54 protein-coding genes and 1 pseudogene (2 of these 55 only partly in view) are annotated in these 55,665 nt (G+C 59.7%); 20 read left to right on the forward strand and 35 right to left on the reverse strand.

Annotated features, from left to right (window positions below):
• Positions 1 to 278: the 5' portion of a hypothetical protein gene (locus ABIA48_RS14570; RefSeq protein ID WP_429489509.1), read on the reverse strand. 10 nt of this gene lie to the left of the window's left edge; only the first 278 of its 288 coding nucleotides appear in the window; its start codon is at positions 276 to 278; its stop codon lies beyond the left edge, outside the window.
• 431 nt (positions 279 to 709) lie between these two features.
• Here ABIA48_RS14570 and algB point away from each other — a divergent pair, with 431 nt between their 5' ends.
• On the forward strand, positions 710 to 2,056 hold the full coding sequence (gene algB, locus ABIA48_RS14575) for a sigma-54-dependent response regulator transcription factor AlgB (protein WP_429489511.1): 1,347 nt from the start codon (positions 710 to 712) through the stop codon (positions 2,054 to 2,056).
• Between the two features lie 10 nt (positions 2,057 to 2,066).
• Complete coding sequence (locus tag ABIA48_RS14580; RefSeq protein ID WP_429489513.1) at positions 2,067 to 3,857, forward strand: KinB sensor domain-containing domain; 1,791 nt, start codon at positions 2,067 to 2,069, stop codon at positions 3,855 to 3,857.
• A gap of 7 nt (positions 3,858 to 3,864) precedes the next feature.
• Here the strand turns inward: ABIA48_RS14580 and ABIA48_RS14585 are convergent, their stop codons facing one another.
• The 7 genes from ABIA48_RS14585 to ABIA48_RS14615 form a co-directional block, all read right to left on the reverse strand.
• A complete protein-coding gene (locus ABIA48_RS14585) occupies positions 3,865 to 5,481 on the reverse strand; it encodes an EAL domain-containing protein (protein ID WP_429489514.1) in 1,617 nt (538 codons plus the stop codon).
• A gap of 76 nt (positions 5,482 to 5,557) precedes the next feature.
• On the reverse strand, positions 5,558 to 6,337 hold the full coding sequence (locus tag ABIA48_RS14590; RefSeq protein WP_429489516.1) for an N-acetylmuramoyl-L-alanine amidase: 780 nt from the start codon (positions 6,335 to 6,337) through the stop codon (positions 5,558 to 5,560).
• A gap of 103 nt (positions 6,338 to 6,440) precedes the next feature.
• The gene (locus tag ABIA48_RS14595; protein ID WP_429489518.1) at positions 6,441 to 8,441 is read right to left on the reverse strand and encodes a diguanylate cyclase; all 2,001 of its coding nucleotides are present in this window, start codon (positions 8,439 to 8,441) and stop codon (positions 6,441 to 6,443) included.
• A complete protein-coding gene (locus tag ABIA48_RS14600; RefSeq protein ID WP_429489520.1) occupies positions 8,438 to 9,316 on the reverse strand; it encodes an endonuclease/exonuclease/phosphatase family protein in 879 nt (292 codons plus the stop codon). The genes ABIA48_RS14595 and ABIA48_RS14600 overlap by 4 nt, the downstream gene beginning before the upstream one ends.
• Positions 9,317 to 9,330: 14 nt before the next feature.
• Entirely contained in the window at positions 9,331 to 9,972 is a 642-nt protein-coding gene (locus ABIA48_RS14605; RefSeq protein ID WP_429489522.1) for a thiol:disulfide interchange protein DsbA/DsbL, read from the reverse strand.
• Positions 9,973 to 10,172: 200 nt separating this feature from the next.
• A complete protein-coding gene (locus ABIA48_RS14610) occupies positions 10,173 to 10,802 on the reverse strand; it encodes a c-type cytochrome (protein WP_204932736.1) in 630 nt (209 codons plus the stop codon).
• A gap of 45 nt (positions 10,803 to 10,847) precedes the next feature.
• Entirely contained in the window at positions 10,848 to 11,138 is a 291-nt protein-coding gene (locus ABIA48_RS14615; protein WP_007989421.1) for a c-type cytochrome, read from the reverse strand.
• Positions 11,139 to 11,329: 191 nt separating this feature from the next.
• Between ABIA48_RS14615 and yihA the strand changes: the two genes are divergently transcribed.
• A complete protein-coding gene (gene yihA / locus ABIA48_RS14620; RefSeq protein ID WP_008002192.1) occupies positions 11,330 to 11,974 on the forward strand; it encodes a ribosome biogenesis GTP-binding protein YihA/YsxC in 645 nt (214 codons plus the stop codon).
• 347 nt (positions 11,975 to 12,321) lie between these two features.
• On the opposite strand, the gene polA is transcribed toward yihA, so the two are convergent.
• A complete protein-coding gene (gene polA, locus ABIA48_RS14625; RefSeq protein ID WP_429489525.1) occupies positions 12,322 to 15,126 on the reverse strand; it encodes a DNA polymerase I in 2,805 nt (934 codons plus the stop codon).
• 74 nt (positions 15,127 to 15,200) lie between these two features.
• Here polA and ABIA48_RS14630 point away from each other — a divergent pair, with 74 nt between their 5' ends.
• Together ABIA48_RS14630 and ABIA48_RS14635 are read left to right on the forward strand one after the other, a co-directional pair.
• Positions 15,201 to 15,488 (forward strand): DUF2782 domain-containing protein, encoded by a 288-nt coding sequence (locus ABIA48_RS14630; protein ID WP_429489527.1) that lies wholly within the window; start codon positions 15,201 to 15,203, stop codon positions 15,486 to 15,488.
• 60 nt (positions 15,489 to 15,548) lie between these two features.
• Positions 15,549 to 16,499, forward strand: a complete 951-nt coding sequence (locus ABIA48_RS14635; RefSeq protein ID WP_429489529.1) for a homoserine kinase — start codon at positions 15,549 to 15,551, stop codon at positions 16,497 to 16,499.
• Between the two features lie 129 nt (positions 16,500 to 16,628).
• On the opposite strand, the gene znuA is transcribed toward ABIA48_RS14635, so the two are convergent.
• Positions 16,629 to 17,549, reverse strand: coding sequence for a zinc ABC transporter substrate-binding protein ZnuA (gene znuA / locus ABIA48_RS14640; protein ID WP_429489531.1), 921 nt, complete (start codon positions 17,547 to 17,549; stop codon positions 16,629 to 16,631).
• Between the two features lie 66 nt (positions 17,550 to 17,615).
• On the opposite strand from znuA, the gene zur reads away from it, so the two are divergent.
• From zur to ABIA48_RS14675, 7 genes are all read left to right on the forward strand, one after another.
• Positions 17,616 to 18,098, forward strand: coding sequence for a zinc uptake transcriptional repressor Zur (zur, locus tag ABIA48_RS14645; protein ID WP_429489533.1), 483 nt, complete (start codon positions 17,616 to 17,618; stop codon positions 18,096 to 18,098).
• Entirely contained in the window at positions 18,098 to 18,883 is a 786-nt protein-coding gene (gene znuC, locus ABIA48_RS14650) for a zinc ABC transporter ATP-binding protein ZnuC (protein WP_007989407.1), read from the forward strand. Before zur ends, znuC begins: the two co-directional genes overlap by 1 nt.
• Complete coding sequence (gene znuB / locus ABIA48_RS14655) at positions 18,876 to 19,664, forward strand: zinc ABC transporter permease subunit ZnuB (RefSeq protein WP_007989405.1); 789 nt, start codon at positions 18,876 to 18,878, stop codon at positions 19,662 to 19,664. Before znuC ends, znuB begins: the two co-directional genes overlap by 8 nt.
• A 37-nt stretch (positions 19,665 to 19,701) precedes the next feature.
• The gene (locus ABIA48_RS14660) at positions 19,702 to 20,418 is read left to right on the forward strand and encodes a PA5502 family lipoprotein (RefSeq protein WP_429489536.1); all 717 of its coding nucleotides are present in this window, start codon (positions 19,702 to 19,704) and stop codon (positions 20,416 to 20,418) included.
• 317 nt (positions 20,419 to 20,735) lie between these two features.
• On the forward strand, positions 20,736 to 21,743 hold the full coding sequence (locus ABIA48_RS14665; protein WP_429489538.1) for a methionine ABC transporter ATP-binding protein: 1,008 nt from the start codon (positions 20,736 to 20,738) through the stop codon (positions 21,741 to 21,743).
• Positions 21,743 to 22,417 carry a methionine ABC transporter permease gene (locus ABIA48_RS14670; protein ID WP_108231796.1) on the forward strand — a complete coding sequence of 225 codons (675 nt, stop codon included), beginning with the start codon at positions 21,743 to 21,745 and terminating at the stop codon, positions 22,415 to 22,417. The genes ABIA48_RS14665 and ABIA48_RS14670 overlap by 1 nt, the downstream gene beginning before the upstream one ends.
• A gap of 60 nt (positions 22,418 to 22,477) precedes the next feature.
• Complete coding sequence (locus ABIA48_RS14675) at positions 22,478 to 23,248, forward strand: MetQ/NlpA family ABC transporter substrate-binding protein (protein ID WP_429489540.1); 771 nt, start codon at positions 22,478 to 22,480, stop codon at positions 23,246 to 23,248.
• 174 nt (positions 23,249 to 23,422) lie between these two features.
• Here ABIA48_RS14675 and ABIA48_RS14680 read toward each other — a convergent pair whose 3' ends face one another.
• Genes ABIA48_RS14680 through ABIA48_RS14700 form a run of 5 tightly spaced genes read right to left on the reverse strand, consistent with a single transcriptional unit; the run spans position 23,423 to position 27,322 of the window.
• The gene (locus ABIA48_RS14680; protein WP_007986170.1) at positions 23,423 to 24,058 is read right to left on the reverse strand and encodes an SCO family protein; all 636 of its coding nucleotides are present in this window, start codon (positions 24,056 to 24,058) and stop codon (positions 23,423 to 23,425) included.
• Complete coding sequence (gene cyoE / locus ABIA48_RS14685) at positions 24,055 to 24,954, reverse strand: heme o synthase (protein WP_310055220.1); 900 nt, start codon at positions 24,952 to 24,954, stop codon at positions 24,055 to 24,057. Before cyoE ends, ABIA48_RS14680 begins: the two co-directional genes overlap by 4 nt.
• Positions 24,942 to 26,012: a COX15/CtaA family protein gene (locus ABIA48_RS14690; protein ID WP_429489543.1), complete on the reverse strand. Its 1,071-nt coding sequence runs from the start codon at positions 26,010 to 26,012 to the stop codon at positions 24,942 to 24,944. The genes cyoE and ABIA48_RS14690 overlap by 13 nt, the downstream gene beginning before the upstream one ends.
• A gap of 10 nt (positions 26,013 to 26,022) precedes the next feature.
• Positions 26,023 to 26,616, reverse strand: a complete 594-nt coding sequence (locus ABIA48_RS14695; RefSeq protein ID WP_429489545.1) for a hypothetical protein — start codon at positions 26,614 to 26,616, stop codon at positions 26,023 to 26,025.
• A complete protein-coding gene (locus ABIA48_RS14700) occupies positions 26,582 to 27,322 on the reverse strand; it encodes an SURF1 family protein (RefSeq protein ID WP_429489547.1) in 741 nt (246 codons plus the stop codon). Before ABIA48_RS14700 ends, ABIA48_RS14695 begins: the two co-directional genes overlap by 35 nt.
• 71 nt (positions 27,323 to 27,393) lie before the next feature.
• On the opposite strand from ABIA48_RS14700, the gene ABIA48_RS14705 reads away from it, so the two are divergent.
• Positions 27,394 to 27,597 (forward strand): twin transmembrane helix small protein, encoded by a 204-nt coding sequence (locus ABIA48_RS14705; protein WP_007969817.1) that lies wholly within the window; start codon positions 27,394 to 27,396, stop codon positions 27,595 to 27,597.
• A 36-nt stretch (positions 27,598 to 27,633) separates the two neighbouring features.
• Here the strand turns inward: ABIA48_RS14705 and ABIA48_RS14710 are convergent, their stop codons facing one another.
• The 4 genes from ABIA48_RS14710 to coxB all read right to left on the reverse strand — a co-directional run bounded on the left by ABIA48_RS14710 (position 27,634) and on the right by coxB (position 32,018).
• Positions 27,634 to 28,521, reverse strand: a complete 888-nt coding sequence (locus ABIA48_RS14710; RefSeq protein WP_429489549.1) for a cytochrome c oxidase subunit 3 — start codon at positions 28,519 to 28,521, stop codon at positions 27,634 to 27,636.
• Between the two features lie 25 nt (positions 28,522 to 28,546).
• Positions 28,547 to 29,098: a cytochrome c oxidase assembly protein gene (locus tag ABIA48_RS14715; protein WP_007986182.1), complete on the reverse strand. Its 552-nt coding sequence runs from the start codon at positions 29,096 to 29,098 to the stop codon at positions 28,547 to 28,549.
• Between the two features lie 117 nt (positions 29,099 to 29,215).
• Positions 29,216 to 30,808, reverse strand: coding sequence for a cytochrome c oxidase subunit I (gene ctaD / locus ABIA48_RS14720; protein ID WP_007992209.1), 1,593 nt, complete (start codon positions 30,806 to 30,808; stop codon positions 29,216 to 29,218).
• An 82-nt stretch (positions 30,809 to 30,890) separates the two neighbouring features.
• Positions 30,891 to 32,018, reverse strand: a complete 1,128-nt coding sequence (gene coxB, locus ABIA48_RS14725; RefSeq protein WP_429489552.1) for a cytochrome c oxidase subunit II — start codon at positions 32,016 to 32,018, stop codon at positions 30,891 to 30,893.
• A gap of 370 nt (positions 32,019 to 32,388) precedes the next feature.
• Here coxB and ABIA48_RS14730 point away from each other — a divergent pair, with 370 nt between their 5' ends.
• Positions 32,389 to 33,039: a hypothetical protein gene (locus tag ABIA48_RS14730; RefSeq protein ID WP_429489554.1), complete on the forward strand. Its 651-nt coding sequence runs from the start codon at positions 32,389 to 32,391 to the stop codon at positions 33,037 to 33,039.
• A gap of 109 nt (positions 33,040 to 33,148) precedes the next feature.
• Here the strand turns inward: ABIA48_RS14730 and ABIA48_RS14735 are convergent, their stop codons facing one another.
• The 3 genes from ABIA48_RS14735 to ABIA48_RS14745 form a co-directional block, all read right to left on the reverse strand.
• Positions 33,149 to 34,675, reverse strand: coding sequence for a SulP family inorganic anion transporter (locus ABIA48_RS14735; protein WP_429489555.1), 1,527 nt, complete (start codon positions 34,673 to 34,675; stop codon positions 33,149 to 33,151).
• A gap of 90 nt (positions 34,676 to 34,765) precedes the next feature.
• Entirely contained in the window at positions 34,766 to 35,497 is a 732-nt protein-coding gene (locus ABIA48_RS14740; RefSeq protein WP_007992201.1) for a carbonic anhydrase, read from the reverse strand.
• 243 nt (positions 35,498 to 35,740) lie between these two features.
• A complete protein-coding gene (locus ABIA48_RS14745) occupies positions 35,741 to 36,799 on the reverse strand; it encodes a PA0069 family radical SAM protein (protein ID WP_007992199.1) in 1,059 nt (352 codons plus the stop codon).
• Between the two features lie 228 nt (positions 36,800 to 37,027).
• Here ABIA48_RS14745 and ABIA48_RS14750 point away from each other — a divergent pair, with 228 nt between their 5' ends.
• The gene (locus ABIA48_RS14750) at positions 37,028 to 37,330 is read left to right on the forward strand and encodes a hypothetical protein (RefSeq protein ID WP_429489558.1); all 303 of its coding nucleotides are present in this window, start codon (positions 37,028 to 37,030) and stop codon (positions 37,328 to 37,330) included.
• 687 nt (positions 37,331 to 38,017) lie between these two features.
• Positions 38,018 to 38,662: a dual specificity protein phosphatase family protein gene (locus tag ABIA48_RS14755; protein ID WP_429489560.1), complete on the forward strand. Its 645-nt coding sequence runs from the start codon at positions 38,018 to 38,020 to the stop codon at positions 38,660 to 38,662.
• Positions 38,663 to 38,699: 37 nt separating this feature from the next.
• On the opposite strand, the gene ABIA48_RS14760 is transcribed toward ABIA48_RS14755, so the two are convergent.
• Complete coding sequence (locus ABIA48_RS14760; RefSeq protein ID WP_429489562.1) at positions 38,700 to 38,987, reverse strand: YheV family putative zinc ribbon protein; 288 nt, start codon at positions 38,985 to 38,987, stop codon at positions 38,700 to 38,702.
• Positions 38,984 to 41,035, reverse strand: coding sequence for an oligopeptidase A (gene prlC / locus ABIA48_RS14765; protein WP_429489564.1), 2,052 nt, complete (start codon positions 41,033 to 41,035; stop codon positions 38,984 to 38,986). Before prlC ends, ABIA48_RS14760 begins: the two co-directional genes overlap by 4 nt.
• Before the next feature lie 88 nt (positions 41,036 to 41,123).
• Between prlC and ABIA48_RS14770 the strand changes: the two genes are divergently transcribed.
• Positions 41,124 to 41,669: a gamma carbonic anhydrase family protein gene (locus ABIA48_RS14770; RefSeq protein WP_429489566.1), complete on the forward strand. Its 546-nt coding sequence runs from the start codon at positions 41,124 to 41,126 to the stop codon at positions 41,667 to 41,669.
• A gap of 25 nt (positions 41,670 to 41,694) precedes the next feature.
• Positions 41,695 to 42,345 (forward strand): HAD family hydrolase, encoded by a 651-nt coding sequence (locus ABIA48_RS14775; RefSeq protein WP_429489568.1) that lies wholly within the window; start codon positions 41,695 to 41,697, stop codon positions 42,343 to 42,345.
• A gap of 135 nt (positions 42,346 to 42,480) precedes the next feature.
• On the opposite strand, the gene ABIA48_RS14780 is transcribed toward ABIA48_RS14775, so the two are convergent.
• From ABIA48_RS14780 to ABIA48_RS14820, 9 genes are all read right to left on the reverse strand, one after another.
• The gene (locus tag ABIA48_RS14780) at positions 42,481 to 43,098 is read right to left on the reverse strand and encodes an ABC-type transport auxiliary lipoprotein family protein (RefSeq protein WP_429489570.1); all 618 of its coding nucleotides are present in this window, start codon (positions 43,096 to 43,098) and stop codon (positions 42,481 to 42,483) included.
• Entirely contained in the window at positions 43,095 to 44,033 is a 939-nt protein-coding gene (locus ABIA48_RS14785) for an MlaD family protein (protein ID WP_429489572.1), read from the reverse strand. The genes ABIA48_RS14780 and ABIA48_RS14785 overlap by 4 nt, the downstream gene beginning before the upstream one ends.
• Position 44,034: 1 nt before the next feature.
• Positions 44,035 to 44,838 (reverse strand): ABC transporter ATP-binding protein, encoded by an 804-nt coding sequence (locus tag ABIA48_RS14790; protein WP_008002262.1) that lies wholly within the window; start codon positions 44,836 to 44,838, stop codon positions 44,035 to 44,037.
• Entirely contained in the window at positions 44,835 to 45,983 is a 1,149-nt protein-coding gene (locus tag ABIA48_RS14795; protein ID WP_429489574.1) for an MlaE family lipid ABC transporter permease subunit, read from the reverse strand. The genes ABIA48_RS14790 and ABIA48_RS14795 overlap by 4 nt, the downstream gene beginning before the upstream one ends.
• A 54-nt stretch (positions 45,984 to 46,037) precedes the next feature.
• Positions 46,038 to 47,066, reverse strand: a complete 1,029-nt coding sequence (locus ABIA48_RS14800; protein WP_007992173.1) for a DUF5924 family protein — start codon at positions 47,064 to 47,066, stop codon at positions 46,038 to 46,040.
• Between the two features lie 145 nt (positions 47,067 to 47,211).
• Positions 47,212 to 48,588 carry a M16 family metallopeptidase gene (locus ABIA48_RS14805; RefSeq protein WP_429489577.1) on the reverse strand — a complete coding sequence of 459 codons (1,377 nt, stop codon included), beginning with the start codon at positions 48,586 to 48,588 and terminating at the stop codon, positions 47,212 to 47,214.
• Between the two features lie 56 nt (positions 48,589 to 48,644).
• The gene (locus ABIA48_RS14810; RefSeq protein ID WP_429489578.1) at positions 48,645 to 50,303 is read right to left on the reverse strand and encodes a Na/Pi cotransporter family protein; all 1,659 of its coding nucleotides are present in this window, start codon (positions 50,301 to 50,303) and stop codon (positions 48,645 to 48,647) included.
• A 300-nt stretch (positions 50,304 to 50,603) separates the two neighbouring features.
• A complete protein-coding gene (locus ABIA48_RS14815) occupies positions 50,604 to 51,371 on the reverse strand; it encodes a TerC family protein (protein WP_429489580.1) in 768 nt (255 codons plus the stop codon).
• A gap of 85 nt (positions 51,372 to 51,456) precedes the next feature.
• Complete coding sequence (locus tag ABIA48_RS14820; RefSeq protein WP_429489582.1) at positions 51,457 to 52,764, reverse strand: CitMHS family transporter; 1,308 nt, start codon at positions 52,762 to 52,764, stop codon at positions 51,457 to 51,459.
• Positions 52,765 to 53,188: 424 nt separating this feature from the next.
• Here ABIA48_RS14820 and ABIA48_RS14825 point away from each other — a divergent pair.
• Positions 53,189 to 53,371, forward strand: a pseudogene (locus ABIA48_RS14825) (GFA family protein); the annotation flags it as partial.
• Here the strand turns inward: ABIA48_RS14825 and ABIA48_RS14830 are convergent.
• Positions 53,372 to 53,698 (reverse strand): DOPA 4,5-dioxygenase family protein, encoded by a 327-nt coding sequence (locus ABIA48_RS14830; protein ID WP_008002280.1) that lies wholly within the window; start codon positions 53,696 to 53,698, stop codon positions 53,372 to 53,374. It abuts the pseudogene before it with no gap.
• 61 nt (positions 53,699 to 53,759) lie between these two features.
• Positions 53,760 to 54,710 carry a choline sulfate utilization transcriptional regulator gene (locus tag ABIA48_RS14835; RefSeq protein WP_429489584.1) on the reverse strand — a complete coding sequence of 317 codons (951 nt, stop codon included), beginning with the start codon at positions 54,708 to 54,710 and terminating at the stop codon, positions 53,760 to 53,762.
• Positions 54,711 to 54,824: 114 nt separating this feature from the next.
• On the opposite strand from ABIA48_RS14835, the gene betC reads away from it, so the two are divergent.
• Positions 54,825 to 55,665, forward strand: partial view of a choline-sulfatase gene (betC, locus tag ABIA48_RS14840; protein ID WP_429489586.1) — the 5' portion only. It continues 656 nt past the right edge of the window; 841 of the gene's 1,497 nt are visible here — the first part of the coding sequence; its start codon is at positions 54,825 to 54,827; the stop codon falls past the right edge of the window.

Consider the following 55,665-nt stretch of genomic DNA (forward strand, 5'->3'; position numbering starts at 1 on the left):
CAACGCTCCCGATGCCGTACCTCACCCACAGGCCCGGCCTGGTCGACATCCATCATGTGCATCGGGGGGCTATCGGCCTGACCGCTGCCGACAGCACTGAAATGGGTTTGGGTCGGATACCGAATCGACAGGTGTGGAGCTTCCGGCTGCTGGCTCTGCGCCCTGCACAGAAACTGCTGGCCGCCGATCAGGGTGATCAACAGCGCCAGAACAGCAAACAGCCCTTGCTGGACATGCACAGGCGAGAGGTACAGGTGGGCGGCACGTTGACGGTTCATCCTGCAACTCCTGCCGATCGGATCGGTATTCGATAGCGGGCTTTTTTGAATGCCCTGGTCAACCAGACAATTGCAGCCTGCATGCCAGCCTTGATTTGAATTAATTTCCTTCAATATCAATATTTTATGATCTAGAGAGAAATCACTTCGCACGCATCCTGCACGATGCCTCTCGTACGGCCGTGCGTATTGCACGATTCATTTGAAGGAAGTCGTAAATTCTTTGAATTGAGAGGAAGGCGCGGATGTCAAAAATACACGCTGGCTGTTGCCAGATACCGGGCATCTAAAAGACCCGCAAAATCAGGCGGCTAACCGATACATCGGATGAAAGCTACCCTGCCATGGCAGGAATGACCCAGAATCAATCATGCAACTTGCCCGACTTCTCCGGGACTCAACCAAGATTATTCATTAAGGAGCGTAGGAAAATGGAATCAGCCAATGAGCATCAAGGCCGCATTCTGCTGGTGGATGATGAGTCCGCCATCCTGCGTACTTTCCGTTATTGCCTCGAAGACGAAGGCTACAGCGTGGCCACCGCCACCAGTGCCGCGCAGGCAGATGCCCTGTTGCAGCGGCAGGTCTTCGACCTGTGTTTCCTCGATTTGCGCCTGGGTGAAGACAATGGCCTCGATGTGCTGGCCCAGATGCGTATCCAGGCGCCCTGGATGCGGGTGGTGATCGTCACCGCACACTCAGCCGTCGACACGGCGGTGGATGCGATCCAGGCCGGTGCCGCCGACTATCTGGTCAAACCGTGCAGCCCCGATCAATTGCGGTTGGCCACTGCCAAGCAGCTGGAAGTGCGGCAACTGTCGGCACGACTGGAAGCCCTGGAAGGTGAAGTGCGCAAACCCCAGGATGGCCTGGACTCCCACAGCCCGGCCATGAAAGTGGTGCTCGAAACCGCCCGCCAGGTTGCCACGACCGATGCCAATATCCTGATCCTTGGTGAATCCGGAACCGGCAAGGGCGAACTGTCCCAAGCCATTCACGGCTGGAGCAAACGAGCGAAGAAGTCCTGCGTCACGATCAACTGCCCGTCACTGACCGCCGAGCTCATGGAAAGCGAACTCTTCGGCCACAGCCGCGGCGCCTTCACCGGCGCCAGCGAAAGCACCTTGGGCCGAGTCAACCAGGCTGACGGCGGAACGCTGTTTCTCGACGAGATCGGCGACTTTCCCCTGACATTGCAGCCAAAGTTGCTGCGTTTTATTCAGGACAAAGAATATGAGCGCGTAGGCGATCCGGTGACCCGCCGTGCCGACGTGCGCATCCTCGCGGCCACCAACCTCAATCTTGAGGACATGGCCCGTGACGGTCGTTTCCGTGAAGACCTGCTCTATCGCCTGAATGTCATTACCTTGCACCTGCCACCGCTACGCGAACGCCGTGAAGATATTCTCAACCTGGCCGATCGTTTCCTGGCGCGTTTCGTCAAGGAGTATGCCCGTCCCGCACGCGCCTTCAGCGACGAGGCCCGGGAGGCGCTGCTCAGTTATCGCTGGCCGGGCAACATCCGCGAGCTGCGCAACGTGATCGAGCGGGCGAGCATCATCTGTGCGCAGGAGTGGGTCGAGATCAGTCATCTGGGCATGGCCGAAACCCCGGTCAACAACGCACCGCGCATCGGCGCGGCACTGAGCCTGGAGGAGCTGGAGAAGGCCCACATCGGCGCGATCCTCGCCACCGCCGACACCCTGGATCAAGCGGCCAAAACCCTGGGCATCGACGCCTCGACGCTGTACCGCAAACGCAAGCAGTACAACTTGTGAGCAACAGCCAATGAAACTGGCGATGAAATTGCGGACCCGGCTTTTCCTGAGCATTTCCGCACTGATCACCGTTGCGTTGCTCGGGCTCTTGCTCGGGCTGGTCAGCGTGATGCAGATGGCCGGCAGCCAGGAAGCGCTGATCCGCAACAACTTCGTCACCCTGGACCTGGGGCTCAAGCTGCGTCAGACCCTGGGTGACCAACTGATCCTCATACTCAGCGAGAAGCCTGACTCCGCCGCTTTCGCCGCCTCGAAGCAACATTACTTCGAACTGCTGGAAGAAGGTATCGCCCAGGAGCCGGCGGAAAACGGAAGCGAGTACGGCTTCCGAAAAGCCAAGGCCGACTACGAGCGTTTTATCCAGGCTTATGAAACGTCCCCGAATACGTCGAATGTGCTCAGCAGCCACGACAACCTGACGGAAAAATTCAACGCACTGCGCAATGGCTTGATCGCCGAGCACAAACGCGCGCTGGATAACATCAACAATACCGAGCGTCAGGCCCGGGAGCGGGCATTGCTGATTGCCGGGTTGCTTGGTTTGGTGGGGCTGGCGGTATTGATCATCGGCTTCGTGACCGCGCAGGCCATCGCCCGGCGTTTCGGGGAGCCCATCGAGGCTTTGGCCAAGGCAGCGGACAATATCGGCCAGGGCAATTTCGATGTCACACTGCCGATCTCTTCGGCGATGGAGCTGAACCAGCTGACCCGGCGTTTCGGGATCATGGCCCAGGCACTGCGTGAACATCAGGCCACCAACGTCGATGAACTGCTGGCCGGGCAACAGCGTTTGCAGGCCGTGCTCGACAGCATCGACGACGGACTGCTGATGATCGACCGCCAGGGCCATCTGGAACATCTTAATCCAGTGGCCCAGCGTCAGTTGGGCTGGGAGTCCGATCGTCTGGGTCAAGGGCTGGGCACGGCGCTGGAGCGCTCCGAACTCGATGAGCAGCTGCAACTGGTGCTGCGCGGCGGCACGCTGGAGCGGGCACCGGAAGACTTGAGCGTCGAAGTCGACGGCGAGTCGCGACTGCTGACCTATAGCCTGACACCGGTCAGCCATACCCAGGGTCATATTCTCGGTGCCGTGATGGTGCTGCATGACGTCACGGAACAGCGTGCCTTCGAACGGGTACGCAGCGAGTTCGTATTGCGCGCCTCCCATGAATTGCGCACACCGGTCACCGGCATGCACATGGCCTTCGGGTTGTTCCGCGAGCGCGCGCACTTTGCCCCGGATTCCCGGGAAGCCGACCTGCTCGATACCGTGAATGAAGAGATGCAGCGGCTGATGCAGTTGATCAATGACCTGCTGAATTTCTCCCGCTACCAGAACGGCTTGCAGAAACTCAGCCTGGCACCGTGTTCCATCGAAGCTTTGCTGGAACAGGCTCAGGCACGCTTTGCCACTGCGGCCGAAGAGAAGGAAATCAATCTGCTGGTGGAAGTGCAGGGGCCATTACCGCGATTGCAGGCCGACCAGCCACAACTGGACCGGGTACTCGACAACTTGATCGACAACGCCTTGCGTCACACCGGCCCCGGCGGGAGGATACGCCTGCAGGCCCGGCGCCACGGCGACCGGGTCATCATCAGTGTCGAGGACAACGGCGAAGGCATTGCCTACGGTCAGCAAGGGCGGATCTTCGAGCCGTTCGTGCAGGTTGGACGCAAGAAGGGCGGGGCCGGGCTCGGCCTGGCACTGTGCAAGGAAATCGTGCAATTGCATGGCGGGCGGATGGGTGTCTATTCACGGCCGGGGCAGGGTACTCAGTTCTACATGGCGCTGACCGTTTAGGTCACCTTCACGCTTCGTCATCCAGACGCCGGCCGGCCATACGCCGCCGTCCACGGGTAATCAATTCAATGAACTGCACTGCGCTCAGCGCATGGGCGAACAGCCAGCCCTGGCCGAACTTCACACCTTCACTGCTCAGGAACTCGGCCTGGGCCTCATGTTCGATGCCCTCGGCAATCACCTTCAGGTGCAGCGACTGGGCCATGTGAATAATGTGCGGGGCCACACCGCTGCTGGCGGCGTCATGACCCAACGCATCAATGAACGCCTTGTCGATTTTCAGGCAATCCACCGGCAGGGTTTGCAAATAGGCGAGGCTGCAATAGCCGGTGCCAAAGTCATCGATCAACACCTGGTGCCCGACATCCCGCAGCGCTTGCAGGTTTTCCCGGGCCACCACCACATCGACCAGCCCACGCTCGGTGACCTCAAAGGCAATTTGCTGCGCAGCGACGCGGTGCAGGGTCAGCAGTCGCGCCATCACCTGGCCGATCCGCGGAACCATTACGTCACACGCCGCGAGATTGACCGATATGTACAGTTGCGGATTGGCACGCAGCAACTGCCCGAGCTGCTCGAGCAGGCGTTGCAGGACGAAGTCCGTCATCTGGCGAATTTGCCCGGTGTTCTCCGCCATTGGAATGAACAGGTCGGGACTGGTCAGGGTGCCGTCCGGTCTGCGCCAGCGCAGCAGCGCTTCAGCTCCGACACAGTTGCGGCTATCGAGGTCGAAGATCGGTTGATACAGCACCTGCAACTCGCCACGGCGAATCGCGCCGGTCAGTTCGGCATCCAGCGACTGCCGCTGGCGTACCAGGAGAAACACCAGGAACCCGACACATAAGCCGAGCGCGAGGCTGGCCGGTAGCAGCCACCACCAGACCGTCGGGATATGCATGCCGCTGCGCGGGCTGATCAACACCAATTGATACTCCGGGTTGTCGGTCGGCATGCGGTAAATCAGGCGTGTCCGGGTGATTTGTAGCGCATCGCGGTTTTTCGGTGGCCAGACCTTGGCCGGCGGCCAAGCCTGAGAAACACCCAGCACCGGAATCGCCCGGGCGCCATGGTCAAGGACCACCAGCAGGCTGCTGCCCGGTGACAGGTCGACCATGTCGGTCAAGTGCCCACGAGAGGTCGCGACCCGGAAGTTCCCGCGCCCGAGCATCAACGCGGCGCGGTTTTCATCGGGTTCGGTGGTGGTGTTGAGCCAATAGCTGTAAGTCGGGCCCTTGATGTCTGGCGATCGAATCAGCGACAGCCCCTCCTGGCGAGGCCGATTGGAACAGATCCGCGAGGAGTCCATGTAAGCGGCTTCGTAGACGAAGCGATAATTGAACGTAACCTGTTGCAAGGTCGCGATCATTTCAGCATCGCAACCGCGCAACGGTTGTGCTTCAAGGTCGTCAAGGCTTTCACGCAGTTGCCCGAAGAGCTGTTCCAGGCGGGCGAGGAAGCGCTCACCCTGAGCATTCATTTCTTCGCTTTCGTTTTGCTCGATCTGGTGTATGGCGACGAACAGACTACCGGCCATCAATAACGTTGAGCTCAAGACAGCAGCCAGCAGCCCCAAAAACCAGGGGCGATGGAACCAACTTTGGAGCGTCTCTCGGGCAGCAGGCATTTTGTAATATCCGAAGAATTACCAATGAGTTATAGCTGCTGATTGGAAAAATGTCCGGACCGTCGGGCGGGCGTCATTATTTTGTCTGATTCAACACCAAAAGCAACGCGGCGGTTTGCGCATCCGGAGTGCCATCGAAGCGCGCCGGGCGGAAATGCAACTGAAATGCCGCGATCACATTTCGTGTCGCGACATCGAGCTCGCCGGTTTGTGGCGAGGCATAACCCAGGCGGGCCAATTGTGCCTGAAACCAGCTGATGCTCGGCAACTGCTCGGCAAACTGCATTTGCTGGCGCGCCACCGACTGTTCGTTCGGCCAGATGCCCAAGCCTTCGGCGGCCAGACGTTTCCAGGGGAACAACGGCCCCGGGTCCAGTTTGCGCATCGGAGCAATATCGCTATGGCCGATGATGTCGCCAGGCCTTATGCCGTGACGCTTGCTGATGTCCTTGAGCAGAACGATCAAGGACTGGACCTGATCTTCGGTGTAGGGGTACCACACGCGTCCGGTCGGGGTGTCCTTGAAGCCCGGATTAACGATTTCGATACCGATGGAACTGGAATTCAGCCAGGTCCGGCCATTCCATTCGCTTTCCCCGGCGTGCCAGGCCCGCAGGTTTTCATCCATCAGTTTGTAGATGGTGGCGCCCTTGTCGTCACCGATCAGGTAATGGCTGCTGACTTCGCCATGGGTCAGCAGTTGTAACGAACGCTCCAGCGAGGCGTTGGTGTAATGCAGCACCACAAACTGCACGCGACTGTCGTGATTGGACGAAGGGTGGCTGGTGTCGAAACGGGGACCGCTGGCACAACCGGCCAGCACAATCAGCGATAGGATCAGAGCAAAATATTTCATGGCGAAAGGCAGTACACACAAGACAATAATGCAACAGTGTAACGTAATGCCTTGCGAGCTGGCGGCAATCCCATGGAATTAAACCAAATCGAACAAATAATGATCAGCCCGGCTCCACCCGGTTGCGGCCGGCATTTTTTGCCCGATACAACGCCTGATCGGCTCTTTTAAGCACCTGATCGCCGTGCTCACCCGGCCTGAACGCCGTCATTCCGATAGAAACGGTGATGGTCACCGGCTCTCCCTTGAAGTGGAACGGACAGGCCTCGATGGAGGCACGCAAGCTTTCCAGCAGCTTCAAGCCCGCCGCTGGCACCGTGGATGGCATTAACAGCACAAACTCTTCGCCGCCAAACCGGGCAATGAAATCTGTCCCGCGCAGACGCTTGCGCAACACACTGGCAATGATCTTCAGCACTTTGTCACCGGCCAGGTGCCCGTAGTTATCGTTGATGCGCTTGAAATGATCGAGATCGAGCATGGCCAACAGTAGCGAGTTGCCATGTTGCTGCCATTGTTTGACTTCATGATCCAGGCGCTCGCTCCAGGCCGCGCGGTTGGGCAGGCCGGTCAACGGGTCGACCAATGCCTTCTGCCGTTGCTCTTCAAGGTGCTCGCGGTAACCCTGGGCCTCCTGCTCCATATGGGCGACCCGCTCGGCGAGGCTGTGCAGGCGCGCAGCGACCTCTTGCTCGCGCTCATCGCGCTGTTTCTGGTGTTGGTCCATCGTGCCCAGCAAGCCTTCAAGATGGTTTTCCAGGACGTGTTTGAGATCATCCAGGTCTGCCGCTTCCTGCATGCTGCTTTGCAAGCCATCGACCTGTTCGCGAATTTGCGTGTCCATCTGCCGCGCCGCCGAACGATTGTCGGCGTGTCCTGCGGTGGCGGCCTGCAAGTTGCTCTGGAACGCTTCGAGGCGCTCGTTCAGCCGTTGCAGATAGGCTTCAAACTCATGCTGGCCACTGTCGGTAATGGCCAGCATCAACGTGGCGAAGTCATCGAGGATCGGTAGCAATTCGTACCAGTTCAAGCCGTTTTTCAGACGATCGCGCATGGATTCGGCTTGCGGACGATGCCGCTCGGGCAATGTCAGATCGTCGAGCAGCCCCAGCAGCGTGTCTTCGATGTGACTGGCCACCGAGCTGTAGGAAGGCTCGGGGGAGTCCGGGAGCGCGTAGAGAATATCGTGTTCGGATGGCGCCTGATCGACGACGGCCACATCCACTGTCGGAGTCGGAGGTAAGGGCACGTTATCTGGCGAAGCTTGCGCGGTCAGCTCGTCAGGGTTTGTTTCCCACTCAGGAGACGCCGCGACGGTTTCCGGGGTCGGTTGCTCGGCCGATTCGATTTCTGCCACGACTGCCGGAGCAGGCGCAGCCACGGCTGGCTCGGTCGGCGCGCAGGCGTCTTCAGCTCGCTCAGCAACGGATACCTCGCAGATTGCCGGCTCTACCACGATCGGGGCCGACTCGATAATCGCCGCAGGGTTCTCAGCTACAGGGGCAGACGGCGCTGCTACCGACTGCGAGGCTGAGGCCTGGACAGGAGAAATAGCCGTTGTGGCCGCCATCTCCTCCACTTCACGACCGCCGAACAATCGCTGCAGCAAGCCCGGTCGACCGGGCTCCGTCGGAGTCTCCAGCTGGCTCAGGGCCTTGCCTTGCAAACCACTCAGCTCGCTGAGCAACAACGGTATCTCACGTGCCTGACTGACCCGCGCATCCAGTTGCTTGGCGAAACTCTTGAGTGGCCGGCTCACATCCCGTGGCAGCGGCAATGTTTGCAGTTGAGTGACCAGTGCAGTCAGGGCGGCACTGGTCTGGTTGATCCGGGTTTCCCGACGCTGCTCGGAGTCGAGCACGGCTTTTTCCAGGCGTGGAATCAGCGCGGCCAGGCCGGCGTCCATGTCATCGGTGCGCACGACCTCACGCATTTCCTTCATGCATTGATCAACGGCGCGGTCAGTACCCTCCGCCGCCAGGGTGCTGCGCACCAGCCCACGACGCAGCAAATCGAGCCGTGCGTCCCAGCGACGTTCGAGCTTTTCCTGTTGTTCGATGCTTTTGAGGTATTTCTCTTTCCAGCGCTGTGCTTCGTCGCTCATTCATGGGATCCGCGAAGGGCAGGACTCAACGCGGGCAATGCATCGGCCGTGAGCGAACCCGGCAGACGAATCTCTACCGCGACCGGCAGGTGATCGGAAATGGGCTGTGCCAGCACCTCGACCTTTTCCAGGGTCAGGCTCGGGCTCAGCAGGATATGGTCCAGGCAGCGCTGTGGGCGCCAGCTGGGGAACGTTGCTTCCATTTGCGGCGCGAGCAGGCCGAGATCGCGCAACGCGGAATTTTGCAGCAGGTCACTGGCATGGGTGTTCATGTCGCCCATCAGTACCTGGTGTTTGTAATCGCCAATCAACTCGCGGATGTAGGTCAGTTGCAGGCTGCGCGCCCGGGCGCCCAGCGCCAGGTGCATCATCACCACCACCAGCGCTTCCGGACCTTCGCCGAAGCGTACCAAAATGGCTCCGCGACCTTTTGGGCCCGGCAATGGATGATCTTCAATTGCCCACGGACGCAATCGGCTGAGCACGCCATTGCTGTGCTGGGCAAGGCGACCGAGATTGCGATTGAGTTGTTGATACCAGTAGGGGAAGGCGCCGAGCTGGGCCAGGTGTTCGACCTGATTGACGTAGCCTGAACGCAGACTGCCGCCATCGGCCTCCTGCAAGGCGACCAGATCGAAGTCGCCCAGCAGATTGCCGATTTTCTGCAGATTATCGGCACGCCCGGTGTGCGGCAGCAGATGCTGCCAGCCCCGGGTCAGGTAATGCCGGTAGCGCTCGGTACTGATGCCGACCTGGATATTGAAACTGAGCAAGCGCAGACGACTGTCTGCGGGCAGGCCCGTGGACTCCAGATGATGCTCGTTGACCCGCGGATCATGCAGGCCAACAGTGCGTTCAGTACCCCATCGGCGCATGGCAGTGACTGCCCTTAGTTGGCGGCAGCCTTGTTAGCCGCTCGCTCTTTGTCGATCAGTTTGTCGGCCAGTTGCAGGGCCTGTTCGGCACCGCCGGCGGAGCCTACGTCAAAGCGGTACTTGCCGTTGACGATCATGGTTGGAACGCCGGAGATTTCATACTTCTTGGCCAGTTCACGAGCCTTGACGATCTGACCCTTGATAGCGAAAGAGTCGAACGTCGCGATGAACTTGTCCTTGTCCACGCCTTGGGTAGCGAGGAAGTCGGCCATGTCATCCTTGTCGGTCAGTTTCTTGTGTTCTTTCTGAATCGCGTTGAATACCGCGGCGTGAACGTTGTGCTCGACACCCATGGCTTCAAGGGTCAGGAACATCTGGCCGTGAGCATCCCACGCGCCACCGAACATGGCCGGGATGCGCACGAAATTCACGTCTGTAGGCAGCTTCTCGACCCACGGATTGATCACCGGCTCGAAGGCGTAGCAATGCGGGCAGCCGTACCAGAACAGCTCTACCACTTCGATCTTGCCAGGCACGGCGACCGGAACCGGATTGCTCAGTTCGACATAAGGTGCGGCGGGGGCTTCAGCGGCTTGGGCAGTCATGCCGAACAGGCTGGCAGCGGCAAAAACGGCGCTGATGATCAGATTACGCATGCTTTACTCCTGGACAAATTTTATCGCCTCGCGCGACTTGTTTTCAGACAGATCCTGGCGGGCTTGAGTTCTGTAGTGTAACGGCAGCGGCCACAAAAAAGGGCGGCCAAAGCCACCCTTTTTATACTTGCTGTGACGGATTAATCGAGCGTTAACGTTGCAGGCGACCTGCACCCCGTTCAACGCCCGATCCGCCGGCCTTAGTGCAGGCCCTGGATGTAGCTGGACACCGCGGCGATGTCTTCGTCGCTCAGCTTTTTGGCAATGCTCTGCATCGGCTTGGTGTCGCCGTCGTTGTTGCGGCCACCATCTTCCTTGCGGAAATCGGTCAGTTGCTTGGCGATGTACTGAGCGTGCTGGCCACCCAGGTGCGGGAAACCGGCGGGTGCGTTACCTGCGCCGTTTGGCGAGTGGCAGCCGGTGCAGGCTGGCAGGCCCTTGGCCAGGTCACCGCCACGGAACAAATTCTCACCGCGCTTGACCAGTTTCTCGTCGGCGGCACCGACGCTACCTTTCTGGCTGGCGAAGTAGGCGGCGATGTCCGCCAGATCCTGATCGCTCAGGTTGGTCAGCAGGCCGGTCATTTCCAGAACGGTGCGCTTGCCCGACTTGATGTCGTGCAACTGCTTGGTCAGGTAGCGTTCACCCTGACCCGCCAGTTTCGGAAAGTTTGGCGCCATGCTGTTGCCATCCGGACCGTGGCAGGCGCCACATACGGCGGCTTTTGCCTGGCCAGCTGCTTTGTCACCAGGTTTTACTGGCTCACCTGCAGCATGGGCCATGCCGGAGATGCCCACGGTCAACAGCAGACTCACGATCAATTTGTTCATCAGCTAATCCAACTACGGCTAAGGGTTAAGAGTTATGGACCGGGTTTACTCGCTCATCCAAAGGATGATGGCTTGGTAATCCTCGGCACTGCAGTCCATGCACAAACCACGCGGCGGCATCGCCTTGAAACCCTGGGTCACGTGTTGCACCAGCGTCTCCATACCTTTCGCCAACCTCGGCGCCCAAGCTTCCTGATCGCCTTTTTTCGGCGCCATGGGGAGTTGGCCGGAATGACAGGCACCACAAACACGGTTGTACACTGCGTCCGGATCCTGTGTAGCCTGAGCGCTGTAAAGCGGCATCAAGACACCGGCAGCTAGCAGCCATTTCGTCATAAAACGACCTTTTCAGGGTTGAGAGCGTGCTGCGTTCTAGTGCGCAATCAAGGTCTGTCGCTCTCGTGAACTTCATCCTGCGTTGGGACAAAGCGCACACAAAATCTGCGGCATTATATACTGGCGTCACTGAAACGGAAGCGACACTGCTTGCCGCACCCAATCCTGGCGCCGCCCACATCGGAAATCCCATGCAACTCAAGAATCCCATCCTCGGTCTGTGCCAACAGTCCACCTTCATGCTCAGCGCCGCCAAAGTCGACCAATGTCCGGATGACGAGGGCTTCGAAGTCGCCTTCGCCGGGCGTTCCAACGCCGGCAAGTCGAGTGCCTTGAACACCCTGACTCATGCCAGCCTGGCACGCACCTCGAAAACACCGGGGCGCACACAGCTGTTGAACTTCTTCAAGCTAGACGATGAACGCCGTCTGGTCGACCTGCCGGGCTACGGTTATGCAAAAGTACCGATCCCGCTCAAGCAACACTGGCAGCGTCACCTGGAGGCGTACCTGGGTGGGCGCGAGAGTTTGAAAGGTCTGATCCTGATGATGGACATCCGCCATCCGATGACCGATTTCGACCTGCTGATGCTCGACTGGGCCGTGGCCGCCGGCATGCCGATGCACATCCTGCTGACCAAAGCGGACAAGCTGACCTATGGTGCAGCCAAGAACACGCTGCTCAAGGTTCAGGCGGAAATCCGCAAGGGCTGGGGCGATCTCGTGACAATTCAGCTGTTCTCGGCCCCCAAGCGCATGGGCCTGGAAGATGCCTACACCGTGCTGGCAGGCTGGATGGAACTGGCGGACAAGGGTGCCGAGGTAGAAGCCCAGTAAGCCACGAAAACTGTCTGGGACGTCCCCCAGGCAGTTTTCTGCAGGCAAAAAAAACCCCGGACTTCTATGGGGAGGGGGAAGTTCCGGGGTTCAAGCTCTAGACCGCTAGGGCGGGGTCCAGATATCTGCCAACACTTAACACAACATAGGAGCATCGAAGGGCTTCACCAGCCATTCAGTAACTCTGAGTGGTGGTTCGCAAGATTAGTTCAGATTTTTTTCAAATGGCTTTGGAATAACTCTAATAATTTTCCGGACCAAGCGATTTGCGCCCTTCTGCCGCGGCACTATGCCGCAGCAGAACACGACGTTTTTCTGTAGGAGCAAGCTCGCTCCTGCAAGAAGGCTCAGTGAGCCTCATCCCAGTTATTGCCAACACCCACTTCGACCAGCAACGGCACATCCAGTTTCGCGGCTTCGCTCATGTGCACGCGAATTTCATCGCGAACCTGGTCGACCAGATCTTCACGCACTTCAAGCACCAATTCATCGTGCACCTGCAGGATGACCTTGGCGTCGAGGCCAGACGCGGTCAGCCAGTTGTCCACCGCGACCATGGCTTTCTTGATGATGTCCGCAGCGGTACCTTGCATCGGTGCGTTGATCGCCGTGCGTTCGGCGGCGGCGCGCTCTTGCGGCTTGTTGGAATTGATGTCCGGCAGGTACAGGCGACGCCCGAAGAACGTCTCGACATAACCTTGCTCGGCGGCCTGGGCCCGCGTACGGTCCATGTACTGGCGAACGCCGGGATACCGGGCGAAGTACGTATCGATGTAGGCCTTGGCGGTCTTGGTGTCGACGCCGATGTCCTTGCCGAGCTTCTGCGCACCCATGCCGTAGATCAGGCCGAAGTTGATCGCCTTGGCGCTGCGGCGCTGGTCGGAGGTCACGTCGGCCAGTTCGACCTTGAACACTTCGGCGGCGGTCGCGGTGTGCACGTCAAGATTGTGGCGGAAGGCATTCATCAACCCTTCATCCCGTGACAGGTGCGCCATGATCCGCAATTCGATCTGCGAGTAGTCCGCCGCCAGCAGCTTGTAACCGGTCGGGGCCACGAAGGCCTGGCGGATGCGACGCCCTTCGGCGGTGCGCACGGGAATGTTCTGCAGGTTTGGATCGCTGGAGGACAGGCGCCCGGTGGATGCCACAGCCTGATGATACGAGGTATGGATCCGCCCGGTACGCGGGTTGATCTGCTCCGGCAGTCGGTCGGTGTAGGTGCTTTTCAGCTTGCTCATGGTGCGGTATTCCATAAGCACCTTGGGCAATCGATAGTCGTCTTCCGCCAGTTTGGCCAGCACTTCTTCGGCAGTGGACGGCTGGCCCTTGGCGGTTTTCTTCAATACCGGCAGGCCAAGCTTCTCGTAAAGGATCACGCCAAGTTGCTTGGGCGAACCGAGGTTGAATTCCTCGCCGGCAATCTCGAAGGCCTCACGCTCCAGAGCCACCATCTTGTCGCCCAGTTCGATGCTTTGCACACCCAGCAGGGCGGCGTCGACGAATGCGCCCTGGCGCTCGATTCGCGCCAGCACCGGCACCAGCGGGATTTCAATGTCAGTCAGCACGCTGGCCAGGCTTGGAATGGCCGAGAGCTTTTCGAACAGGGTCTGGTGCAGACGCAAGGTGATATCCGCATCTTCAGCGGCGTAAGGCCCGGCCTGCTCCAGGGCGATCTGATCGAACGTCAGCTGTTTCACGCCCTTGCCGGCGATGTCCTGGAAGCTCACCGTGGTGTGGTCCAGATACTTCTGCGCGAGGCTGTCCATGTCATGGCGCGTGGCCGTGGAGTTGAGCACGTAGGACTCAAGCATGGTGTCGAAGGCAATGCCACGTACGGTGATACCGTTGCCCTGATCGCCGCCGATGGCACAGTTGGCCAGGATATTCATGTCGAACTTGGCGTGCTGGCCGACCTTGAGCTTGTTCGGGTCTTCCAGAATCGGCTTGAGCGCGCGCAGGACCGTGTCGCGGTCCAGTTGCTGCGGCACGCCGATGTAGGAATGGGTCAACGGGATGTAGGCCGCTTCGTTGGCCTGAACCGCGAACGACAGACCCACCAGTTGCGCCTGCTGCGCGTCGATGCCAGTGGTTTCGGTGTCGAAGGCAAACAGCTTGGCGTTGTTCAGTTTTTCCAGCCAGGCATCGAACCGCGCCTGATCGAGGACAGTTTCATAGGCGGCTTCAGCAGCGGCGGCCGGTGCTTCGGCCTCTGGTTCGCTGAACAGATCGGCGGCCGGCGCAGGCTCGGCGGCAGTGCTCAGTTCCAGGCGTTTGGCGTCGCGATCAAGGTCGTTCAGCCAGCTCTTGAACTCCAGCAGGGTGTACAACTCGTAGAGTTTCGCCGGATCTTCCTCGCCCATTTGCAAGTCGTCGAGGCCAATATCCAGCGGCACGTCAACCTTGATGGTCGCCAACTGATAGGAAAGGAAGGCCATTTCCTTGTGCTCTTCGAGCTTGGCCCGCAGGGTCTTGGCGCCGCGAATCGGCAGGGTCGGCACGATGTCGAGCTGCGCATAGAGTTCGGTCAGGCCACCGTTCACACCGACCAGCAGGCCGGAAGCCGTCTTCGGGCCGATACCCGGAACACCCGGAATGTTGTCGGAAGAATCGCCCATGAGCGCCAGATAATCGATGATCTGCTCGGGAGCGACGCCGAATTTCTCCTTCACGCCCTCCACGTCCATGCTGCTACCGGTCATTGTATTGACCAAGGTAATGTGGCCGTCGACCAGTTGCGCCATGTCCTTGTCACCGGTGGAGATGATCACCGGACGGTCCGCCGCCGCGCTGCTGCGGGCCAGGGTGCCGATCACGTCATCGGCCTCGACGCCTTCGACGCACAGCAGCGGGAAGCCCAGGGCGATCACGCTCTGGTGCAGCGGCTCGATCTGCACGCGCATGTCGTCAGGCATGCTCGGACGGTTGGCCTTGTATTCGGCGTACATGTCATCGCGAAAAGTCCCACCCTTGGCGTCGAACACCACGGCGAACGGACTGTCCGGATACTGCTTGCGAAGGCTCTTGAGCATGTTCAACACGCCCTTGACCGCGCCGGTCGGCAGGCCTTTGGATGTGGTCAGCGGTGGCAGCGCGTGAAAGGCGCGGTACAAGTAAGAAGAACCGTCCACCAGGACGAGGGGGGCTTGGCTCATGAGCAGGATCAACCTTTTCGGCGGGTCCGGCGCTAGAATAGCGGGACCGTTGACGACAAAGGGACAAGGTTATCATGCGCACACCAAATCGCCTGTTGCTGGCTGGCTTGTTTGCAATCGCCCCATTGGCCGTCATGGCGGCGGACGATGCGCCGACACCGGAGCCAGATGTCACGATCCGCACGGAAGGGGACAAGCTCATCCAGGAATACCGCCAAAACGGCTTCCTGTATGCGATCAAAGTCACGCCCAAAGGCGGCAAGCCGTATTTCCTGGTACGCGCCGACGGATCAGAAGGTAACTTCGTTCGCTCGGATTACCCGGATATGCTGATTCCGGCGTGGGAAATTTTTAAGTGGTAAGACGTCCTTAACTTTAATCGGCGCTGGCTCAACAGCAGCGCCCGTACTGGCAGTTTAAACATGTCTGTGTTCACCCCCCTGGCTCGGCCCGAGCTGGAAGCTTTTCTCGCCCCTTATGGCCTCGGCCGCCTGCTTGATTTCCAGGGGATTGCCGCCGGTAGCGAAAACACCAATTTCTTTATCAGCCTGGAGCAGGGCGAATTTGTCCTGACCCTGGTCGAGCGCGGCCCGGTACAGGAAATGCCGTTCTTCATCGAACTGCTCGACGTGCTGCACGGCGCCGACCTGCCGGTGCCTTACGCCCTGCGCACCACCGACGGCGTGGCCTTGCGCGAACTGGCGGGCAAACCTGCGTTGCTGCAACCACGCCTGGCCGGCAAGCACATCAAGCAAGCCAACGCGCAACATTGCGCGCAGGTCGGTGAGTTGCTCGGCCATCTGCACCTGGCGACCCAGGCCAACATGATCAAGCGCAAAACCGATCGCGGCCTGGACTGGATGCTGGAAGAGGGTACGCAGTTCCTGTCGCACCTCGGTGCCGAACAGAAAGACCTGCTGCAACGGGCGCTGGAAGAAATCACCCGGCAGAAAGAAAAAATCCTCGCTCTGCCGCGGGCGAACATTCACGCCGACCTGTTCCGCGACAACGCGATGTTCGAAGGCACGCACCTGACCGGGCTGATCGATTTCTACAACGCCTGCTCCGGGCCGATGCTCTATGACGTGGCGATTGCCTTGAACGACTGGTGCTCGGACGACGATGGCGTGATCGATGGACCGCGAGCGCGGGCCCTGTTGGGCGCTTATGCGGCCTTGCGACCGTTCACCGCTGCCGAAGCCGAGATGTGGCCGACCATGCTGCGGGTGGCTTGCGTACGGTTCTGGTTGTCACGCTTGATCGCGGCAGAGTCGTTCGCCGGGCAGGACGTGTTGATTCACGATCCGATGGAGTTCCAGTTGCGCCTGGCGCAGCGGCAGACGGTCAATACACCGTTGCCTTTCGCTCTTTAAAGGCTTCGACCTGTGGGAGCGAGCTTGCTCCGGGCGGCGTTCCGACGATAGCGGTGGGTCAGTCAACATTGAGGTTGAATGTAATGCCACCTTCGCGAGCAAGCTCGCTCCCACAGGGTTTGGTGTCGGTTACAACGACTCCAGGCACCCCGCCAGATCATTCCCCAATTTCTCCAGCACCTGCTCATAACCCTGGGCAGTCGCCGGTGTGTACCCGCCCAGCGCATCCAGTTCCGCCAGCTTCACCGGCAAACCCGCCACCAGGGTTTCTGCCAGGCGCGGACGCAGCGGTGGCTCGCTGAACACACAGGTCTTGCCGACTTCCTGCAAACGCGTACGCATCGCCGCGACATGCTGGGCACCGGGTTGCACTTCGGCCGCGACGCTGAACACACCCACGTGCTTGAGGCCGTAGGCGTCTTCGAAGTAATCGAACGCTTCGTGAAACACGAAGTAGGGTTTGCCCTGAACATCGGCCAGGCGTTTCTTCAGGCGCGCATCCAATGCATCGAGACGTTCGTCGAAGGCTTTCAGATTGCTCTGATAGCGCGCGGCATTGTCAGGATCGGCGGCACTCAGGTCGGTCGCCATTTTCGTCGCGATGACCCGGGCGTTAACCGGTGACAGCCACAGGTGCGCATCCAGGCTGCCCGGGCGGTGATCATGATCATGTTCGTCGGCTTCTTCGGCGTGGGAGTGGCTATCTTCGGCAAAACGGCGCAGTTTCATGCCCGGCAAATCCTGCACCGCGACGCTAGGTAGCGTACGACCGCTGAGCACGCGTGGCAGGAAACCTTCCATGTCCGGGCCGATCCAGTACAGCAGGTCTACCGATTGCACCTTGCGCACGTCGGAGGGGCGCAACGCATAGTTATGCGGCGAGGCGCCGGGTGGCAGCAAAACCTCCGGAATCGCCACGCCGTCCTGCACCGCCGCGGCGATTAACTGCAGGGGCTTGATGCTGGTAAGGACCTTGACCTCGGCTTGCGCCGAACCGATCAGCAGAAAACTTGCGATAAATGCGACAAAGATAGAAAAAAGTCGGGACACGATGACCACTCGAAGAGGCGAGAACGGGTAACATAATAACGTCTCTCACAAAACTCGTCGCCGCTCATGCTAAAAACACCGATTGCCAGCCGTCCCCACGACCACTCACATTGCGTTCACAGCGCTTTGTCCGACGCCGATGCCCTGTGCGCACGTCAAGGCCTGCGCCTGACCGCATTGCGCCGGCGGGTGCTGGAACTGGTATGGCAAAGCCACAAGCCCCTGGGTGCCTACGACATTCTCGCGGTCCTCAGTGAGCAGGACGGTCGCCGCGCCGCGCCGCCGACGGTGTATCGCGCGTTGGATTTCCTGCTGGAAAACGGCCTGGTCCATCGGATTTCCTCGCTCAACGCCTTCATCGGCTGCAATCACCCGGAACATGCTCACCAGGGTCAGTTCCTGATCTGCCGCGTGTGCCACGCCGCGATCGAACTTGAGCAAAAATCCATCAGCGACGCGATCATCGCCAGTGCCAGGGATGTCGGGTTTGTCGTCGAAGGCCAGACCGTCGAAGTGATCGGTCTCTGCTCGGGTTGCCAGGGGGCTTGATGAGCAACGCGCTAATCCGTCTTGAGCAGGTTGCGGTCACGTTCGCCGGGCAACCGGTGCTGGACAACATCGAGTTGAGCGTCGAGCCGGGGCAGATCGTGACCCTGATCGGCCCCAACGGCGCCGGTAAAACCACCCTGGTGCGTGCCGTGCTCGGCCTGTTGAAACCAGACAGCGGCAGCGTTTGGCGCAAGCCGAAACTACGGGTCGGTTACATGCCGCAAAAACTTCACGTCGATCCGACCCTCCCTCTGTCGGTCCTGCGTTTCTTGCGCCTGGTGCCGGGCGTGGACCGGGCGATGGCCTTGGCGGCGCTCAAGGAAGTCGGCGCCGAACAGGTGATCGACAGCCCGGTGCAAAGCGTTTCCGGTGGCGAAATGCAACGCGTGTTGCTGGCCCGGGCCTTGTTGCGCGAACCGGAACTGCTGGTGCTTGACGAACCGGTACAGGGTGTCGACGTGGCCGGCCAGGCTGAGCTGTACAGCCTGATCACCCGTCTGCGCGACCGCCACGGTTGCGGCGTGCTGATGGTCTCCCATGATCTGCATCTGGTGATGAGCACCACGGATCAGGTGGTTTGCCTCAATCGTCATGTCTGCTGTTCCGGCCATCCCGAACAAGTCAGCGGCGATCCGGCTTTCGTCGAGCTGTTCGGAAAAAACGCACAAAGCCTGGCGATTTATCACCACCATCACGACCACGCTCACGACTTGCATGGCTCGGTGGTCAAGGCGCCCGCGTCGGGCCAACCCCATGTGCACGGAGATAGCTGCAAGCATGGCTGATTTTCTACTTTACGCCCTGCTTGCAGGCCTGGCCCTGGCCGTCGTCGCAGGCCCATTGGGGTCTTTCGTGGTCTGGCGGCGCATGGCCTATTTCGGCGACACCCTGTCCCACGCCGCATTGCTCGGCGTGGCCCTGGGCTTCCTGCTGGATGTCAGCCCGACCGTTGCCGTGACCGTTGGCTGCTTGCTGTTGGCGGTGTTGCTGGTGACTTTGCAACAACGCCAGCCGCTGGCGTCCGACACACTTCTGGGAATTCTTGCACCCAGCACGCTCTCCCTGGGCCTGGTGGTACTAAGCTTCATGCACGAAGTGCGGATCGACCTGATGGCCTATCTGTTCGGCGACCTGCTGGCGATCAGTCCGACCGATCTGGCCTGGATTCTTGGCGGCAGCGCTGCGGTTCTGGTGTTGCTGGTTACATTGTGGCGCCCATTGCTGGCGATCACCGTGCATGAAGAACTGGCCAGGGTCGAAGGTTTGCCCGTGGCGGGATTGCGCCTGGCGCTGATGCTGTTGATCGCCGTGGTGATTGCCGTGGCGATGAAAATCGTCGGCGTGTTGCTGATCACTTCGTTGCTGATCATCCCGGCCGCTGCGGCGCAACGTCACGCCCGCTCGCCGGAACAGATGGCACTGGGCGCGAGCCTGCTGGGCATACTCGCCGTGTGTGGCGGGCTGGCACTGTCCTGGTTCAAGGACACCCCGGCCGGCCCGTCAATTGTAGTGACGGCCGCCGTGCTGTTTCTGCTGAGTTTTGTTCTGCCCCGTCGAGGGGTGTAGACTTGCTCGTTTTTTGCGCAAATAGAGAGTCGCAGGAATGAAGTCGTTCGCCTCCCGTTATCTGCTCCTTGTCGCATTTTCTTTGCTGCTGGGTGCCTGCCAAAGCACGCCACCGGCGGCCACCGAGGCTGCCGATGCACGGGCCGCGGCCATCGTACAGCTGGAACAAAACATCGCCGGCGATGAACTGGCCACCGCCGAAGACCAGTTGGCAGCCTTGCAGGCCGAATCGCCCAACGATGCGTCCCTTGAGCAATACCAGCGGCAACTGGCCGAAGCCTACCTGCGCCGCAGCCAGATCGTGCTGCAAAAGGGTGACGTGGATGCCGCCGCGACCGCCCTGAGCCGTGCCCGCTCGTTAATGCCTAAGGCTCCGGCACTGACCGGCGGAGTCAACGGCTCGATTGCCGAGGCGCGCAAGGCCGAACTGGAAAAAGCCGAAGCCGCCCTCAAGGCTGCCGAAGCCAAGCCCAAAGCCAAGGTCATCGATCTGTCGGCTGAAAGCACCACGGTCGCGCTGAACATCAACGACATGGGCAAACTGCGTCGCCAACTGGATGCGATCGCCGCCGATGTGGTGAATTTTCAGTGCGACGTGAGCATTCAGGCGCCGCGCACCAACGATTACCCTTGGCTGGCTAATTTGCTGACCAAACGGGTGAACAAGCTCGATCCTGAGTTTGATCTGAAGCTGGAACGGCAGATTCTGCGCAGTGTTCCGGCGCAGATGGTCCTGACGCCTCGCAAATCTTAAAAGCATCGCGAGCAAGCTCGCTCCCACAGGGTTTCGGGTGGCCCACACATTTTGTGGTCAGCACTTCTCTACTGTGGGAGCGAGCTTGCTCGCGATGGCGGTCGCTCTAGTTCCGCAGATTTTCCGGCCGGAATCGCCTTGGCCCTCGCCTCCCTCTCCAAAACTCAGCCGTTCCTTTTTTCTGACCTTTGATCGCGTTATTGCCAAATGACAGGACAAATGCGAAATAAATGCTAAGAACCTCTATACGGACAGGCTAAAATGCGCGCCCGGCTAACCGCTGATCCTTTTCTAACGCGCCCCACAAGGTTCGCTACGTGATCGAGTTTCAAAACGTCCACAAAACCTACCGCGTCGCCGGTAAGGAAATCCCCGCCCTGCATCCGACCAGTCTGACGATTGAGAACGGCCAGGTTTTTGGCTTGATCGGTCATTCCGGTGCAGGAAAAAGTACCCTTCTGCGTCTGATCAATCGCCTGGAAAACGCCAGTGGCGGCAAGATCACCGTCGACGGTGAAGAAGTCACCGCCCTCGATGCCAACGGCCTGCGCCGCTTCCGTCAACAGGTCGGGATGATTTTCCAGCATTTCAACCTGCTGGCCTCCAAGACCGTGGCCGACAACGTCGCGCTGCCCCTGACCCTGGCCGGCGAGCTGTCGCGCAGCGAGATTGATTCGCGCGTGGCCGAGTTGCTGGCGCGGGTCGGTTTGTCCGACCACGCGAAAAAGTACCCGGCGCAATTGTCCGGCGGGCAAAAACAGCGTGTGGGCATTGCCCGCGCCCTGGCGACCAAGCCAAAAATCTTGCTGTGCGACGAAGCCACCAGCGCCCTCGACCCGCAGACCACCGCATCGGTTCTGCAGTTGCTGGCCGAGATCAATCGTGAGCTGAAACTGACCATCGTATTGATCACCCACGAGATGGACGTGATCCGCCGGGTCTGCGACCAGGTCGCAGTGATGGATGCCGGCGTGATCGTCGAGCAAGGCTCGGTGGCCGAGGTGTTCCTGCATCCGAAGCACCCGACCACCAAGCGCTTCGTGCAGGAAGACGAGCAAATCGACGAAAACGAACAGCGTGACGACTTCGCTCACGTGCCGGGGCGCATCCTGCGTCTGACCTTCCAGGGCGAAGCGACCTACGCGCCGTTGCTGGGCACCGTCGCCCGCGAAACCGGCGTGGACTACAGCATCCTGGCCGGTCGTATCGACCGCATCAAAGACGTCCCTTACGGGCAACTGACCCTGGCTGTCACTGGCGGTGACATGGAAGCGGCCTTTGCCCGCTTCACCGCGGCCGACGTCCACATGGAGGTGCTGCGCTAATGGAAGCCCTGACAAGTTTCTTCGCCAATATCGACTGGTTCGAAATCTGGCTGGCCACTGGCGACACCCTGCTGATGCTCGGCGGTTCGCTGTTGTTCACCGTGCTGCTCGGCTTGCCGCTGGGTGTGCTGCTGTTCCTGTGCAGCCCGCGCCAGTTGCTGGAAGCCAAAGGCGTCTACGCGATGCTGTCGCTGGTGGTGAACATTCTGCGCTCGCTGCCGTTCATCATCCTGTTGATCGTGATGATTCCGTTCACCGTGTTGATCACCGGCACATCCCTGGGTGTCGCGGGGGCGATCCCGCCGCTGGTGGTGGGTGCCACGCCGTTCTTCGCCCGTCTGGTGGAAACCGCCCTGCGTGAAGTGGATCGCGGCATCATCGAAGCGACCCAGGCCATGGGCGCGACCACGCGGCAGATCATCACCAACGCGTTGTTGCCGGAGGCGCGTCCGGGCATCTTCGCAGCGATTACGGTGACAGCCATTACACTGGTGTCCTACACGGCGATGGCCGGTGTCGTGGGTGCCGGTGGTCTGGGCGACCTGGCGATCCGCTTCGGTTACCAGCGTTTCCAGACCGATGTGATGGTCGTGACAGTGGTATTGCTGCTGGTATTGGTCCAGGTGCTGCAAACCTTCGGCGACAAATTGGTCGTCCACTTTTCCCGTAAGTAAGACATGAGCCGGCCATTCGCTGGCAGGCGCCAAACGGGCGCCTCACAAGGAGTTAGCTGAATGAAAAAACTACTCGTGGCCTTCGCGGCCGTTGCCGCGTTCTCTGCCCACGCTGAAACCCTGACCGTCGCGGCCACCCCGGTACCACACGCCGAGATCCTCGAATTCGTGAAACCGACCCTGGCCAAAGAAGGCGTGGACCTGAAGGTCAAAGTCTTCACCGACTACATCCAGCCGAACGTACAGGTCGCGGAAAAGCGCCTGGACGCCAACTTCTTCCAGCACCAGCCGTACCTGGATGAGTTCAACAAGGCCAAGGGCACCAATCTGGTTTCCGTGGCCGGCGTGCACCTGGAACCCCTGGGCGCTTACTCCAGCAAGTACAAGACCCTCGCCGAGCTGCCTGGCGGTGCCACCGTGGTCATCCCGAACGATGCCACCAACGGCGGCCGTGCATTGTTGCTGCTGGCCAAGGCCGGCGTGATCAAGTTGAAGGATTCGCACAACATCCTGTCGACCGTGAAGGACATCACCGAGAACACCAAGGACCTGAAAATCCGTGAGCTGGAAGCCGCCACCATCCCGCGCGTGCTGACCCAGGTCGACCTGGCGCTGATCAACACCAACTACGCGCTGGAAGCCAAGCTCGATCCGGCCAAAGATGCGCTGGTGATCGAAGGCAGCGACTCGCCGTACGTGAACATCCTGGTTGCCCGTTCGGACGACAAGGACAGCGAAGCGATGAAGAAACTGGTCGCTGCCCTGCACAGCCCGGAAGTGAAAGCGTTCATTCTCGAGAAGTACAAAGGCGCGGTCGTGCCGGCGTTCTGACCGACTGAAAGCAACAAAAAAGGGGCGCATCGAATGCGCCCCTTTTTTGTGCCAGAAACACCGCCCCCTTGTGGGAGCGAGCTTGCTCGCGATGGCGGTGTATCAGTCAATGTAGATGTTGAATATTACGGCCTCATCGCGAGCAAGCTCGCTCCCACAGGTTTAGCGGTGTCTTTAGTTGCGCTTGAGCATCACCGGCAACTGTGCCACCAGCTTCGCATTATTCAAAGGCGCCCGAATAAACCCGCGCTGCGTGCCGTCCGGCCCGAGCACCGCAAGGTTGCCGCTGTGGTCGACGGTGTAGTTTGGCTTGTTGGTGTCCGCCGGAATGAATGGAATGCTCACCGCGTTGGCGACCTTTTGCAGCTCATCGGTCGACGCCGGGGTCAGGCCAATGAACTGCGGGTCGAAGTAGCCCAGGTACTGCTTGAGCTGCTTGGGTGTGTCGCGATTGGGGTCAATGCTGACCAGCACGATCTGCAGCTTATCCACGGCTTCTGGCGGCAACTCGCTCTTGATCTGCCGCAGTTGGGCGAGGGTGGTCGGGCAAATGTCCGGGCAGAAGGTATAGCCGAAGAACAGCAGGCTCCACTTGCCTTTCAACTCATTGATCATGACCGGCTGGCCGTCCTGATTGGTCATCGTCACGTCCGGCAGATTACGGCTCTGCGGCAGCAAAATGATGCCGGCGTCGATCAGCGCCGTCGGATCACCCTGGTTTTTCCCGGACAGTACCTTATTGACGGTCAGGCCCAGGATCAGCGCGATCAGGGCGACGAGAATGAAGACGGTTTTCTGGGTTCGAGTCATAGGATCAACAGTAAGTAGTGGTCTACAAGCAGGGCGATAAACAGCAGGAACAAGTAGTAAATAGAGTACTTGAACGTGCCGATCGCCGCATGCGGCCGAGTGCCACGGTACAACACCACGGCCCATTGCAGAAATCGCCCGCCCAGCCCGAGTGCGCACACCAGATAGAGCGTGCCGCTCATGTGGATCACATAAGGCATCAGGCTGACGGCGAGCAGCGCGAAGGTATAAAGCAGGATATGAATCTTGGTGTAGTGCTCGCCGTGGGTGACGGGCAGCATCGGGATGTCGGCCTTGGCGTATTCCTCCTTGCGGTGAATCGCCAGTGCCCAGAAATGCGGCGGGGTCCAGGCGAAGATGATCAGCACCAGCAGCAGCGGTTCGGCGCTGACGTGACCGGTGGCGGCAGTCCAGCCGAGCAATGGCGGTGCGGCACCGGCCAGACCACCGATGACGATGTTCTGCGGAGTCGCGCGCTTGAGGAATCCGGTGTAGATCACCGCATAGCCGAGCAACGAGGCGAGGGTCAGCCACGCGGTCAGCGGGTTGGTAAACGCCAGCAGCATGGCTTGCCCGAGGGCTGCCAATACCAGTGCGAACGTCAGCGCGGCGGTCGGCGAAACCCGGCCTTCGGCGAGCGGCCGTTTGTGGGTGCGCGCCATCACCGCGTCGATGCGCCGGTCCACCACATGATTGACCGCCGCCGCGCCACCGGCACACAGGGCGATGCCCAGGTTGCCGAAGATCAGCACCGTCCACGGCACCCCGGCGCGGGTTGCGAGGAACATCCCCACCAGTGAAGTGATGAGCATCAGCACCACGACTTTGGGTTTGGTCAGTTCCAGGTAGTCACGCCAGATCGCTTGACTGGGACGTTCGCCGATCAGAATCGCCATGGCATTTCTCCTTTTATTGTTATGGGCCCGGCTGAGTGTTTACGCGGGCTGAAGTGCCAGCGCGCTTGCTTGACCCGGACCAGACTGGTTCGGGCGTGATAATTGACCAGTACCATGGTCAGCAATAGCGCGGCGCCGCCGGCGTTATGTGCAACGGCCACCGGCAGCGGCAGATGAAACAGCACGTTGCTGATGCCCAGGGTGATTTGTGCGCCAAGGGCGATCAGCACCAGGCCTGCCAGGCGCGTCATGCCGACCGCCTTCAATTGCCAGGCCAGACCGAGCAATACCAGGGTGACCAGCAACGCGCCGATGCGATGGGTCAGGTGAATCGCCGTACGGGCGTCGCTGTCCAGTTGCCCGCCCAGATAGTTCGGGCCGATGTGTTGGGTCAGGTGAAAGCCATTAGCGAAGTCCATGGGCGGCAACCACTGGCCGTGACAGGTCGGGAAGTCGATGCAGGCCACGGCGGCATAGTTGGAACTGACCCAGCCACCGAGGGCGATTTGCCCGATCACCAGCAGCAGCCCCGCCGTCGCCCAGTACTGCAAGCGTCGTGGCACGGTCAGCGCCGGCAGTACGCCGGACAGGCGCAAGGTCAACAGAAACAACAGGCTCAAGGTCGCGAAGCCGCCAAGCAAATGCCCGGTGACCACCTGCGGCCAGAGTTTGAGCGTTACCGTCCACATACCGAATGCGGCCTGGCCAAGGACCACCGCCAGCAGGAACAACGGCAACTTCACCGGTTGCCCCGGATGGCGGCGATGCACCCACGCACGACCGGCCAACACCGCGATCAACATCCCCAGCGTGCCGGCGAAGTAGCGGTGGATCATCTCGTTCCAGCCCTTGTGGGCCTCGACCGGAGCGTCCGGGAAATGCAATTCGGCATGGGCCAGCTGGGCTTCGCTTTTCGGTACGCTGACGAAGCCGTAGCAGCCAGGCCAGTCCGGGCAGCCGAGGCCGGCGTGGGTCAGGCGGGTGTAGGCGCCCAGCAACACCACAATCAGTGCCAGCAAGGTGGCAAACAACGCGAGGCGAAATCCAGGTTTGGCCATGACGATGCCCTTATCCGATGTTCGACAGTTTCAGCAGGTGACGCAGATCGTTGAGCAGGTCCTTACCCTTCACCGACGGGTCGTAGCGCAGCACCAGATTGCCGTGAGGGTCGATGATCCACAGGTGCGGCGCGTCATTGCCCTGAGCGCCTTTAATGTAGGTCGGCAAGTCCAGTGAATAGCGTTGCAACTGCGGGTACTCGCGTTGAAGTTTAGTCTCGTAATCGCTGTTCAGCGTCTGCGCGGCGGCCAACGCATGGCTGGCGCGGGACGCATCGCGGCCGAGGCTGATCTGGATTTGCCGCGCCAGATACACCAGTTGCTGGCAGTCCACCGCGCAATCCTTGGGCGCCGTCACCAGAATCTGCCAGCGATCGTCCTGCGCCTGTACGCCAATATCGGCGCGGGTCTGGCCGTTGCCGATCAGTTCGCCGTGATAACTGCGGCCCTCAGGCACCCAGAAATTCAGCTTGTACATGCCGGTGGCGAGGATCATCGGACCGATCACCCCGAAAAGTATCAGCAGCAGTTGCAAGCGGCCCTTGCGCCGGTTCACCGACGGTTTCGCCTCAGACATGCTGGGTGGATTCATGGCCGCTCCCATGGTGTTTCTCCTTTGCGTTGTGCCAGCCGAGATACAGATAAAGACCGAACAGGGCGATCGCCATGGCGAACCACTGCACGGCATAAGCGATGTGTTTTTCCGGGCCCGTGGCGACCACCGGCCAGTCGGCCTGATAAGTGGCAGGGCCGGTTTCGGCGCGCAGCTCAAAGGCAAAGCCGTCACGGTTCAGCGCACGCCATAGTTTGCCCGGGGCGACTGCTGTCACCAGTTGTGGCCAGGTGGTGCTGTCGGGATCGGCATGCAACTGAAAAGTGGCGCCGGGGGAAACGTAAACCCAGGCATCGAGACTGACGGCTTGCGCAGGTGTAGTGAATTGCGGTGGAGTGCGCCGGTCCGGCCAGGGCAGCCAGCCGCGATTGACCAGCAGCCAGAGCCCGCTCGCCCGGTCCTGGAACGGCTGCAGCAGTTCGACCCCGACTTTGCCGTCGCGTTGACGGTTATCCAGTAACAGGCTGTGGGCGGCATCGAATTCGCCATGCAGGCGCACCCGGCGGAAGGCCGGATCCTGGGTGTGTTGCAGCTCAATGCTGAGCATCGGCTCGGCGGCCCGGCGCTCGGCGTAGGTTTGCAGCAGTGCGCTTTTCTCCGCGCCCCGGCTCAATTGCCAGAACCCCAGGGACACCAGCAATGGCAGCAACAGCGCCACCACCAGCGTTGGCACGATACCCGGCCGAAAGCGCTTCATGGCATCGCCAGAAAGTCGGTCATCGCGATAGCTATACTTAAGTGCATCGCTTGTCCCCCCGGAGTCTCACCATGCTCAAAGCAGCCATCGTCCTGATGCTGATTGCCACGGTTGTCAGCCTGTTCAGCGGCCTGTTTTTTCTGGTCAAGGACGACAGCCGCTCAAACCGCCTCGTCATTGCCTTGAGTGTGCGTGTCACGCTGGCCGCCATTACCCTCGGTCTGATCACCTGGGGCTTTTTCAGCGGCCAGTTGGTTTCTCATGCCCCATGGTAGTTGTAGGAGCGAGCAAGCTCGCTCCTACACGCTGCTCTAAAGCACATAGACGAAAACGAATAGCCCGATCCACACCACATCCACGAAGTGCCAGTACCAGCTCGCCGCTTCGAAGCCGAACTGGTGATCGATGTCGAAGTGCCCGCGCATGATCCGCATCAGCATCACGAACAGGATGATGGTGCCGATGGTCACGTGGGCACCGTGGAACCCGGTGAGCATGAAGAACGTCGCGCCGTAGATGCCCGAACCCAGGGTCAGACCCAGCTCGTGGTAGGCGTGCATGTACTCTTCAGCCTGGAAAGTGAGAAACCCGCAGCCCAGTAATACGGTAAGCGCCAGCCACAATTTCAGTGCGCCGCGATGGCCCTTTTTCAAGGCATGGTGGGCGATGGTCACCGTGACGCTGGAGCTCACCAGCAACACGGTATTGAGCAGCGGCAGGCCCCAGGGGCTGATGACTTCCTTGGGTGGCGGGAACAGTTTCGAGTCGGGGTTGTTCAACAACGGCCAGACGAATTCGAAGTTCGGCCACAGCATGTGCGCGATGCCCTTGGCACCGTCACCGCCGAGGGCCGGGCCGGAAATGTTACGCACATAAAACAGTGCACCGAAGAAGGCGATGAAGAACATCACCTCCGAGAAAATGAACCAACTCATACCCCAGCGAAACGAGCGATCCATTTGCGCGCTGTACAGACCGCCGCGACTTTCCTTGATCACCGTGCCAAACCAGCCGAACAGCATGTAGGCCAGCAGCAACCCACCGACGAAAAAGATCAGCGGCCCGTGGGATTCCGGGCGTGCCGCTTTCAGATCGTTGAACCAGGTGGCCAGGCCGTACACGGTGGTGACCATGCCGAGCGTGGCGATGATCGGCCATTTGCTCTGGGCGGGAACGTAATAATGTTCATGAGTTGCCATTTATTGTTCTCCTTATCGGGCACGCTCAGCCGCCAGTGTTTACAGCTACCGGTGGATGTCGGGCGGTGATATCGAACAGCGTGTAAGACAGCGTCAGGTGCTTCACATCCTTGGGCATGTCACGGTCAACGATGAAACGTACCGGCATCTCGATCCGTTGACCGGGCTGCAGCACTTGCTGGGTAAAGCAGAAACATTCGGTCTTGTGGAAGTACGCCGCCGCTGCGCTGGGCGCGATGCTCGGCACTGCCTGGGCGCTCATCGGGCGGTCGGTGGGGTTATGCGCAATGAAGATCATCTCGTTCACTGCCCCAGGGTTGGCCGTCAGCTCCTCACCCTTGGGATAGAAATCCCAGGGCATGTCGGCGGTGTTGGTCGACAGAAACTGCACGCGCACCTGCCGAGAGGTGTCGACCGTCTGCTCACCCTCGTACTGCCCGGCGGTCTTGCCATTGATGCCGAAGGCTTTGCACATCACGTCGTAGATCGGCACCAGCGCAAACCCGAACACGAACATCGCCCCCACAACCAGCAACAGGCGGGTAACCAGTTTCCTCAACGAAATCGAGTCAGCCATGATTGCAAACCTCCACACCAAACCCTGTGGGAGCGAGCTTGCTCGCGATAGCGGTGTATCTGGCACACCGGGTTGGCCCTATCGCGAGCAAGCTCGCGCCCACAGAAGGGCAGGTGTTCATTTCACTTCCGGCGGCGTGGTGAAGGTGTGATACGGCGCCGGCGACGGGATGCTCCATTCCAGGCCTTCGGCTCCATCCCACGGCTTGGCCGGTGCCGGAGGGCCGCCGCGAATGGTCTTGATCACGATGAACAGGAAGAAGATCTGCGTTGCACCGAACATGAATGCGCCGATCGACGACACCATGTTGAAGTCGGCGAATTGCAGGTTGTAGTCCGGGATCCGTCGCGGCATGCCCGCCAACCCCACGAAGTGCATCGGGAAGAAGGCCATGTTCATGCCGATGAACGACAGCCAGAAATGCAGCTTGCCAAGGGTTTCGTCGTACATATGGCCGGTCCATTTCGGCATCCAGTAGTAGGCCGAGGCGAAGATCCCGAAGATTGCCCCCGGCACCAGCACATAGTGGAAGTGCGCGACCACAAAGTAGGTGTCCTGGTACTGGAAGTCCGCCGGGGCAATGGCCAGCATCAGCCCGGAGAAACCGCCGATGGTGAACAGGATCACGAACGCCACGGCGAACAGCATCGGCGTCTCGAACGTCAGCGAGCCTTGCCACATGGTGCTGGCCCAGTTGAACACCTTCACGCCCGTTGGTACCGCAATCAGCAGCGTGGCGTACATGAAGAACAGCTCGCCCACCAGCGGAATGCCGACCACGAACATGTGGTGCGCCCAGACGATGAACGACAGGAACGCGATACTCGCCGTGGCGTAGACCATCGACGTGTAGCCGAACAATGGCTTGCGCGAGAACGCCGGAATGATCGAGCTGACGGCACCGAAGGCCGGCAGGATCATGATGTACACCTCGGGGTGGCCGAAGAACCAGAACACATGCTGGAACAGCACCGGGTCACCGCCACCGGCGGCGCTGAAGAAGCTGGTGCCGAAGTGGATGTCCATCAGCATCATCGTCACGCAACCGGCCAGCACCGGCATCACTGCGATCAGCAGGAAAGCGGTGATCAGCCAGGTCCAGACGAACAGCGGCATTTTCATCAGCGTCATGCCGGGGGCGCGCAGATTGAGGATGGTGGCGATCACGTTGATCGCGCCCATGATCGAACTGATCCCCATCAAGTGAATGGCGAAGATGAAGAAGGTCACGCTTTCCGGCGCGTAGGTGGTCGACAGCGGCGCGTAGAACGTCCAGCCGAAGTTCGGTCCGCCGCCGGGAGTGAACAGGGTCGATACCAGCAAAAGAAACGCCGCCGGCAGCAGCCAGAAGCTAAAGTTGTTCATCCGTGGCAACGCCATGTCCGGTGCGCCGATCATCAGCGGAACCATCCAGTTGGCGAGGCCGACGAAGGCCGGCATCACCGCGCCGAAGACCATCACCAGACCGTGCATGGTGGTCATCTGGTTGAAGAATTCCGGCTGGACGATTTGCAGCCCCGGCTGGAACAGCTCGGCGCGAATCACCATGGCGAACGAGCCGCCGAGCAGGAACATGGAAAATGCAAACCACAGGTACAGCGTGCCGATGTCCTTGTGGTTGGTGGTCAGCACCCAACGCATCAGGCCTTTGGCGGGACCGTGGGCGTGGTCGGTGGCGGTATGAACATGTTCATCGATTACAGCAGTCATGTCCTGTCTCCTGCAAACTGATGGGCTGGGCGGGCCGGGGCAAGCTGTCCCGAGCGGTTCCTTGAGTACGCAATAGACCGGGTCATTTGCTTTCCGCCTGTTTCAGCTCCAGCACTTCTTTAGGCGTGACCATGTCGCCCTTGTTGTTGCCCCAGGCGTTACGTTCATAGGTCACAACCGCTGCAATATCGACTTCCGAGAGTTGTTTGCCGAACGCCGCCATGGCGGTGCCAGGCTTGCCGTGGAAGACAATGCTCAGGTGTGCGTCTTTCGGCCCGGTGGCGATTTTCGAACCCTTGAGTGCCGGGAACATCGGCGGCAGGCCCTGGCCTTCGGCCTGGTGACAGGCCACGCAGGTGGTGTGATAGATCTTGTCGCCGCGATCCTTGAGCTCATCGAGCGTCCATTCCTTGCTGGTCAGCTCTTTGAGTTGCGCGACCTCGACCTTGCGATCGGCCAGCCATTTTTCGTAATCGGCCTTTTCCTTGACCTCGACCACGGTCGGCATGAAGCCGTGATCCTTGCCGCACAACTCGGCGCACTGGCCACGGTAGATGCCGGGCTTGTCGATGCGGGTCCAGGCCTCATTGACGAACCCGGGAATCGCATCGCGCTTGACCGCAAAAGCCGGCACCCACCAGGAGTGGATCACGTCGGCGGAGGTCACCAGGAAGCGCACCTTGGTACCGACCGGCAGCACCAATGGCTTGTCGACTTCGAGCAGGTAGTGCTCGCCCTTGGTTTCCTTGTTGTGGATTTGATCCTGGGGGGTGGTCAGGTTGCTGAAGAACTCGACGTCCTGGCCCAGGTATTTGTAGTGCCACTTCCACTGGTAGCCGGTGACCTGGATATCGATTTCCGGCTCGCTGGCGTCGTACATCTTGATCAGCGTCGCAGTGGCGGGAACCGCCATGGCCACCAGGATCAGGAAGGGCACGATGGTCCAGAGGATTTCGACGGTGGTGCTTTCATGAAATTTGGCGGCCACCTGCCCGGTCGAGCGGCGGTGGAGAATCATCGACCAGAACATGGCACCGAAAACGATGATGCCGATCACCACACAGATCCAGAAAATGGTCATGTGCAGGTCGAATACTGCGTGACTGATTTCAGTCGCTCCAGGCGCCATATTCACAGTCCAGGCCGCTTGCGCCTGGCTGAAAATCGACCACAACAGGAGGCCCATCCAGACATGTGGATGTCGCATCATTGCGGGTTCCCCTTATCGTTCTTGTTATCCCGCCGGCTTTCACCTGCGGCAAGGGAGCGGCTGCATCAGACTACGAACTTGAATCGCCGTGCCTTGCTGCATATGCAGTCGGGCGTCATCAGCTAACTCCATTCCAACCCGAGTATAGACAGCACCTCTGACCTCGCAACGCGAAGGCGTAAATCATCTGAAACAGCATTAACTTGCTTTGCAGGGCACGAATGGAGAAGGATGCAGACGAGTGGTGGCTAATCGATATAACGGGTCTGTCTCAAGGATGAAATAATTATGACAAATGCGTCTTAGCATTTTTCGTAAGCCAGCTAAGTTATGTCTTCCCTATTTCATTGCCTTGTTTCCTGGAGTTTTCATGAACACCGCCGCATTGCGCGAGCAGATCCAACAAGCCCAACAACACGAAGCCGAGACCGGCCTGCTGACGCGTCAGCTGGAAAGTAAACTGCCTCACCTTCACCCGGCGATCCAATTGCCGCAGACCGATACCAACGGCGTACTGACGCGGTTTGTCGCCGCCTACATCGAAGAAGTGCCCGATCTGCTGGATGCAGCCAATGAGGTCGCCAGGGAAGCGGGCATTGAGTCACAGATCAAACCGGTGCTGAATATCGCCGAGCAGTACTTCCTCCAGCCGCCAGCCATCATGGCCGGCCATGTCGGGCTCGACAGCCTGCTGGATGAAGCCTATCTGGCGCACCGGTTTGTCGAAGAGGTCAACGACCTGTACATCAAACATTTCGGCCAGCCACTGATCCCCCTGGACATGACTGTCGCCAACCTGATTGCTCACCAATTGATCGGTGAGGAATTTGCCAACCAACTGGATGAAGTAGTGCATCACGCCTTTGACGAGATGCTTAACGACGAAAGTTTCGCACTGGAGTCCGTGGAAGCCTACCGTGAGAAGCTCAACAGCCCGGACACCGGCGCCGCGTGGAAACGCTGGCCGTGCATGTCCCGCCGTTTGGGCGTAGGCCTGGAACTGGATCAGCCGGCGGCTTGATCCCTGAAACCTGTGGGAGCGGGCTTGCTCGCGAATACGGTCAATCATTCAACGTTGATGTCGACTGACACGCCGCTTTCGCGAGCAAGCCCGCTCCCACACAGGTACCTCAGCCAGCCGCGCCGACGCCGGTATTGGTCCGCACCCGCCCCTCAAGCCGACGCTTCAATCCCCGCGATTCAATCAACAGCTTCGACCCCTTGGCCGCATTCGCCCGATCCCATTCCTCCAGTAACTCCAGACACGAGTGATCGATGTAGCTCAAATTGTTGAGTGGCACATGCACCGTAGTGCCCGGCGCAATGCTGTCCAGCACCCGGGTCAGCGCCGGCACTTTCAGGAAAGTCGCCGCGCCCACCAGGCGCAATTCCATTTCCCCTTCCCGAGGCAGGTCGATCAGGCTGATCTTCAAGCGCGAGGCTTTCAGCGCCAGTTTCACCAGCGTCAGGCCGAAGCCAATCAACACGCCAGTCAGCAGGTCCGTGAAAACGATGGCCAGCGCAGTTGCCGCGTAAGTGAACATCGGCGCCCGGCCATACCGGCCCAATCCGCGAAAGACCTTGAGGTCTACCAGTTTGAAACCGGTATACACCAGCACACCCGCCAGGCTCGCCACCGGAATGCTTTGCAGGACACTGGACAGCAACAACACGAACGCCAGCAGCCACAGGCCGTGGAAAATGGTCGAAAACCGCGTGGTTGCTCCGGCCTGAACATTCGCCGAACTGCGCACGATAACGCCGGTCATCGGCAATGCCCCAAGCAGGCCACACAGCATGTTGCCGATACCTTGCGCCGACAACTCCCGGTCAAAGTCCGAACGCTGGCCGCTGTGCATGCGATCAACCGCCGCGGCCGAGAGCAAGGTTTCGGCGCTCGCGATGAAGGCCACGGCAAACGCGGCGATCAGTAAGGTCGGATCCGCCAGGTTGAGCAGATCCGCCGGTTTCAGCCAGTCGATGGCCTCCGCCAAATTGGCCGGTACCTCAACCCGTTTGACCTGCAACGCCAGCACCAGGCTGGCAAGCGTGGCCAGACCGACACCCAGTAGCGCCCCGGGAATGAAGCGCAGGGATTGCGGACGGAGTTTTTCCCACAGCCACATGACGGCAATCGTCGACAAGCCGAGCAAGCCAGCTTGCCAGCCAACCGTGGGCAACGCCTGAGCCAGTACCGCCGGGAAGGCCGCAAGGTTATCCAGGCCCGAGGGTTTGGGCACGGCATCCAGCATCACATGCACCTGAGACAGGACGATCAGCACGCCAATCCCGGCCAGCATGCCGTACACCACCGCCGGCGCCGTCACCCGAAACCAGCAGCCCAGCTTCAAACGACCGGCCAACAGTTGCAGCAAACCCGCCAGCACCAGAATGGGCCCGAGCATGGCGATGCCGTGTTGGCGGACCAGTTCGAATACCAGAACCGCCAGGCCCGCCGCCGGGCCGCTGACTTGCAACGGCGAGCCGGCCAACCAACCGACAACCAGACCACCGATGATCCCGGTGATCAGACCTTTGGCCGGCGGCAGGCCCGAGGCAATCGCAATGCCCATGCACAGGGGCAGGGCGACCAGAAACACAACCACCGAAGCCAGCAGCTCCCGTGGCAGAACAGCTTTGAGTCGAGCAGCACGCATGGTGAGTCTCCCGAAGTTTTCTTCAGGCATGGCAAAGCCAGGCTGCCTGAACGGCAGCCTCGGCTGAACCACACAACGATTTAGGAGGATTTAAAAGCGCGCTTTGGGCGTCGCTACGGGAATTGGCAGGCTGCCATTAAGCGGCAGGAAACAGCCTTTATCGGCGTCGTAGGCTTTGATTTCGCTGGTTTCGATGTTGTAGACCCAGCCGTGAATGAACAACTGACCGTTGGCCATGCGCGAGGCCACCGACGGATGGGTGCGCAGATGCTGCAACTGGGCGATCACATTCTCTTCGGTGAGGATGTGCATGCTTTCGCTTTCGCTGGAGCAGTTGCAGTTCTCCTGCACCATGGTCTTGGCCACTTCGGCATGACGCAGCCAGGCTTTGACCGTGGGCATTTTTTCCAGGCTTTGCGGGTTGAGCACCGCACGCATGGCGCCGCAATCGGAATGCCCGCAAATGATGATGTGATGCACCCCCAGAGCCAGTACGGCGTACTCGATGGCCGTGGAAACACCACCGTTCATTTGCCCGTAAGGCGGTACGACGTTACCGACATTGCGCGTCACGAACAGATCGCCGGGGGAGCTTTGGGTGATCAATTCGGGAACGATGCGCGAATCGGCGCAAGCGATGAACATCGCTCGCGGCCGCTGGGCCGTGGCGAGTTTCTTGAAGAGTTCTTCCTGCTGGGGAAAGATCTCATGATGAAAATGCAAAAAGCCGTCAACGATATGCTGCAACGCTGCATCGGCGGTTTCCGCCTCGGGTTCGGGCGAAGCCGATGCAGCCAACGGCTGTTTATCCTTATCACTCATGATTCATCCTCATTGACGGGCTCAGGGAGCCATCCCGTGTTGTCCGGTGTGAAGCCAGTGGCTGGTTGAAAAACATCCAGGTCAAACAGCTCGACCCATCAGTCACTCGATGAACAAGTTAGCGACCGAATCTTAATTCAAACTGAATGAAACGCTCTAGGACGTGTGTTCCAGGTCACAAAAAACGTGACCAGCCTAATGCGTGAGCGCGCTCCTCAGTACTCAACCATAGGCCAATTGTCCTCAAATCAACGACATCTGGCGACCCGGCGGACAAAAGGCGTCGCAATCCAGGTTAAAGCCTTCCCGTCGATTGAGCCCCAGGCGCTTGATGGTTTTGGCAAAGCGCTGTGCCAGCAGGTCGGCGAAGGGGCCTTCGCCGCGCATTCGAGCGCCAAAGCGGCTGTCGTAGAGTTCACCGCCACGGCTCTGGCGAATCAGGCTCAACACATGCGCCGCCCGTTGCGGATAGTGGGCGCCCAGCCATTCTTCGAACAGCGGCGCCACTTCCAGCGGCAGGCGCAACATCATGTAAGCAGCGCTTTGCGCCCCGGCCGCATGGGCCTCGGCGAGCAGGCTTTCGAGCTCACTGTCGTTGATCATCGGAATCATCGGTGAACACAGCACGCCCACCGGAATGCCTGCATCGCGCATGACCCTGATCGCCCGCAACCGGGCCTTGGGCGCTGCGGCGCGGGGTTCGAGGATGCGCTTGAGTTCGTCGTCCAGGGTGGTCAGGCTGATCATTACCGCCACCAGTCTTTGGCTGGCAAGCTCGGTCAGCAGGTCCAGGTCGCGAAGAATCAGCGAGCCCTTGGTGACGATGGTCACCGGGTGCCGGTAACGCAGGAGTACCTCGAGGGTTTGCCGGGTGATCTTGTATTCACGCTCGATCGGCTGATACGGATCGGTGTTGGAACCGAGGTTGATCGGTGCACATTGATAGCCACGCTTGGACAGCTGCGCCTCCAGCACATCCACGGCGTTGGTCTTGGCGATCAGTTTTGTTTCGAAATCCAGCCCTGGTGACATGTCCCAATAGGCGTGACTGGGGCGCGCATAGCAATAAATGCAACCATGCTCGCAGCCGCGATAGGGATTGATCGAACGGTCGAAGGGCAAATCCGGCGATGTGTTACGGGTAATGATGGTTTTCGCCGTTTCAATACGCACCTCGGTGCCTTGGGTGAGCGGTACTTCCTGGTACCAGCCGTCGTCCTCTGCCACCGAATGGCTGGGGGCGAAGCGGTTGTGCGGATTGGTCGCGGTGCCGCGGCCACGGGGAGGCAGAGAGCTGATCATCGGCGTAGTCCTGTATCTGTATATCCATACAGTAACCGACGTCGCACCTGGCGACCAGTACCGCTCAGACCTTCAATTGACAGTTGGGCTGTTGTCATGAACTTACTTGTTCAATAAATGAAGAGAAAACTAAGGAAACATATAGTCAGTGGCTGGACTCAATACCCGCCCGTATATTCAACCCAACAAGCAACACCCTCAACAGCAAACAAATAAAAGGATTTATTAATGTCTTTCTTCAATCAGCGCGGCATCTTTCTGCAACTCCTGCAACCGGGTCCTTCGGAGCCCAATACACTGGTTTCGCTACAACTGGCTCGAAAAGAACTAAGTTGGGACGCGGAAAATGAAACCCAAGTTGAAAGTTTGGTCGACTCTGAGTTTTACACGGCTGTCTCCACAGACCGTGGAAGTTCGTTCAGTATCAAGTCCGTCGGCAAGGATGTCGATGGAGACGGGACCATCGGTGCAACCGACAAAGCCAAACTGCAGGCACTGGCCAAGGCCTACGCCAGTATCGTCAACCCTTGACTCCTGACCGCTGATTTCGGATGCATGTGGACGACTGCATGCATTCAAGATAATCACGAGGGTAAAATGCCAATACTCACCAAAACAGGCGCTTTCTTGCAACGAATGGAAATATCAAACGATGTACAAGTAATTGTAAAACCAATAGGACCAAACAACTGTTCCGACGCAACAAATCAACCAAACCGCGATACCCTCACCCACGCACCAACTCTGAAATCAATGTTAATTCAGACAGTAACATTGACGAAAAAGATATCGGCATCGTGACAGATCTCGCGCTCGCCTATTTTCATCAAACAATAATAACTTCTGAATTCGCGGGATATCTCTATCGCCTTCCTGCTGCCCCCCCGAGTTTCGAATAGGCGTCGAGATATCGGAGCTTGATGAAGACGATCAAAAATTGTACAGCCTCGATGTTCTCGAAACCGAGTCTCTGGATTCCGGCTCCCGGTTTCAAGGTGCGCGCCGTAACCCTCTGACAGGCCAAATTCATGACTACGGGACGGCCCTGGAGGCATTGCTCAAGGCATTCATCAAGTTGGAACTGTAGGCTCGGTCAGGCGTAGCGACTTTCCGGGCAGGGACTTCACGATTCTTTGACGGTCCGCTCACAGGCCTTTGACCGTGCATGCCTGATCCTTGTCAGCATCTTCCCGTCCCTTTCTGAACGGTCGCTCAAGCATGCCTCTATCACGTTTTTTATCTGCAATATGCCTGTCGCTGGTCGCACTCGTTAACCTGACACCGGCATTTGCTGACGACAGCGCGATGCACCGTCCGGCAGAATGGGCTCAACCGGTCGAGAAGCAGTACAACCTCTTTCAAATGTCGCCAACCCTCTATCGCAGCGCCTTGCCGGACAAAGGGGCGGTGCCGCTGCTGGAGAAGCTCAAGGTCGGGACGGTGATCAACTTCCTGCCTGAAGCGGACTCCAGTTGGTTGTCCACGCCGGGCATCACTCAAGTACAGCTGCCTTATCGCACCAACCACGTGGATGACGCCGATGTGCTCAAGGCCTTGCGCGCCATCAAGTCTGCCGAAGCCAAAGGCCCGGTTTTGATGCACTGCAAACACGGTTCCGACCGTACCGGCCTGATGGCGGCCATGTACCGGGTTGTCATCCAGGGCTGGACCAAGGAAGAGGCCCTGAACGAAATGACCCAGGGCGGCTTTGGTGACAGTACCCACTTCAAGGACGGCATCCGCTACATGATGCAGGCCGACGTGGAAAAACTGCGCACGGCTCTGGCCAAGGGCGATTGCAGCACCAGCCCGTTCGCCGCGTGCTCGATGAAGAGCTGGTTCAAGTCCGCTCATATCGAATAAAAAACCCCGTTGCATTGCGCAACGGGGATTTTTTCACTCAGTGCTGTTCATCAGGCTTTTTCTTCAGTTTCGGGTTGGGGAAGAACTGAACCGTCTGAACCTTGGTTTCCGGGGCTTTGGGCGCGGTGGTATTAACCCGCGTACCCAGCTCCCTGGGCACCGACAGCCCTTGTTCATTGAGTGTGTCGGAGTAACCGCAGGCCACGCACTCACGATGCGGGACCTGGTCTTCGTTCCACATCATCAACTTGTCCGGCTCGCTGCATGCCGGGCAGACCGCCCCGGCGATAAAGCGTTTTTTCGTAATCACAGGTCCCTCACTCATGCTGCCGCGCCCTCACTCAGGCCGCTGTGGCGCAAGAGTGCGTCAATCGATGGCTCACGGCCACGGAAGTCGACGAACAGCACCATCGGTTCCTGGGAACCGCCACGCGCCAGGATTGCTTCGCGGAAAGCACGACCGGTGTCGGCATTGAGCACGCCTTCTTCTTCGAACTTCGAAAACGCATCGGCCGACAGCACTTCAGCCCATTTGTAGCTGTAATAACCTGCGGCATAACCACCGGCGAAGATATGCGCAAAGCTGTTGGGGAAGCGGTTGTAAGCTGGCGGGCGCATCACAGAGACCTCGTCGCGCACGCCTTCGAGCACTTGCAGCACGCTGCGGCCGTCGCCGTGGGTCGCGTGCAACTCGAAGTCGAACAGAGAGAATTCCAGTTGGCGGACCATCATCAGGCCCGACTGGAAGTTTTTCGCCGCGAGCATTTTCCCGAGCAGGTCCTGAGGCAGCGGTTCGCCGGTTTCATAATGACCGGAAATCAGCGCCAGACCTTCCGGCTCCCAGCACCAGTTTTCCATGAACTGACTTGGCAGTTCGACAGCATCCCAGGCCACGCCGTTGATGCCGGACACACCAGCATGCTCGACGCGGGTCAGCAGGTGATGCAGGCCGTGGCCGAATTCATGGAACAGGGTGGTGACTTCGTCATGGGTCAGCAGTGCAGGCTTGCCGCTGTCGGCCGGGGTGAAGTTGCACACCAGGTTCGCCACCGGACTTTGCAGTACACCGCCAGCCGTGCGGCGACGGTCGCGTGCGCCGTCCATCCAGGCACCGCCACGCTTGTTGGCGCGGGCGTAGAGGTCGAAGAAGAAGCGGCCGACGTGCTGGCCGTTTTCCTTGATTTCAAACAGGCGCACATCCGGGTGCCAGGTGTCGAAGCCTTTGAGTTCGGCGATCTCGATGCCGTACAGGCGCTGGACGATGGCGAACAGGCCGCTGAGCACCTTGTCGATCGGGAAGTAGGCGCGCAGGGCTTCCTGGGCAACGCTGTAACGCTGTTCACGGAGTTTTTCGCCGTAGAAACCGCTGTCCCAGCTTTGCAGATCCGGGCAGCCTTGTTCGGCAGCATAGGCCTTGAGCTGTTCCAGATCCTGGACGGCGAATGGCTTGCTGCGTTTGGCCAGGTCGCGCAGGAAGGTCAGCACCTGATCGCTGGATTCGGCCATTTTGGTCGCCAGGCTCAACTCGGAGAAACTGCTGAACCCCAAGAGTTTTGCCAGTTCCTGACGCAGGTCGAGGATTTCTTCCATGACCGGTCCGTTGTCGTTCTGGCCGGCATTCGGGCCCTGGTCCGACGCACGGGTGCAGTACGCGGCATAAACCTCTTCACGCAGGGCCCGGTCCTGGGCGTAGGTCATCACCGCGTAATAGCTCGGGAATTCCAGGGTGATCAGCCAGCCGTCCAGATTCTTGGCCTGAGCCGCGGCGGCCATTTGCGCCTTGGCCGAATCGGTCAGGCCGGCGAGGGCGGCTTCATCGGTGATGTGCTTGGTCCACGCTTGAGTAGCGTCGAGCAACTGGTTGGAGAAACGGCTGCCCAGCTCGGACAGCTTGCTCTGCACTTCGGCGTAACGCTTCTGTTCGGCTTCCGGCAGGTCGATACCCGACAGACGGAAGTCACGCAGGGAGTGTTCCAGGATAGTTTTCTGCGCCACCTCGAAACCGGCGGCTTCAGGACTGCTGGCCAGGGCCTCGAAGGCCTTGAACAGTTCGCGGTTCTGGCCCAGTTCGGTGGCATAGGCGCTCAAGGCCGGCAGGCACGACTCGTAGGCTTCACGCAGTTCGGCGCTGTTGCACACGGCGTTGAGGTGGCTGACCGGGCTCCAGGCGGCGCCCAGGCGATCGTTGAGTTCATCCATCGCCAGCACCAGGCCAGCCCACGTTGGCTGTTTGGCCTGGGTCTTGAGAATCTCGACGATGGCGGCACGGTTGTCAGCCAGGATCTGTTCAATGGCCGGTTGTACGTGTTCGGCGCGGATGGCGGAGAACGGCGGCAGGTCGTAGGACTGCAAAAGAGGGTTGTTCACGCTCACGGTTGATACCTTGGCTGGAGAATCATGCAGCCATCTTAATTACAATCGACACTTACCGCAGCTATCAGCGACAGAGAGAAACCCTATCGTGAACCTTCGCAAGTATCAGAACCATACGCCGCTGCTTGGCAAAGGCGCTTTTGTCGACCGCTCGGCGGTGGTGATCGGCGACGTTGAAATCGGCGAAGACAGCTCGGTCTGGCCACTGACGGTGATCCGTGGCGACATGCACCGCATCCGCATCGGCGCGCGCACCAGCGTGCAGGATGGCTGCGTGTTGCACATCACCCATGCCGGGCCGTTCAACCCCGATGGCTTTCCGTTGCTGATTGGTAATGACGTGACCATCGCCCACAAGGTCATGCTGCATGGCTGTTCGGTGGGCAGCCGGGTGTTGATCGGCATGGGCAGCATCGTCATGGACGGCGCGGTGGTCGACGATGACGTGATTATCGGTGCCGGCAGCCTGGTGCCACCGGGCAAGCACCTGCGAAGCGGCTTCCTGTATGTGGGCAGCCCGGTGAAGCAGATCCGCCCGCTGACTGACAAGGAGCGCGCCTTTTTCACCTACAGCGCGGCGAACTACGTGAAGCTCAAGGACCTGCATCTGGCCGAAGGCTACGACTCGCTTTGATCCGGCCCCTTATTCAGGATTCAACATGCATTACCAAACCGTTTTGTTCGACCTCGATGGCACCCTGACCGACCCGCGCGAGGGCATCACCCGTTCTATCCAGTTCGCCTTGAGCAAACTGGGTATCGATGAGCCGGACCTGACCAAACTCGAACACTTCATCGGCCCGCCGCTGTTGCAGGCGTTCATGCAGTTCTACGACTTCGATGAAGCCCGCGCCTGGGAGGCGGTGAATTTTTATCGCGAGCGCTTCAAGGTCACCGGCTTGTACGAAAACCGCGTGTTCGATGGTGTCACACCGTTGCTGGAGACCCTGAGCGGACAAGGGCGGCAGCTGTACATCGCCACTTCAAAGCCGTGGGTGTTCGCCCGGGAAATCGCCCGGCATTTCGATTTTGCCAAGCACTTCAAAGTGATTTACGGCAGCGAACTGGATGGTACCCGGACCAACAAAATCGAGCTGATCGCACACCTGATGACCGAAGAAGGCCTGGACCCGGCCAACACCCTGATGATCGGCGACCGCAAGCACGACCTGATCGGCGCACGCAGCAATGGCCTGGATGCGGCGGCGGTGGGTTACGGGTTCGGCAGCCACGAAGAATTGAGCGCCGAGGCGCCGGCGTATCACTTTGAAACGCTGGCTGAGTTGCATCAGGCGTTTTTGCAGCGCTGATAAGGTCGACACAAATCAACTGTGGGAGCGGGCTTGCTCGCGAAGGCGGTGTATCAGGCAACATTAATGTCGGCTGGCACTCCCTCTTCGCGAGCAAGCCCGCTCCCACAAGGGGACTGTGTTTCTTCTTCAGGGTCAGTGCGGCGGGGCGAGTTTCTGTCCTTGCTCCACTGCCCAGTTCACCACCTGCGCGGTCAACTGATCGTTCGCCTGACCAAACCCGGCCACCACCGCCGGGACCTGCACATCGCTGAGTGGCTGGCGCACTTCAAAGCGGCGGCTGGCGAGGATGCGCTGGTCGTAGCTGCGCACCAGCAACGCATCCAGACGCACGATCACACTGGCATTCGTACCTTGGTATTCCGTCTGGAAGGCCTGCAGGTTGCCGCCCAATTCAAGATCGGTCTGGAAAATGCTGTCATCGGTGCTCAACAGCGGTACCCGCCCGTCATGCTGAAAACCGTCCAGCAATCGATTGCGCACCAGCACCGGCACCGGGTCGCTCCAGCGCGAGCCCTGGTAGTGACTGATCAGGTCGCCCTGAGGAATCACGGCAATGTTCGGACTGTTCAAGGCTTCGCTGGATTGAAGTTTGCTCAGGCGCAGCGACCAGCGCTGCGGTGTGCCATGGCTGGCCGATGCGCTCTGGGCCGATGGCAATCGATAGACTTCGAAGGGTTCGGGCTTGGGCAGGATCGAGCACGAGCTGATCAGCGTGAAGCCAGCGAGGAGGGCAATCCGTATCAGCTTCATGGCGTGAATTCCTTGGTCTTTTCACTGCCCAGCAGGTAACCGCTGGGGTTGGCCTCCAGTCGTTTGGCAATGGTGCGCAACGAGGTCAGGGTTTCGCGCATTTCACGCACGGCCGGGCCGAGACCATTGAGGCCCTGCATGCCGCTGTTGAGCGAATCCTGATTGGCGGTGATCAGTTTGTTGAGGGTGGCGCTGCTCTCCTCCAGGGATTTCATCGCCTGTTCGGCGCTGCCGAGCGCTTCCTTGCCATGCTCGTTGAGCAACCCATTGGCATTACGCATCAGCGCCGTGGTCTGTTCCAGCATGTTGTTGGCCTGTTTGCCGACCGAGGCCAGTTGCTGCATGGCCTGGCGGATATCACCGCGCTGCTCGGCAATGGTTCCGGTGGTTTGCTCCAGATGCTCCAGGGTGTTGCTGATGCGCTCGATGTTTTCCGTGGAGAACATCAGGTTGGCGTTATGCATCAGCGTGCTCACCCCGGCCATCAGGTCTTCGCTGTCATTGAGCAGGCGAGCGATGGGCGAGGGCGAGGCGACGATGGTCGGCAGGTTGCCGTCCTTGCCCTTGAGCGTCGGACTCTGTGGCGTGCCGCCGCTGAGCTGGATGATCGAGGTCCCGGTGACACCGGTCAGGGCCAGCTTGGCATTGGTGTCTTCCTTGACCGGGGTATCGCCGGCCAGACGAATTCGCGCCAGCACCCGGCGCGGGTCTTTCGGGTCCAGGCGCAACGAGATGACGTCGCCGACCTTGATCCCGCTGTACTGCACCGAACTGCCCTTGGACAAACCGCTGACCGCCTCGTTGAACACAACCTCGTAGTCCTTGAACTCGGTGTCGACACTGGACTTGGCCAGCCACAGGCCGAACAGCAGTGCGGCCGTCACCACAATCACCGTGAACAGGCCGATCAATACATGATGGGCTCGGGTTTCCATGTCAGACCTCTTTGAGCTGTTGGGCGGCCGTCAATGCCGCGCGGCCGCGAGGGCCATGGAAGTATTCGTGAATCCACGCATCGTCGGTTTCCGACACCTTGTCGATGGCGTCCGCCACCAGCACTTTTTTCTGCGCCAGCACCGCCACCCGGTCGGTGATGGTGTAAAGCGTGTCGAGGTCGTGGGTCACCAGAAAGACACTCAGGCCCAAGGCATCGCGCAGGGTCAGGATCAATTGGTCGAACGCGGCGGCGCCAATCGGATCGAGGCCGGCGGTGGGTTCGTCGAGAAACAGGATGTCCGGGTCCAGTGCCAGTGCCCTGGCCAGTGCGGCACGCTTGATCATGCCGCCGGACAGCGACGAGGGGTATTTCTCCGCCGCCGACAGCGGCAATCCGGCCAGGGCCATTTTCACCGCCGCCAGGTGCTCGGCGTCGTTGCGGCTCAATCCGGCGTGTTCGATCAGCGGCAGGGCGACGTTCTCGGTCACCGTCAGTGAAGAGAACAGCGCACCCTTCTGGAACAGCACGCCAAAGCGTCGTTCCACCAGCGAGCGCTCGTGCTCCGACAAGGTTGGCAGGTTCTTGCCGAAGACTTTCACCACCCCTTCGCTGGGCTGGCGCAACCCGACAATGCTGCGCAGCAGCACCGATTTACCGCTGCCGGAACCGCCGACCACGGCGAGGATCTCGCCTTTGTACAAGTCCAGGTCGAGGTTCTCGTGCACGCTCTGGCGGCCAAAGCGGTTGCACAACCCACGCACCTCAATCACCGCCTCGGAGGGCGCTCGGGGGATACGACTCACCAACCCATCTCCATGAAAAACATCGCGGCTATCGCATCCATCACGATCACCACGAAAATCGACTGCACCACGCTCGACGTGGTGTGGGCGCCCACGGACTCAGCGCTGCCGCTGACCTTGAAGCCTTCGAGGCAACCAATCGCGGCGATCAGGAAGGCGAAGACCGGCGCTTTGACGATCCCCACCAGAAAGTGCTGAACGCCGATGTCGGTTTGCAGCAGCGATATGAACATCGCCGGCGAGATATCCAGCGCCACGGCGCAGACCACGCCACCGCCGATAATCCCCGACAGCATCGCCAGGAAGGTCAGCATCGGCAGGGCGATCAGCAACGCCAGGACCCGCGGCACCACCAGCAATTCCACGGGGTCGAGGCCCAGGGTGCGTATGGCGTCGATTTCTTCGTTGGCCTTCATCGAACCGATTTGCGCCGTGAACGCACTGGCGGTGCGCCCGGCCATCAGGATCGCGGTCAGCAGCACACCGAACTCGCGCAGGAAGGCGAATCCCACCAGGTCCACGGTAAAGACTGTGGCACCGAAAGTGGCCAGCACCGTCGACCCGAGAAACGCCACGACCGCGCCCACCAGAAAGGTCAGCAGGGCAACGATTGGGGCGGCATCGAGGCCGGTCTGTTCGATGTGCGCGATCATTGGTGTGACGCGCCAGCGTTTGGGCCGGAACAGGCCGCGGACGATGGTTTCGATGATCAGGCCGACGAAACCCAGCAGTTGCAGGGTGTCCTGCCAGACGGCGTCCACCGCGCGGCCAATGCGGGTCAGCAACTGAATGGATACGCTGACTTCCGGTTCCTTGATCGGTACGCAGAAGTCGGTCAACGAGCAGTAGACGGTTTGCAGCAACGCCCGGTCGGCGGTGGAGAGTGTGCAATCAGGATGTTCGGCGGTGCGGCCGAGGCGCTCGGAGCCAAGCAACTCGACCAACAGCGAGGCGCCGGCGGTGTCGAGGGCACCCAGTCCGTTGAGGTCGATGGGGGTGTTGGCGTCGTACCGGCCCTGGAGTTTTTCGCTCAACAGCTTGAGGTCAGCGTAATGGGCAAGCGTCCAGTCGCCCGTCACCCGCAACCGCGCAGGGGTAAGCGACGTGTCTAATCGGGCGTTGCCGGCCATCGTGCTGCTGATCATAAGCTCCGTGCTTGTTCAGTGATTACGCAGCTGTACGTAATAGCACGAACCGGACTACTTTTCTTTGATCGCTGTGCTGTCTGTGACTTCGAAACGCAGCACGCCGATGACCTGGCCATCTTCGGTCAGCACCCGGACCTGCCATTTGCCGGCCGGATTGCCCGTGAAATTCTGCTTGTGGGTCCAGGCCCGGTAACCTTCCTTGCGCCCACCACGGATATCCAGGGGAATACGGTCGACCTCTTTACCGTTGAATTGCCAGACGTGATAAATCCGTTCATCCAGGCCACGCGGGGCATTGATCGCGGTGTACGCGTAGAGCCCGCCATTGCGAATCTGCTCGGCGCTGACTTCGTCGAGACTGGCGCCTGGCGTGCGGTCCTGCATTTGCGTGCTGATGGCCACATCGGTCATCCAAAGCGTCGCCGGTGGCACCCACGAGCGCAGCTCCCAACCAACGACACCGATGCCCAGGGTGATACTCAAAATCGCCAGCGCACTGCGCACAGTACGAATCGGGAAGATCGACGCCAGGCTCGGGAACGACAACAGCACCGAGATGCCCAGCGCCCATTTGAAACTTTGCGCGGTCGTCAGGTGCATGATCACCGGCAACGCGGTGAGCAGCGCGGCAAACAAGGTCAGGGTGTGCAGGGCCAAAAACGCCCAGCGCCGTGGCGCCAGCCATTTGTAGTAGAGCGGGTCGATAATCGAAATCAGCGCCGCGATACCCAACAGCCCGGTGAACACCAACTGGCCGCTGTTCCACGTCGTGGTGATGAAGAAGAACGGCAGGACAAAGAACAGGCTTTCCTGATGGATCATCTGCGTCGCGTAACGCAGCAACGGTTCCGGGATTTCTCGTTTGAAGATGCGTGTGAACAGCTTGGTCAGGCTGTTTTCCAGCATCAACCAGATCCAGCTGATCAGCATGATCGTGGTGATCCAGCTCGCCAGGCCTTGCTGGCGATCGACCAAAATGAAACTGCACACCCCGGAGATGAAACCGCCGAGCGCGATGACCCCAGGGTAGCGCTTCATCAATTCGAGGATGCGCAGTACGAAAAGGGTCAGGTTTTGCATTCGGCAGGTTCACAGTAGTCGTAGGAAAAAACCTCGACAGCGTACCGTTGGCGAGGCGCTGTGGCGAGGGTTCACGGTCAGTTACACCACGCTCCCACAGGGGGATTGTGTTTCCCACAAGGAGTTTGCTTGCCAAACAGAGTGGTTACTTCCTGCGCTGCAAACGCCAGCCCACAAACATCAACACGATCAACCCCACCCCACCGACCACCAACCACATCAACTGGTCATAACTGAACAACGCCTTCTCGATCCGCAAATACCCCGGTTGCAGGAGCAATTCACGCATGACCTTGTTCGCCTCTTCCAGCGTCACGGCTTGCAGCTCCCGGGCCGGGTTGGCGAATTGGCCGTCCTCGTAGTCGCCGATGGCGCTCCAGTAATAGTCGGCCAACGCGCTGTTGCCTTGTACAGCCCAGGCCTGGCGGGCAATGGCGGCCTGTTTGAGGCGATCGAAGGTGTCGGCTTTGAGGCCATCCTTGAGCAACCCGGCCTTCAAGTCATCGAGCACTTGTTCGGCCTCGGGCACGTCGTCGCGCTCAAGGTCTGCATTGAGGCTCATGAAACCGACGCCGCCGAACACCTCGCGTTCCGCCCACGGGCCGTAGGACAAACCGTGAGCCAGGCGTAACTGGCGATAGAGTGCCCAATCCAGATAATCCTTGAGCAAATCGAAGGTTTCGTCGTGTTCGTCCTCCAGAACCGGCTCCGGCACCAGCCAGTGCAACTTGGCACCGTTGCCGACAAACCCGTGAACCAGAGTGCGCTCATGGGCGGCGCTGACCTGGATTTGCGGAAGCGGAGGATGCTCGCCAGGGGTGATCGCTTCCAGTGCGCCATACGCCCGCTCCAGATAGGCCGGCAGCAACTTGTCGAGGTCGCCGACCACAATCAGGGTCATGTTGTTCGGCGCATACCAGTCCTTGCGCACCTGCTCCAGTTGCTCACGGGTCAGGTCGTCGACTTGCGCACGCTCCGGGCATTTGAGGCCCAGCTCCACGGCCAGCTGGTTGCTGGCGGTGTGGCCCAGGTCCTGACGATCGAGCCAGCGTTGCAGGTGCGAGTAGTGGCCGCCGTCTTCACGCTCGACCACTTGCTTGGCAGCGTTGATCGCATAGTCGTCGAAGCGGGTCTGGGTCAGCAGCGCCAGCAGCAGGTCGAGTACCTTGCGCTGGTTTTTCGCCGGGGCCTCGATGACGAAAGTCGTATCGGCGTTACTGGTGTAAGCGTTCCACTCACCGCCCAAGGCCTGCATGCGTTCTTCCAGGCCGCCTTCGCCGCTGGCGTCGATGCCGCTGAACAGCAGGTGCTCCAGTAGATGCGGCAACTCCTTTTCTTCACAGTTGAAATCGTCCAGGCCAACACCGACCACCAGCCGGATCGCCACATGCCCGCGGTCGGTACCGGGCTTGAGCAGCAACTGCAGACCGTTGCGCAAGGTGTAGCCCTCGACCTGAAAGCGATCCAGGGCGAATGACGGGAATGCACCAAGCAACAGGCAGGCGAACAACAGACAACGCATAACGGGTTTCCATACGGCGAGCGTAAGTTCAACAGACTTCAGGCAACTGTGGACGTTCAGGGTGAATGCGTGATGTCACTCAAATCGTCGACCACCAGCGCGCCGGTGTCCGATGTTTCCAGCACTACGTAGGCACTGCTGCAAAACAGTGAATTCAGACGCTTCATGTCGGCGATCAGCTCCAGATGCAACGAACTGGTTTCGATACTTTGCACGATTTTACGTTGCAAGCGGCTGACATGAGCATGGGCCAGACGCCGTTCCTGTGCACGGAAACGACGTTTTTCACGCACCAGCTGCCGGGCACTTTCCGGATCGCCGCTGAGAAACACCGACATCCCGAGCCGCAGGCTGGAAATCAATCGAGTATGCAGCCCGGTCAATTCATCCAGCCCGACTTCGGAAAACGACCGGCGCTGCGAGGTTTTCTGCTGCTGAATCTTGCGCAGCATGCGTTCGATCAAGTCGCTGGCGAGTTTCAGGTTGATCGCCAGTTCGATGATTTCCGCCCAGCGCCGGCTGTCCTGATCGCTGAGATCTTCCCGGGGCATTTGCGCCAGATACAACTTGATCGCGCTGTAGAGCGCCTCCACATCGTCGGTCAGGCGGCGGATTTCCTGGGTGACGGCGGTTTGCTTGCCGCGCAATACATCGAGCATGGCTTCGAGCATGCTGTCGATCAGATCGCCCACGCGCAGGGTTTCCCGGGCCGCGTTGGCCAGTGCCAAACCGGGGGTGACCAAGGCCGTGGGGTCAAGATGCCGGGGCTTGGCCATGCCATTGGCCTGCGGGCGCTCCGGCAGCACCCAGACACAAAACCTGGCCATCGGATCGATGCTGGGCAGCAGGATCAGGCAGCGCGCGGTGTTGTAGAGCAGGTGAAAGCCAATGACCATTTCCTGAGGGCTGAAATCGAAGCCATCGAGCCAGTGCACCAGCGGATCGAGCACCGGTATGATCAATAAAAGACCAATCAGTTTGTACAGCAGGCTGCCCAGCGCCACTTGGCGCCCGGCGGCGTTCTGCATGCTGGTGCTGAGGAAGGCGAGTACGCCGCTGCCGATATTGGCGCCGATCACCAGCCCGATGGCCACCGGCAGGCTGATCACGTTGGCACCGGCCAGGGTCGCGGTCAGCAGCACAGCGGCCAGGCTGGAATAGGAAATCATCGCGAACAGCGCGCCAACCAGGGCGTCGAGCAGGATGTCGCCGGTGAGCGAGGCGAAAATCACCTTCACGCCTTTGGCATGGGTAATCGGATGCGCCGCTTCGACAATCAGTTGCAGCGCCAGAATGATCAACCCCAAGCCAATGGCGACACGGCCCATCTGTCCGAGTCGGGTCTGCTTGCGCGACAGAAAGAAAATCACCCCGACAAAAATCAGCAACGGCGACAGCCACGACAGATCGAACGTCAGCACCCGCGCCATCAGTGCCGTACCGACGTCCGCGCCAAGCATGGTGGCCAGCGCCGGGGTCAGCGCCATCAGGCCCTGGCCGACGAAGGAAGTGACGAGCATGGCGGTGGCGTTGCTGCTCTGGACCATCGCTGTCACGACGATCCCCGAGACGAAAGCCAACCAGCGTTTGGACACGTTCTGGCCAATGACATGGCGCAGATTGGTACCGTAGACCCGCAGGATGCCGGTTCGGACGATGTGCGTGCCCCAGATCAGCAGGGCCACGGCAGAAAGTAAATTGAGCAGGGTGAGCATACAGGCCCCCTGTGGTGTAGCGCTCCAAAGGAGCAAGTTGACGGTACCGCGCGACGCTCTACGTTCTTCGTTCTGTACTTAAGCTGTAGTTGGCTAACGGTCTGCGCGCCAGCATCGCACAGCCAAAGAATGGATTGAAACAAAACCGTCATGAAAACGGCGATCTTCCAGCCACACAAAACACTGTGGGAGCGAGCTTGCTCGCGATGAGGCCATCAGGTTCAACATAGATGTTGACTGACAGACCGCCATCGCGAGCAAGCTCGCTCCCACAGGTTTTGCGTACTTGGCGCTTTCGGGTTACTGCCCCGGAATGTCCTTGCGCAGTTTCACCGGCTCCTGCTGCTTCTTCTTTTTCGCAATGGCGGTACGCATCCTGATGTTGATCGCTTCCACCGCCAGCGAGAACGCCATGGCGAAGTAGACGTAGCCTTTTGGCACATGCACGTCGAAGGATTCGGCAATCAGCACCGTACCGACAATCAACAGGAACGACAGCGCCAGCATCTTCAGCGATGGGTGCTTGTCGATGAACTCACTGATAGTGCCAGATGCCCACATCATCACCAGCACGGCCACGATGATGGCCGCAACCATGACTGGTACGTGGGAGACCATGCCGACCGCGGTGATCACCGAGTCCAGGGAGAACACGATGTCGATGATCGCGATCTGGACAATCGTATAGAGGAAATTACCGCCCTTGCCGCTTGGCTCGTCGCTGGTTTCGTCCTCACCTTCCAGCGCGTGGTACATCTCTTGCGAGCTCTTCCACAGCAGGAACAGACCACCGAAGAACAGGATCAGGTCGCGTCCGGAAATACCCTGGTCGAGCACTACGAACAGGTCCGCCGTCAGGCGCATGACCCAGGTGATCGACAGCAGAAGCAGGATTCGCGTGATCATGGCCAGTGCCAGACCGAAAATCCGGGTGCGCGCCTGCATGTGCTTGGGCATGCGGCTGACCAGGATCGAAATCATGATGATGTTATCGATACCCAGGACGATTTCCAGGGCGGTCAGGGTAAAGAAGGCAACCCAGATTTCAGGGTTGGTCAGCCATTCCATGTGTATTCCTTTGAGCGATTGTTAAACCAAAAAGGGCCCGGGCTTCAAACAGCGAAGCCTGGACCCGAAGTGGTGAGTCTTGGGCTTATAGAGTGCTGAACATCGGGAAAGTCCCCAATAGCAAAGCAGCCATCAGTATGCAGATACAAACCAGCACTGCCCACTTGAGTGTGAAGCGCTGGTGGTCACCGAAGTCGATACCGGCCAGGGCCACCAACAGGTAGGTCGATGGAACCAGCGGGCTCAACAGGTGGACGGGCTGACCGACGATCGAGGCACGTGCCATTTCCACCGCGGTTATACCGTAATGACTGGCGGCCTCGGCAAGAACCGGTAACACGCCGTAATAAAATGCATCGTTCGACATGAAGAAGGTGAACGGCATGCTGACCAGCGCCGTGATCACCGCCAGGTACGGGCCGAGGAAGTCCGGAATCACCGCCAGCAGGCTTTTCGACATGGCGTCGACCATCCCGGTGCCGGTCAGGATACCGGTGAAGATACCGGCCGCAAAGATCAGCCCGACCACCGCCAACACGCTACCGGCGTGAGCTGCGACACGATCCTTCTGCTGTTGCAGGCAAGGATAGTTGACGATCATGGCGATACTGAACGCCACCATGAACAGCACCGGCAACGGCAGCAGACCGGCGATCAGGGTGCCCATCAGGGCCAGGGTCAGGGCGCCGTTGAACCAGATCAGCTTCGGACGACGGGCATCCGGGAACTGCGAAACGCTGATTTCACTGTGGTCGATTTCATCACCCACCAGGTGCAGTTCACCCAGGCGTGCACGTTCACGCTTGCCGTAGAAGTAGGCAATGACGAGGATCGCCACCACACCGGCCAGCATCGCAGGAATCATCGGTACGAAGATGGCGGACGGGTCCACATGCAACGCGCTGGCAGCGCGAGCGGTCGGGCCGCCCCATGGGGTCATGTTCATCACGCCACCGGCGAGGATGATCAGGCCGGCCATGATCCGCGGGCTCATGCCGATACGGCTGTAGAGCGGCAGCATGGCGGCCACGCAGATCATATAAGTGGTCGCGCCGTCACCATCGAGGGAAACGACGAGCGCCAGTACGGCGGTGCCGACCGAAACTTTCAACGGGTCGCCCTTGACCAGTTTGAGGATCTTGCGCACGGCCGGGTCGAACAGGCCAGAGTCGATCATCAGGGCGAAGTACAAAATAGCGAACATCAACATCACGCCGGTTGGCGCAAGCTTGGTGATGCCTTCGAGCATCATCGGGCCGATCTTCGGCGAAAAACCACCGAACAGGGCAAATACAATCGGAATGATGATCAGGGCGATCAGCGCGGACAGGCGCTTGGTCATGATCAGGAACATGAACGTGATGACCATGGCGAAGCCAAGGAAAGTCAGCATGGGAATACTCCAGGCGTAGCGCGGCTAGGGAATGGGCGGATCGGGCGGGATCAGCGCAGAACAGGAAGCACGAGGCGTACGGGTGGAGTTGCAGCGAAGCGGCGGGTAGAAGAGGACATCAGAATCACCATTGTTGTTGTTAAATGGGCTGTGCGAGCGATAACACGCTGGCATTGGCCAACCGGTCTGTTGCCGGTAGTGGGGGCGATCCTAATCGGGGAAGCTTTCAGCCAGCTTTCGGTGATGAAAGCTTTGACCGGATGCACGACCGGTCGTCGGACCGGGGCTGAGAGGTGAATCGAGTTACAGCCTTCGCGAGCAAGCCCGCTCCCACATCAGCTTTGTGTACGACACAGATCCAGTGTGGGAGCGGGCTTGCTCGCGAAGGCGCCTGTAATGACGCCTCAGGAGAAGTGCCATGAGCGGCCACTGTGGGGCGCAACTGGCACTGGTGACGCACCTGAGCCCGGAAAGCATCGACCTGACTATCGCCACCCTCGACCATCCCGAGCAAGCACCGGCCGAGCGGCACATCTGGACCGACAGCCGCTTGCCGTGGCTGCACCTGGACGAACACTTGCCCGGCGAGGCGAAAGAAACCATTTGATCAAAAAATAGACAGATCCAGCGGGCGAATAGCCCCCATCCAGATCGCGTGCTCGGTATGGTCGAGCAGATCGTCACCGGTGTCCGGGTGCAGAAATACCACCAACCCCTTGCGGTTGAGCGCCAGCCACGGCAGCACGTCGCCCAGGACCTGCGGCTCGAACGCCAACTGACAGCTCCAGTCCGGGTGCGGACCGACCGGGCGCTCGTGCACGCGGCCCATTTTCAGTGGAAACAATTGCGCCGCCTGCTCACACAAGGCTCGCGCCTGATCGATGGTGCTGGCGTCGAAATAGACATGGGCGTGGTAGCCCGTTATGTGTTGCATTTGAAATCCTCTATATCTGGTCGAGCAGATCACGCGGCACAGGTTGCGATCGTTTCACGTTTCACACCGCAATCGAAGGCAATGACAACCCCGACAACGACTCCGCACTGCTGGCCTGCTCGGCCATCAGCCAATCCACAAACTGCTGGATCAACGCTCCACGCCGTTTGCGCTGGGGCAGAACCACGTAGTAACCCAGCCTCGACATCACCGTTTCGCCGATCGGTCGACACAGCAACCCTTGCGCGAGCAAGTTATCCACAAGGTGCCGCCAACCAATGGCCACGCCCTGACCGCCAATCGCGGCCTGAATCAGCAGGGTGTAGTTGTCGAAGCGCAACTGTCCCGGCGCCGGGGGCGAGGTGATGCCCAAGGCGCGGAACACACCACTCCAGTCGAACCAGTTACTGCTGTGTTCCCCACGCAGGTGCAGCAACGGAAACTCCAATAATGCCTGGGCCGGCAAGGGCAAGCTCCGCTCGCTCAACAACTGCGGGCTGCACACCGGAAACACTTCCTCGCTGAACAGCCAATGGCTTTCACCCTGCTTGAAGCGGCCATCGCCGAACAGCACCGCCACATCGATATCAGTACGTAGCATGTTATGACTGCGTTCACTGGTGACCAGGCTGACATCCACCTGCGGATTGGCCGCGTGAAAGCGGTGCAGACGCGGCATCAACCAATAGGCGGCGAAGGCAAAATCCGTGGCAACCTGCAGCACTTCATGCTGTTGCTGTGCGCTGATCGCGCCCAATCCTGCGTCGATATTCTGCAATCCGAGCTGAACCTGCTCAAAAAGTATCTGCCCGGCCTCGGTCAGTCCAATACCACGATAAATGCGGTCGAACAATCGGGTCGCCAGTTGTTCTTCAAGGCGCTTGATCTGCTGGCTGATGGCCGGTTGCGTTGTGCCCAGCTCAACCGCCGCAGCGGTAAAGCTGCGCTGACGGGCCGCCGCTTCGAAGGCGCGAAGCAGATCCAGTGACAGGTCACCAAGGGCGTCATACATAAGCTGTGCTTATCCTAGTCATTGCCGCGCATGGGCTTTACCGCAAGGTGCGAGGGTTTCATTCTCGAAGCCAGCACTCTCGCATAAACATCCACTATGGAATGCCGCGATCACATGAAGCGCAAGAACATTCTTTTCATCATGGCCGATCAAATGGCCGCGCCAATGTTGCCGTTCTACGGCCCATCGCCCATCAAGCTGCCCCATCTCAGCCGTCTCGCCGCACAAGGCGTGGTGTTCGACTCTGCTTACTGCAACAGCCCCCTGTGCGCGCCGTCGCGATTTACCCTGGTCAGCGGCCAGTTGCCGAGCAAGATCGGTGCCTACGACAACGCCGCCGACTTCCCCGCCGACGTTCCGACTTATGCCCACTACCTGCGTCGCCTCGGCTACCGCACCGCCCTGTCGGGCAAGATGCATTTCTGCGGCCCGGACCAACTGCATGGCTACGAAGAACGCCTGACCAGTGACATTTACCCGGCCGACTACGGCTGGGCAGTGAACTGGGATGAACCGGACGTGCGCCCGACCTGGTATCACAACATGTCGTCGGTACTGCAAGCCGGCCCGTGTGTGCGCACCAATCAGCTGGATTTCGACGAAGAGGTGGTGTTCAAGGCCCAGCAGTACCTGTTCGATCACATTCGCGAGGATGGCGATCAGCCGTTCTGCCTCACCGTTTCGATGACTCACCCACACGATCCGTACACGATTCCCAAGGCTTTCTGGGATTTGTACGACGATGCCGACATCCCGTTACCCACAACTCCGGACCCGCACGACCTCGATCCGCACTCGCAACGTTTGCTCAAGGTCTACGACCTGTGGGACAAGCCGCTGCCTGTGGATAAGATTCGCGATGCCCGCCGCGCCTATTTCGGCGCGTGCAGCTATATCGACAGCAACGTCGGCAAACTTCTGCAAACCCTCGAAGATACCGGGTTGATCGACGACA

Origin of the sequence: Pseudomonas sp. S30_BP2TU TE3576 (assembly GCF_050436025.1) — a bacterium.
In the GTDB taxonomy this organism is placed as follows: Bacteria; Pseudomonadota; Gammaproteobacteria; order Pseudomonadales; family Pseudomonadaceae; genus Aquipseudomonas.

What these genes read in the sequence shown, in the direction of transcription:
- ABIA48_RS14735 (WP_429489555.1), bottom strand. Translation starts at nt 34,675, where the DNA reads ATGCGTGCTGCTCGACTCAAAGCTGTTCTGCCACGGGAGCTGCTGGCT.
- znuC (WP_007989407.1), top strand. Translation starts at nt 18,098, where the DNA reads ATGAGCAACGCGCTAATCCGTCTTGAGCAGGTTGCGGTCACGTTCGCC.
- ABIA48_RS14580 (WP_429489513.1), top strand. Translation starts at nt 2,067, where the DNA reads ATGAAACTGGCGATGAAATTGCGGACCCGGCTTTTCCTGAGCATTTCC.
- algB (WP_429489511.1), top strand. Translation starts at nt 710, where the DNA reads ATGGAATCAGCCAATGAGCATCAAGGCCGCATTCTGCTGGTGGATGAT.
- ABIA48_RS14630 (WP_429489527.1), top strand. Translation starts at nt 15,201, where the DNA reads ATGCGCACACCAAATCGCCTGTTGCTGGCTGGCTTGTTTGCAATCGCC.
- ABIA48_RS14670 (WP_108231796.1), top strand. Translation starts at nt 21,743, where the DNA reads ATGGAAGCCCTGACAAGTTTCTTCGCCAATATCGACTGGTTCGAAATC.
- ABIA48_RS14810 (WP_429489578.1), bottom strand. Translation starts at nt 50,303, where the DNA reads ATGCTCACCCTGCTCAATTTACTTTCTGCCGTGGCCCTGCTGATCTGG.
- ABIA48_RS14750 (WP_429489558.1), top strand. Translation starts at nt 37,028, where the DNA reads ATGTCTTTCTTCAATCAGCGCGGCATCTTTCTGCAACTCCTGCAACCG.
- ABIA48_RS14635 (WP_429489529.1), top strand. Translation starts at nt 15,549, where the DNA reads ATGTCTGTGTTCACCCCCCTGGCTCGGCCCGAGCTGGAAGCTTTTCTC.
- ABIA48_RS14745 (WP_007992199.1), bottom strand. Translation starts at nt 36,799, where the DNA reads ATGATCAGCTCTCTGCCTCCCCGTGGCCGCGGCACCGCGACCAATCCG.
- ABIA48_RS14690 (WP_429489543.1), bottom strand. Translation starts at nt 26,012, where the DNA reads ATGGCCAAACCTGGATTTCGCCTCGCGTTGTTTGCCACCTTGCTGGCA.
- ABIA48_RS14675 (WP_429489540.1), top strand. Translation starts at nt 22,478, where the DNA reads ATGAAAAAACTACTCGTGGCCTTCGCGGCCGTTGCCGCGTTCTCTGCC.
- ABIA48_RS14815 (WP_429489580.1), bottom strand. Translation starts at nt 51,371, where the DNA reads ATGGAATGGCTGACCAACCCTGAAATCTGGGTTGCCTTCTTTACCCTG.
- ABIA48_RS14730 (WP_429489554.1), top strand. Translation starts at nt 32,389, where the DNA reads ATGAACACCGCCGCATTGCGCGAGCAGATCCAACAAGCCCAACAACAC.
- coxB (WP_429489552.1), bottom strand. Translation starts at nt 32,018, where the DNA reads ATGATGCGACATCCACATGTCTGGATGGGCCTCCTGTTGTGGTCGATT.
- ABIA48_RS14795 (WP_429489574.1), bottom strand. Translation starts at nt 45,983, where the DNA reads ATGATCAGCAGCACGATGGCCGGCAACGCCCGATTAGACACGTCGCTT.
- ABIA48_RS14700 (WP_429489547.1), bottom strand. Translation starts at nt 27,322, where the DNA reads ATGAAGCGCTTTCGGCCGGGTATCGTGCCAACGCTGGTGGTGGCGCTG.
- cyoE (WP_310055220.1), bottom strand. Translation starts at nt 24,954, where the DNA reads ATGGCGATTCTGATCGGCGAACGTCCCAGTCAAGCGATCTGGCGTGAC.
- ABIA48_RS14820 (WP_429489582.1), bottom strand. Translation starts at nt 52,764, where the DNA reads ATGCTGACTTTCCTTGGCTTCGCCATGGTCATCACGTTCATGTTCCTG.
- ABIA48_RS14755 (WP_429489560.1), top strand. Translation starts at nt 38,018, where the DNA reads ATGCCTCTATCACGTTTTTTATCTGCAATATGCCTGTCGCTGGTCGCA.
- ABIA48_RS14660 (WP_429489536.1), top strand. Translation starts at nt 19,702, where the DNA reads ATGAAGTCGTTCGCCTCCCGTTATCTGCTCCTTGTCGCATTTTCTTTG.
- ABIA48_RS14595 (WP_429489518.1), bottom strand. Translation starts at nt 8,441, where the DNA reads ATGAGCGACGAAGCACAGCGCTGGAAAGAGAAATACCTCAAAAGCATC.
- ABIA48_RS14835 (WP_429489584.1), bottom strand. Translation starts at nt 54,710, where the DNA reads ATGTATGACGCCCTTGGTGACCTGTCACTGGATCTGCTTCGCGCCTTC.
- ABIA48_RS14830 (WP_008002280.1), bottom strand. Translation starts at nt 53,698, where the DNA reads ATGCAACACATAACGGGCTACCACGCCCATGTCTATTTCGACGCCAGC.
- polA (WP_429489525.1), bottom strand. Translation starts at nt 15,126, where the DNA reads ATGAGCCAAGCCCCCCTCGTCCTGGTGGACGGTTCTTCTTACTTGTAC.
- zur (WP_429489533.1), top strand. Translation starts at nt 17,616, where the DNA reads ATGCTAAAAACACCGATTGCCAGCCGTCCCCACGACCACTCACATTGC.
- ABIA48_RS14705 (WP_007969817.1), top strand. Translation starts at nt 27,394, where the DNA reads ATGCTCAAAGCAGCCATCGTCCTGATGCTGATTGCCACGGTTGTCAGC.
- ABIA48_RS14760 (WP_429489562.1), bottom strand. Translation starts at nt 38,987, where the DNA reads ATGAGTGAGGGACCTGTGATTACGAAAAAACGCTTTATCGCCGGGGCG.
- ABIA48_RS14615 (WP_007989421.1), bottom strand. Translation starts at nt 11,138, where the DNA reads ATGACGAAATGGCTGCTAGCTGCCGGTGTCTTGATGCCGCTTTACAGC.
- ABIA48_RS14605 (WP_429489522.1), bottom strand. Translation starts at nt 9,972, where the DNA reads ATGCGTAATCTGATCATCAGCGCCGTTTTTGCCGCTGCCAGCCTGTTC.
- ABIA48_RS14590 (WP_429489516.1), bottom strand. Translation starts at nt 6,337, where the DNA reads ATGAAATATTTTGCTCTGATCCTATCGCTGATTGTGCTGGCCGGTTGT.
- ABIA48_RS14610 (WP_204932736.1), bottom strand. Translation starts at nt 10,802, where the DNA reads ATGAACAAATTGATCGTGAGTCTGCTGTTGACCGTGGGCATCTCCGGC.
- ABIA48_RS14775 (WP_429489568.1), top strand. Translation starts at nt 41,695, where the DNA reads ATGCATTACCAAACCGTTTTGTTCGACCTCGATGGCACCCTGACCGAC.
- znuB (WP_007989405.1), top strand. Translation starts at nt 18,876, where the DNA reads ATGGCTGATTTTCTACTTTACGCCCTGCTTGCAGGCCTGGCCCTGGCC.
- ABIA48_RS14780 (WP_429489570.1), bottom strand. Translation starts at nt 43,098, where the DNA reads ATGAAGCTGATACGGATTGCCCTCCTCGCTGGCTTCACGCTGATCAGC.
- ABIA48_RS14740 (WP_007992201.1), bottom strand. Translation starts at nt 35,497, where the DNA reads ATGAGTGATAAGGATAAACAGCCGTTGGCTGCATCGGCTTCGCCCGAA.
- ABIA48_RS14710 (WP_429489549.1), bottom strand. Translation starts at nt 28,521, where the DNA reads ATGGCAACTCATGAACATTATTACGTTCCCGCCCAGAGCAAATGGCCG.
- ABIA48_RS14715 (WP_007986182.1), bottom strand. Translation starts at nt 29,098, where the DNA reads ATGGCTGACTCGATTTCGTTGAGGAAACTGGTTACCCGCCTGTTGCTG.
- yihA (WP_008002192.1), top strand. Translation starts at nt 11,330, where the DNA reads ATGCAACTCAAGAATCCCATCCTCGGTCTGTGCCAACAGTCCACCTTC.
- ABIA48_RS14600 (WP_429489520.1), bottom strand. Translation starts at nt 9,316, where the DNA reads ATGCGCCGATGGGGTACTGAACGCACTGTTGGCCTGCATGATCCGCGG.
- ABIA48_RS14695 (WP_429489545.1), bottom strand. Translation starts at nt 26,616, where the DNA reads ATGGGAGCGGCCATGAATCCACCCAGCATGTCTGAGGCGAAACCGTCG.
- ABIA48_RS14585 (WP_429489514.1), bottom strand. Translation starts at nt 5,481, where the DNA reads ATGCCTGCTGCCCGAGAGACGCTCCAAAGTTGGTTCCATCGCCCCTGG.
- ABIA48_RS14785 (WP_429489572.1), bottom strand. Translation starts at nt 44,033, where the DNA reads ATGGAAACCCGAGCCCATCATGTATTGATCGGCCTGTTCACGGTGATT.
- ABIA48_RS14800 (WP_007992173.1), bottom strand. Translation starts at nt 47,066, where the DNA reads ATGCAAAACCTGACCCTTTTCGTACTGCGCATCCTCGAATTGATGAAG.
- ctaD (WP_007992209.1), bottom strand. Translation starts at nt 30,808, where the DNA reads ATGACTGCTGTAATCGATGAACATGTTCATACCGCCACCGACCACGCC.
- ABIA48_RS14805 (WP_429489577.1), bottom strand. Translation starts at nt 48,588, where the DNA reads ATGCGTTGTCTGTTGTTCGCCTGCCTGTTGCTTGGTGCATTCCCGTCA.
- ABIA48_RS14680 (WP_007986170.1), bottom strand. Translation starts at nt 24,058, where the DNA reads ATGACTCGAACCCAGAAAACCGTCTTCATTCTCGTCGCCCTGATCGCG.